The organism is Pseudomonas sp. V88_4 (assembly GCF_029967985.1).
Lineage (GTDB): Bacteria > Pseudomonadota > Gammaproteobacteria > Pseudomonadales > Pseudomonadaceae > Aquipseudomonas > Aquipseudomonas glycinae.
The window spans coordinates 1-55,104 of the sequence record NZ_JASCAF010000042.1; the positions used below are offsets into that span (position 1 = coordinate 1).

At 54.9% G+C, this 55,104-nt stretch carries 63 protein-coding genes and 4 tRNA genes; 63 read left to right on the forward strand and 4 right to left on the reverse strand.

Going from position 1 to position 55,104, the window contains the following annotated elements; all coding sequences use genetic code 11:
- Positions 1 to 129 precede the first annotated feature (129 nt).
- The 50 genes from birA (at position 130) to bfr (ending at position 36,711) form a co-directional block, all read left to right on the forward strand.
- Complete coding sequence (gene birA, locus QLG12_RS18375; protein ID WP_197871890.1) at positions 130 to 1,083, forward strand: bifunctional biotin--[acetyl-CoA-carboxylase] ligase/biotin operon repressor BirA; 954 nt, start codon at positions 130 to 132, stop codon at positions 1,081 to 1,083.
- Positions 1,073 to 1,822 (forward strand): pantothenate kinase, encoded by a 750-nt coding sequence (locus QLG12_RS18380; RefSeq protein ID WP_197871888.1) that lies wholly within the window; start codon positions 1,073 to 1,075, stop codon positions 1,820 to 1,822. Before birA ends, QLG12_RS18380 begins: the two co-directional genes overlap by 11 nt.
- 7 nt (positions 1,823 to 1,829) lie before the next feature.
- Positions 1,830 to 2,270 carry a hypothetical protein gene (locus QLG12_RS18385; protein ID WP_197871886.1) on the forward strand — a complete coding sequence of 147 codons (441 nt, stop codon included), beginning with the start codon at positions 1,830 to 1,832 and terminating at the stop codon, positions 2,268 to 2,270.
- A gap of 142 nt (positions 2,271 to 2,412) precedes the next feature.
- Positions 2,413 to 2,497, forward strand: a tRNA-Tyr gene (locus tag QLG12_RS18390).
- Between the two features lie 25 nt (positions 2,498 to 2,522).
- Positions 2,523 to 2,596 (forward strand) — tRNA-Gly (locus tag QLG12_RS18395).
- Positions 2,597 to 2,622: 26 nt separating this feature from the next.
- Positions 2,623 to 2,698: transfer RNA gene (locus QLG12_RS18400), tRNA-Thr, on the forward strand.
- 85 nt (positions 2,699 to 2,783) lie between these two features.
- Positions 2,784 to 3,977, forward strand: coding sequence for an elongation factor Tu (gene tuf, locus QLG12_RS18405; protein WP_010220303.1), 1,194 nt, complete (start codon positions 2,784 to 2,786; stop codon positions 3,975 to 3,977).
- Positions 3,978 to 4,030: 53 nt separating this feature from the next.
- Positions 4,031 to 4,106, forward strand: a tRNA-Trp gene (locus tag QLG12_RS18410).
- Between the two features lie 45 nt (positions 4,107 to 4,151).
- A complete protein-coding gene (gene secE, locus QLG12_RS18415) occupies positions 4,152 to 4,520 on the forward strand; it encodes a preprotein translocase subunit SecE (RefSeq protein WP_007957600.1) in 369 nt (122 codons plus the stop codon).
- 9 nt (positions 4,521 to 4,529) lie between these two features.
- The gene (nusG, locus tag QLG12_RS18420) at positions 4,530 to 5,063 is read left to right on the forward strand and encodes a transcription termination/antitermination protein NusG (RefSeq protein ID WP_007957598.1); all 534 of its coding nucleotides are present in this window, start codon (positions 4,530 to 4,532) and stop codon (positions 5,061 to 5,063) included.
- A gap of 117 nt (positions 5,064 to 5,180) precedes the next feature.
- Positions 5,181 to 5,612 (forward strand): 50S ribosomal protein L11, encoded by a 432-nt coding sequence (gene rplK, locus QLG12_RS18425; RefSeq protein WP_003228756.1) that lies wholly within the window; start codon positions 5,181 to 5,183, stop codon positions 5,610 to 5,612.
- Positions 5,612 to 6,307, forward strand: a complete 696-nt coding sequence (gene rplA / locus QLG12_RS18430) for a 50S ribosomal protein L1 (protein ID WP_197870118.1) — start codon at positions 5,612 to 5,614, stop codon at positions 6,305 to 6,307. The genes rplK and rplA overlap by 1 nt, the downstream gene beginning before the upstream one ends.
- A gap of 198 nt (positions 6,308 to 6,505) precedes the next feature.
- The gene (rplJ, locus tag QLG12_RS18435) at positions 6,506 to 7,006 is read left to right on the forward strand and encodes a 50S ribosomal protein L10 (protein ID WP_007957597.1); all 501 of its coding nucleotides are present in this window, start codon (positions 6,506 to 6,508) and stop codon (positions 7,004 to 7,006) included.
- Positions 7,007 to 7,085: 79 nt separating this feature from the next.
- Entirely contained in the window at positions 7,086 to 7,451 is a 366-nt protein-coding gene (gene rplL / locus QLG12_RS18440) for a 50S ribosomal protein L7/L12 (protein ID WP_007957596.1), read from the forward strand.
- A gap of 220 nt (positions 7,452 to 7,671) precedes the next feature.
- The gene (gene rpoB / locus QLG12_RS18445; RefSeq protein ID WP_197870117.1) at positions 7,672 to 11,745 is read left to right on the forward strand and encodes a DNA-directed RNA polymerase subunit beta; all 4,074 of its coding nucleotides are present in this window, start codon (positions 7,672 to 7,674) and stop codon (positions 11,743 to 11,745) included.
- A gap of 63 nt (positions 11,746 to 11,808) precedes the next feature.
- Positions 11,809 to 16,008 carry a DNA-directed RNA polymerase subunit beta' gene (rpoC, locus tag QLG12_RS18450; RefSeq protein WP_007957594.1) on the forward strand — a complete coding sequence of 1,400 codons (4,200 nt, stop codon included), beginning with the start codon at positions 11,809 to 11,811 and terminating at the stop codon, positions 16,006 to 16,008.
- A gap of 215 nt (positions 16,009 to 16,223) precedes the next feature.
- Positions 16,224 to 16,595, forward strand: a complete 372-nt coding sequence (gene rpsL / locus QLG12_RS18455) for a 30S ribosomal protein S12 (RefSeq protein WP_003186084.1) — start codon at positions 16,224 to 16,226, stop codon at positions 16,593 to 16,595.
- A gap of 108 nt (positions 16,596 to 16,703) precedes the next feature.
- The gene (gene rpsG, locus QLG12_RS18460; RefSeq protein ID WP_007957592.1) at positions 16,704 to 17,177 is read left to right on the forward strand and encodes a 30S ribosomal protein S7; all 474 of its coding nucleotides are present in this window, start codon (positions 16,704 to 16,706) and stop codon (positions 17,175 to 17,177) included.
- 30 nt (positions 17,178 to 17,207) lie between these two features.
- Entirely contained in the window at positions 17,208 to 19,313 is a 2,106-nt protein-coding gene (gene fusA, locus QLG12_RS18465; RefSeq protein WP_085712351.1) for an elongation factor G, read from the forward strand.
- Positions 19,314 to 19,344: 31 nt separating this feature from the next.
- Complete coding sequence (gene tuf / locus QLG12_RS18470; protein WP_010220303.1) at positions 19,345 to 20,538, forward strand: elongation factor Tu; 1,194 nt, start codon at positions 19,345 to 19,347, stop codon at positions 20,536 to 20,538.
- Between the two features lie 157 nt (positions 20,539 to 20,695).
- Positions 20,696 to 21,007 carry a 30S ribosomal protein S10 gene (rpsJ, locus tag QLG12_RS18475; protein WP_003186070.1) on the forward strand — a complete coding sequence of 104 codons (312 nt, stop codon included), beginning with the start codon at positions 20,696 to 20,698 and terminating at the stop codon, positions 21,005 to 21,007.
- An 80-nt stretch (positions 21,008 to 21,087) separates the two neighbouring features.
- Positions 21,088 to 21,723: a 50S ribosomal protein L3 gene (gene rplC / locus QLG12_RS18480; protein WP_007955641.1), complete on the forward strand. Its 636-nt coding sequence runs from the start codon at positions 21,088 to 21,090 to the stop codon at positions 21,721 to 21,723.
- Between the two features lie 12 nt (positions 21,724 to 21,735).
- The gene (gene rplD / locus QLG12_RS18485) at positions 21,736 to 22,338 is read left to right on the forward strand and encodes a 50S ribosomal protein L4 (RefSeq protein WP_003228735.1); all 603 of its coding nucleotides are present in this window, start codon (positions 21,736 to 21,738) and stop codon (positions 22,336 to 22,338) included.
- The gene (gene rplW, locus QLG12_RS18490) at positions 22,335 to 22,634 is read left to right on the forward strand and encodes a 50S ribosomal protein L23 (protein WP_002555488.1); all 300 of its coding nucleotides are present in this window, start codon (positions 22,335 to 22,337) and stop codon (positions 22,632 to 22,634) included. Before rplD ends, rplW begins: the two co-directional genes overlap by 4 nt.
- 14 nt (positions 22,635 to 22,648) lie before the next feature.
- On the forward strand, positions 22,649 to 23,473 hold the full coding sequence (rplB, locus tag QLG12_RS18495) for a 50S ribosomal protein L2 (RefSeq protein ID WP_003186055.1): 825 nt from the start codon (positions 22,649 to 22,651) through the stop codon (positions 23,471 to 23,473).
- 16 nt (positions 23,474 to 23,489) lie between these two features.
- Positions 23,490 to 23,765 (forward strand): 30S ribosomal protein S19, encoded by a 276-nt coding sequence (rpsS, locus tag QLG12_RS18500; protein WP_011336172.1) that lies wholly within the window; start codon positions 23,490 to 23,492, stop codon positions 23,763 to 23,765.
- 11 nt (positions 23,766 to 23,776) lie between these two features.
- The gene (gene rplV / locus QLG12_RS18505) at positions 23,777 to 24,109 is read left to right on the forward strand and encodes a 50S ribosomal protein L22 (protein WP_003103908.1); all 333 of its coding nucleotides are present in this window, start codon (positions 23,777 to 23,779) and stop codon (positions 24,107 to 24,109) included.
- 13 nt (positions 24,110 to 24,122) lie between these two features.
- Entirely contained in the window at positions 24,123 to 24,809 is a 687-nt protein-coding gene (gene rpsC, locus QLG12_RS18510) for a 30S ribosomal protein S3 (RefSeq protein ID WP_003176422.1), read from the forward strand.
- Between the two features lie 12 nt (positions 24,810 to 24,821).
- A complete protein-coding gene (gene rplP / locus QLG12_RS18515) occupies positions 24,822 to 25,235 on the forward strand; it encodes a 50S ribosomal protein L16 (RefSeq protein ID WP_003228729.1) in 414 nt (137 codons plus the stop codon).
- Positions 25,235 to 25,426, forward strand: a complete 192-nt coding sequence (gene rpmC, locus QLG12_RS18520; RefSeq protein ID WP_002555481.1) for a 50S ribosomal protein L29 — start codon at positions 25,235 to 25,237, stop codon at positions 25,424 to 25,426. The genes rplP and rpmC overlap by 1 nt, the downstream gene beginning before the upstream one ends.
- Before the next feature lie 2 nt (positions 25,427 to 25,428).
- Positions 25,429 to 25,695 carry a 30S ribosomal protein S17 gene (gene rpsQ, locus QLG12_RS18525; protein WP_003194644.1) on the forward strand — a complete coding sequence of 89 codons (267 nt, stop codon included), beginning with the start codon at positions 25,429 to 25,431 and terminating at the stop codon, positions 25,693 to 25,695.
- A 23-nt stretch (positions 25,696 to 25,718) separates the two neighbouring features.
- Positions 25,719 to 26,087: a 50S ribosomal protein L14 gene (gene rplN / locus QLG12_RS18530; protein WP_002555479.1), complete on the forward strand. Its 369-nt coding sequence runs from the start codon at positions 25,719 to 25,721 to the stop codon at positions 26,085 to 26,087.
- Between the two features lie 11 nt (positions 26,088 to 26,098).
- On the forward strand, positions 26,099 to 26,413 hold the full coding sequence (rplX, locus tag QLG12_RS18535) for a 50S ribosomal protein L24 (RefSeq protein ID WP_003186046.1): 315 nt from the start codon (positions 26,099 to 26,101) through the stop codon (positions 26,411 to 26,413).
- 20 nt (positions 26,414 to 26,433) lie between these two features.
- Complete coding sequence (gene rplE, locus QLG12_RS18540; protein ID WP_003210069.1) at positions 26,434 to 26,973, forward strand: 50S ribosomal protein L5; 540 nt, start codon at positions 26,434 to 26,436, stop codon at positions 26,971 to 26,973.
- Between the two features lie 13 nt (positions 26,974 to 26,986).
- Positions 26,987 to 27,292 (forward strand): 30S ribosomal protein S14, encoded by a 306-nt coding sequence (rpsN, locus tag QLG12_RS18545; protein WP_007955639.1) that lies wholly within the window; start codon positions 26,987 to 26,989, stop codon positions 27,290 to 27,292.
- Positions 27,293 to 27,500: 208 nt separating this feature from the next.
- Positions 27,501 to 27,893, forward strand: a complete 393-nt coding sequence (rpsH, locus tag QLG12_RS18550) for a 30S ribosomal protein S8 (RefSeq protein WP_011336171.1) — start codon at positions 27,501 to 27,503, stop codon at positions 27,891 to 27,893.
- A gap of 12 nt (positions 27,894 to 27,905) precedes the next feature.
- On the forward strand, positions 27,906 to 28,439 hold the full coding sequence (gene rplF, locus QLG12_RS18555; RefSeq protein WP_065259511.1) for a 50S ribosomal protein L6: 534 nt from the start codon (positions 27,906 to 27,908) through the stop codon (positions 28,437 to 28,439).
- 10 nt (positions 28,440 to 28,449) lie between these two features.
- Positions 28,450 to 28,800 carry a 50S ribosomal protein L18 gene (rplR, locus tag QLG12_RS18560; protein WP_003186037.1) on the forward strand — a complete coding sequence of 117 codons (351 nt, stop codon included), beginning with the start codon at positions 28,450 to 28,452 and terminating at the stop codon, positions 28,798 to 28,800.
- 3 nt (positions 28,801 to 28,803) lie between these two features.
- A complete protein-coding gene (gene rpsE, locus QLG12_RS18565) occupies positions 28,804 to 29,304 on the forward strand; it encodes a 30S ribosomal protein S5 (RefSeq protein WP_007955637.1) in 501 nt (166 codons plus the stop codon).
- Positions 29,305 to 29,306: 2 nt separating this feature from the next.
- The gene (gene rpmD / locus QLG12_RS18570) at positions 29,307 to 29,483 is read left to right on the forward strand and encodes a 50S ribosomal protein L30 (protein WP_003176408.1); all 177 of its coding nucleotides are present in this window, start codon (positions 29,307 to 29,309) and stop codon (positions 29,481 to 29,483) included.
- A gap of 3 nt (positions 29,484 to 29,486) precedes the next feature.
- Positions 29,487 to 29,924, forward strand: a complete 438-nt coding sequence (rplO, locus tag QLG12_RS18575) for a 50S ribosomal protein L15 (RefSeq protein ID WP_003228720.1) — start codon at positions 29,487 to 29,489, stop codon at positions 29,922 to 29,924.
- Positions 29,925 to 31,253 carry a preprotein translocase subunit SecY gene (gene secY / locus QLG12_RS18580; RefSeq protein WP_003228718.1) on the forward strand — a complete coding sequence of 443 codons (1,329 nt, stop codon included), beginning with the start codon at positions 29,925 to 29,927 and terminating at the stop codon, positions 31,251 to 31,253.
- Between the two features lie 27 nt (positions 31,254 to 31,280).
- Positions 31,281 to 31,397 carry a 50S ribosomal protein L36 gene (rpmJ, locus tag QLG12_RS18585; protein ID WP_002555468.1) on the forward strand — a complete coding sequence of 39 codons (117 nt, stop codon included), beginning with the start codon at positions 31,281 to 31,283 and terminating at the stop codon, positions 31,395 to 31,397.
- 130 nt (positions 31,398 to 31,527) lie between these two features.
- Positions 31,528 to 31,884: a 30S ribosomal protein S13 gene (rpsM, locus tag QLG12_RS18590; protein WP_009045849.1), complete on the forward strand. Its 357-nt coding sequence runs from the start codon at positions 31,528 to 31,530 to the stop codon at positions 31,882 to 31,884.
- 30 nt (positions 31,885 to 31,914) lie between these two features.
- The gene (rpsK, locus tag QLG12_RS18595; protein WP_002555466.1) at positions 31,915 to 32,304 is read left to right on the forward strand and encodes a 30S ribosomal protein S11; all 390 of its coding nucleotides are present in this window, start codon (positions 31,915 to 31,917) and stop codon (positions 32,302 to 32,304) included.
- Between the two features lie 18 nt (positions 32,305 to 32,322).
- Positions 32,323 to 32,943: a 30S ribosomal protein S4 gene (rpsD, locus tag QLG12_RS18600; RefSeq protein WP_011336168.1), complete on the forward strand. Its 621-nt coding sequence runs from the start codon at positions 32,323 to 32,325 to the stop codon at positions 32,941 to 32,943.
- Between the two features lie 26 nt (positions 32,944 to 32,969).
- Positions 32,970 to 33,971: a DNA-directed RNA polymerase subunit alpha gene (gene rpoA, locus QLG12_RS18605; protein WP_003186012.1), complete on the forward strand. Its 1,002-nt coding sequence runs from the start codon at positions 32,970 to 32,972 to the stop codon at positions 33,969 to 33,971.
- A 42-nt stretch (positions 33,972 to 34,013) separates the two neighbouring features.
- A complete protein-coding gene (gene rplQ / locus QLG12_RS18610) occupies positions 34,014 to 34,400 on the forward strand; it encodes a 50S ribosomal protein L17 (protein WP_007955635.1) in 387 nt (128 codons plus the stop codon).
- 238 nt (positions 34,401 to 34,638) lie between these two features.
- The gene (locus QLG12_RS18615) at positions 34,639 to 36,093 is read left to right on the forward strand and encodes a catalase (RefSeq protein WP_197870115.1); all 1,455 of its coding nucleotides are present in this window, start codon (positions 34,639 to 34,641) and stop codon (positions 36,091 to 36,093) included.
- A gap of 150 nt (positions 36,094 to 36,243) precedes the next feature.
- A complete protein-coding gene (gene bfr, locus QLG12_RS18620; RefSeq protein ID WP_064382244.1) occupies positions 36,244 to 36,711 on the forward strand; it encodes a bacterioferritin in 468 nt (155 codons plus the stop codon).
- 65 nt (positions 36,712 to 36,776) lie between these two features.
- Here the strand turns inward: bfr and uvrA are convergent, their stop codons facing one another.
- Positions 36,777 to 39,611, reverse strand: a complete 2,835-nt coding sequence (gene uvrA, locus QLG12_RS18625; protein WP_011336165.1) for an excinuclease ABC subunit UvrA — start codon at positions 39,609 to 39,611, stop codon at positions 36,777 to 36,779.
- 191 nt (positions 39,612 to 39,802) lie between these two features.
- Between uvrA and QLG12_RS18630 the strand changes: the two genes are divergently transcribed.
- From QLG12_RS18630 to QLG12_RS18670, 9 genes are all read left to right on the forward strand, one after another.
- Positions 39,803 to 41,200: an MFS transporter gene (locus QLG12_RS18630; RefSeq protein WP_007955631.1), complete on the forward strand. Its 1,398-nt coding sequence runs from the start codon at positions 39,803 to 39,805 to the stop codon at positions 41,198 to 41,200.
- Between the two features lie 9 nt (positions 41,201 to 41,209).
- Positions 41,210 to 41,728: a single-stranded DNA-binding protein gene (locus tag QLG12_RS18635; protein ID WP_007966163.1), complete on the forward strand. Its 519-nt coding sequence runs from the start codon at positions 41,210 to 41,212 to the stop codon at positions 41,726 to 41,728.
- A gap of 143 nt (positions 41,729 to 41,871) precedes the next feature.
- On the forward strand, positions 41,872 to 43,092 hold the full coding sequence (locus tag QLG12_RS18640; protein ID WP_282475032.1) for a site-specific integrase: 1,221 nt from the start codon (positions 41,872 to 41,874) through the stop codon (positions 43,090 to 43,092).
- Complete coding sequence (locus QLG12_RS18645) at positions 43,079 to 44,614, forward strand: site-specific integrase (RefSeq protein ID WP_282475033.1); 1,536 nt, start codon at positions 43,079 to 43,081, stop codon at positions 44,612 to 44,614. Before QLG12_RS18640 ends, QLG12_RS18645 begins: the two co-directional genes overlap by 14 nt.
- A complete protein-coding gene (locus QLG12_RS18650; RefSeq protein ID WP_282475034.1) occupies positions 44,607 to 46,613 on the forward strand; it encodes an integrase in 2,007 nt (668 codons plus the stop codon). The genes QLG12_RS18645 and QLG12_RS18650 overlap by 8 nt, the downstream gene beginning before the upstream one ends.
- A 3-nt stretch (positions 46,614 to 46,616) precedes the next feature.
- A complete protein-coding gene (locus QLG12_RS18655; protein WP_282475035.1) occupies positions 46,617 to 47,030 on the forward strand; it encodes a hypothetical protein in 414 nt (137 codons plus the stop codon).
- Positions 47,030 to 47,470, forward strand: a complete 441-nt coding sequence (locus QLG12_RS18660) for a VPA1267 family protein (protein WP_169880800.1) — start codon at positions 47,030 to 47,032, stop codon at positions 47,468 to 47,470. Before QLG12_RS18655 ends, QLG12_RS18660 begins: the two co-directional genes overlap by 1 nt.
- Positions 47,467 to 48,255 (forward strand): hypothetical protein, encoded by a 789-nt coding sequence (locus QLG12_RS18665; RefSeq protein ID WP_282475036.1) that lies wholly within the window; start codon positions 47,467 to 47,469, stop codon positions 48,253 to 48,255. The genes QLG12_RS18660 and QLG12_RS18665 overlap by 4 nt, the downstream gene beginning before the upstream one ends.
- Positions 48,256 to 48,383: 128 nt before the next feature.
- On the forward strand, positions 48,384 to 49,757 hold the full coding sequence (locus QLG12_RS18670; protein WP_282475089.1) for an AAA family ATPase: 1,374 nt from the start codon (positions 48,384 to 48,386) through the stop codon (positions 49,755 to 49,757).
- Positions 49,758 to 49,882: 125 nt separating this feature from the next.
- Here the strand turns inward: QLG12_RS18670 and QLG12_RS18675 are convergent, their stop codons facing one another.
- Positions 49,883 to 50,341, reverse strand: coding sequence for a helix-turn-helix transcriptional regulator (locus tag QLG12_RS18675; protein ID WP_282475037.1), 459 nt, complete (start codon positions 50,339 to 50,341; stop codon positions 49,883 to 49,885).
- 292 nt (positions 50,342 to 50,633) lie between these two features.
- On the opposite strand from QLG12_RS18675, the gene QLG12_RS18680 reads away from it, so the two are divergent.
- From QLG12_RS18680 to QLG12_RS18695, 4 genes are all read left to right on the forward strand, one after another.
- Positions 50,634 to 51,110 carry a hypothetical protein gene (locus tag QLG12_RS18680; protein WP_282475038.1) on the forward strand — a complete coding sequence of 159 codons (477 nt, stop codon included), beginning with the start codon at positions 50,634 to 50,636 and terminating at the stop codon, positions 51,108 to 51,110.
- Positions 51,111 to 51,169: 59 nt separating this feature from the next.
- A complete protein-coding gene (locus QLG12_RS18685) occupies positions 51,170 to 51,898 on the forward strand; it encodes a metallophosphoesterase (protein WP_282475039.1) in 729 nt (242 codons plus the stop codon).
- Positions 51,899 to 52,001: 103 nt separating this feature from the next.
- The gene (locus tag QLG12_RS18690) at positions 52,002 to 52,403 is read left to right on the forward strand and encodes a hypothetical protein (RefSeq protein ID WP_282475040.1); all 402 of its coding nucleotides are present in this window, start codon (positions 52,002 to 52,004) and stop codon (positions 52,401 to 52,403) included.
- Between the two features lie 49 nt (positions 52,404 to 52,452).
- Positions 52,453 to 52,809: a hypothetical protein gene (locus QLG12_RS18695; RefSeq protein WP_282475041.1), complete on the forward strand. Its 357-nt coding sequence runs from the start codon at positions 52,453 to 52,455 to the stop codon at positions 52,807 to 52,809.
- A gap of 180 nt (positions 52,810 to 52,989) precedes the next feature.
- On the opposite strand, the gene QLG12_RS18700 is transcribed toward QLG12_RS18695, so the two are convergent.
- A complete protein-coding gene (locus tag QLG12_RS18700) occupies positions 52,990 to 53,955 on the reverse strand; it encodes a restriction endonuclease (RefSeq protein WP_282475042.1) in 966 nt (321 codons plus the stop codon).
- A gap of 260 nt (positions 53,956 to 54,215) precedes the next feature.
- Positions 54,216 to 54,968 carry a DUF2059 domain-containing protein gene (locus tag QLG12_RS18705; protein ID WP_282475043.1) on the reverse strand — a complete coding sequence of 251 codons (753 nt, stop codon included), beginning with the start codon at positions 54,966 to 54,968 and terminating at the stop codon, positions 54,216 to 54,218.
- Positions 54,969 to 55,104: the final 136 nt, after the last annotated feature.

Sequence of the window (55,104 nt, forward strand, 5' to 3'; positions counted from 1 at the left end):
AATTCCGAAACCCCAATTGCGAAAGCAGTTGGGGTTTTGTTTTGCCCGCAGGAAAATGGACTCTTTGAATTCTATGCAGCGGCCCGGTGCATGGCTATTATTCGGGCCTCATTCTGAGGCGAGACCTGCATGCTGACGTTGTTGAACCTTCTGAAGGATGGTCGATTCCATTCCGGTCAGGCTCTGGGGGCTGCCCTGGGAATTAGTCGAAGTGCGGTGTGGAAGCAGCTGCAGCACTTGGAGGCTGAGCTTGGGTTATCCATACATAAAGTTCGGGGGCGAGGCTATCAATTGGCCTCGCCATTGACTTTGCTTGACTCGTTCGAGATAGAGGAAAGTCTTCCTGGCTGGTCTGTCAGTATCTTTGATTCCGTAGACTCTACTAATGCTGAATCGTTGCGCGCGGTGGATCGGGGGCGGGCGGCTCCCTTTCTTGTGCTGGCCGAGCTCCAAAGAGCAGGGCGTGGGCGTAGGGGGCGTAAATGGGTGAGTCCGTTTGCTGAAAACCTCTATTACAGCCTCGTGTTGCGCATAGATGGTGGGATGCGTCAACTTGAGGGGTTAAGTCTTGTTGTTGGTCTCGCGGTCATGCAGGCCTTGCATGCGCTTGGGGTGCCGGGTGCAGGGCTGAAATGGCCGAATGATGTATTGGTCGGGCGAAAAAAAATCGCCGGGATCCTGTTGGAGCTGGTTGGTGATCCGGCAGACGTGTGTCATGTGGTGTTGGGCATAGGCATTAATGTGAACATGCAGGCTACAGATGAAGTCGATCAGCAATGGACTTCAATGCGTCTAGAGTCGGGTAAATCTTGTGATCGCAATATTCTGGCGGTTGAGCTGAGTAAGCAGCTGCAACTCTATTTGCAGCGTCACCAATCGGGCGGCTTCTCTGCGCTTCAGTCGGAGTGGGAGGCGAGCCATTTGTGGCAGGGGCAACCGGTTTCTCTCACTGCGGGGGTCAATCAAGTAGATGGTGTGGTGCTGGGAATCGATAATCAAGGCGCACTGCGGCTAAAGGTAGATGGTGTGGAAAAAGTCTTTAGTGGTGGTGAGCTCAGCTTGAGGTTGCGTGATGATTCTTGAGCTTGATTGTGGAAACAGCTTTATCAAGTGGCGTGTGCTGCGGGCTGAGGCGGGCGCCTTGATCGCGGAAGGAGTGGTCGACTCTGATGGCGCCTTGGTCGACAGTCTACGGTCGCTTGAGAAGGTGTCTCTCGTCAAATGTCGCCTTGTCAGCGTAAGAACTGAAGATGAGACCAATTTGCTGATTGACTTGCTTAAGCAGGAGTTCGGCATTTCCGTTGTCTGTGCGGCGCCCGCTCGCGAGATGTCCGGCGTAAAGAATGGTTACGACGATTATGAGCGACTTGGCCTCGATCGTTGGCTGGCGATGCTTGGTGGTTTTCACTTGGCTAAAGGAGCTTGTCTGGTACTAGATTTCGGGACGGCGGTGACCGCCGATTTTATCTCCGCGGACGGTGAGCATCTGGGAGGCTTCATTTGTCCCGGCATGCCGCTAATGCGTAATCAGCTGCGTACCCATACTCGAAAAATTCGCTATGGAGATCTCGCGGCGGAGCGGGCATTGACGAGCCAGGCTCCGGGGCGCAATACAGCTGAGGCTGTAGAGCGTGGCTGTTCGTTGATGCTCAGAGGGTTCGTGTTGACGCAGTTGGAGATGGCGCGTTCCTACTGGGGTGATGACTACCGAGTCTTCATCACGGGGGGGGATGCCGAGCTGGTCTCGGATGTCGCGCCTGAGGCACGGGTCGTTTCTGATTTGGTGTTCGTGGGTTTGGCTATGGCGTGTCCTTTGTCCTGAGGTTTGTATGCGTTGGCTGTTCCTTCTACTTCTGGTACTCAATGTGTTTTATTACGTCTGGCATCAGCAGGAGGCCCCGCTACGCGCAAAGGATGTCACGCCGCTCAGTCTTTATCGTGGCTCGCAACAGGATATTCGCCTGTTGAGTGAGGCTGGAGGTGATGCTTCCCGTGAAAAAAAGGCTGGGGGAAAGCTTGATGGGCAGTGCCTATATGTAGGCGGTTTGGGTCGACCTGAGTCTGCCCAGGTGTTGGAGCAGCGTTTGACGGAGCTGGGAGCAAAAGCTCTTCCTTCGTCAAAAGAGTCTTCCGGCGGCTCATATTGGTTCCAGATTACGCCCGAAACCCAGCGTTTGCTGGGTGATGCTCAGCTACAAAACCTTTCCAAGGAATTCAATGAGTTAAAACATAAAATAATGCTGTGCGAGGGGGTTGCACCTGCGGAATAGTTTGCATAGAATGGCGCCCGCTCCACAGCGAAGACCTGAAAGGTTGGTGCGGCGGGGTGATGTCAATGCAGCTAACCTCAGGTTTTTAAATGAGAAAATGCTTGACAGAGGCCTGGCATGGTATAGAATGCCGGCCTGATTAGGAGGGGTTCCCGAGCGGCCAAAGGGATCAGACTGTAAATCTGACGTCTACGACTTCGAAGGTTCGAATCCTTCTCCCTCCACCAGATTTTAGCGTGAGCTGCAGGCTCCGCGGGTATAGTTTAGTGGTAGAACCTCAGCCTTCCAAGCTGATGATGCGGGTTCGATTCCCGCTACCCGCTCCAAGTTTGCAGGTTGTGCAAAGTGTTACGCTCTTGTAGCTCAGTTGGTAGAGCACACCCTTGGTAAGGGTGAGGTCAGCGGTTCAAATCCGCTCAAGAGCTCCATATAACAAGGCAGATATGAAAATATCTGCCTTTGTTTTAATGGCTCGTGTTGTTTGCTCAATTTCTTCTGTTAGGGGTGATATCGATGGCTAAGGAAAAATTTGATCGTTCCCTGCCGCACGTCAACGTTGGCACTATCGGTCACGTAGACCATGGTAAAACCACGCTGACCGCTGCTCTGACTCGCGTCTGCTCCGAAGTTTTCGGTTCGGCCGTAGTTGAATTCGACAAGATCGACAGCGCTCCAGAAGAAAAAGCTCGCGGTATCACCATCAACACCGCGCACGTTGAGTACAACTCGAACATTCGTCACTACGCTCACGTTGACTGCCCAGGTCACGCTGACTACGTGAAGAACATGATCACTGGTGCTGCGCAGATGGACGGCGCGATCCTGGTTTGCTCGGCCGCTGATGGTCCGATGCCACAAACCCGTGAGCACATCCTGCTGTCCCGTCAGGTAGGCGTTCCGTACATCGTGGTTTTCCTGAACAAGGCTGACCTGGTAGACGACGCTGAGCTGCTGGAACTGGTTGAGATGGAAGTTCGCGACCTGCTGTCCACCTACGACTTCCCAGGCGACGACACTCCGATCATTATCGGTTCGGCTCGTATGGCGCTGGAAGGCAAAGACGACAACGAAATGGGCACCACCGCTGTTAAGAAGCTGGTGGAAACTCTGGACAGCTACATCCCAGAGCCAGAGCGTGCTATCGACAAGCCATTCCTGATGCCAATCGAAGACGTGTTCTCGATCTCGGGTCGCGGTACTGTTGTAACCGGTCGTATCGAGCGCGGTATCGTTCGCGTTCAAGACGCCTTGGAAATCGTTGGTCTGCGTGACACCACCACCACCACCTGCACCGGTGTTGAGATGTTCCGCAAGCTGCTGGACGAAGGTCGTGCTGGCGAGAACTGCGGCGTTCTGCTGCGTGGCACCAAGCGTGACGACGTTGAGCGTGGTCAGGTTCTGGTTAAGCCGGGTTCGGTTAAGCCGCACACCAAGTTCACCGCAGAAGTTTACGTTCTGAGCAAGGAAGAAGGCGGCCGTCACACTCCGTTCTTCAAAGGCTACCGTCCACAGTTCTACTTCCGTACTACTGACGTGACCGGTAACTGCGAGCTGCCAGAAGGCGTTGAAATGGTAATGCCAGGTGACAACATTCAGATGACTGTTACCCTGATCAAAACCATCGCGATGGAAGACGGTCTGCGTTTCGCGATCCGTGAAGGCGGCCGTACCGTAGGCGCTGGCGTAGTAGCAAAGATCATCGAGTAAACGGTTGTAATGTCTTTTTCGGGCCGGCATAATGGTCGGCCTGATTTTGTTTTAGGTCAGTAGCTCAATTGGCAGAGCGACGGTCTCCAAAACCGTAGGTTGGGGGTTCGATTCCCTCCTGACCTGCCAGATTCACTCGGTGTGTCTGGCTTTCTTTTCACAGGATCTTCATAGATGACTCCTAAAGCTGAAGCTCAAGGCTCTCGCTTCGATTTGCTCAAGTGGCTTGTCGTAGTCGCTTTGGTAATTGTTGGCGTTGTCGGCAATCAGTATTACGCTGCTTCGCCGATCCTGTACCGTGTACTTGCATTGCTTGTTATTGCTGCTGTAGCTGCCTTTGTAGGCCTGCAGACTGCCAAGGGCAAGTCTTTCTTTGTACTGGTTAAGGAAGCTCGTACCGAGATTCGTAAAGTCGTATGGCCAACGCGCCAAGAGACCACGCAGACCACGCTGATTGTTGTGGCTGTTGTTCTGGTTATGGCGTTGCTGTTGTGGGGGCTTGATTCCCTGCTCGGCTGGCTTGTTTCCTTGATTGTCGGCTAAGGGTGTCCCGTGGCTAAGCGTTGGTACGTTGTGCATGCTTACTCGGGTTACGAGAAGCATGTCATGCGCTCGTTGATCGAGCGTGTAAAGCTGGCTGGCATGGAAGATGGCTTCGGCGAAATTCTGGTTCCCACTGAAGAAGTGGTTGAGATGCGTAATGGCCAGAAACGCAAAAGCGAGCGCAAATTCTTCCCAGGTTATGTGCTGGTTCAGATGGATATGAATGAGGGTACTTGGCACTTGGTCAAGGACACTCCTCGGGTAATGGGTTTTATCGGCGGTACTGCTGATAAGCCGGCACCAATTACCGATAAAGAAGCTGAGGCGATTCTGCGTCGCGTTGCTGATGGTAGCGATAAGCCGAAGCCGAAGACGTTGTTCGAGCCAGGCGAAACCGTTCGAGTCAATGACGGTCCGTTCGCTGACTTTAACGGTGTTGTTGAAGAAGTTAATTACGAAAAGAGCCGGATCCAAGTGGCGGTGCTCATTTTCGGACGCTCTACTCCGGTAGAGTTGGAGTTCAGTCAGGTCGAAAAGGTCTAGCTGAGCAAGCATCCCAACCCCGCAGCCCTAGGCTGTGGGGTTTTGTCGTCACTGGGATAAACGCGCAAGTAACCGGGGAGCCTTTTGAGGCGTTCGAACCCGTAATTGGAGTGCCTCATGGCCAAGAAGATTACCGCTTACATCAAGCTGCAAGTGAAGGCCGCTCAGGCTAACCCAAGCCCACCTGTTGGTCCTGCTCTGGGTCAGCACGGCGTGAACATCATGGAATTCTGCAAAGCTTTCAACGCCCGTACCCAGGGTCTGGAAGCAGGTCTGCCGACTCCAGTGATCATCACTGTCTACAGCGACCGTAGCTTCACTTTCGAAACCAAATCCACCCCTGCTTCGGTTCTGCTGAAGAAGGCGGCCGGTCTGACCAGCGGTTCCGCTCGTCCGAACACCGTTAAGGTTGGCACTGTTACCCGTGCTCAGCTGGAAGAAATCGCGAAAACCAAAAACGCGGATCTGACTGCAGCTGATATGGATGCAGCCGTGCGCACTATCGCCGGTTCTGCTCGTAGCATGGGCCTTAACGTGGAGGGTGTGTAATGGCTAAGCTGACCAAGCGCCAAAAGGCTATCGCTGAAAAAATCGAAGCGGGCAAGTCCTACAACTTCGAAGAGGCCGCAACTCTGCTGGCTTCGCTGCCAGCTGCCAAATTCGTCGAGTCGTTCGACGTAGCTGTAAACCTGGGCGTAGACCCGCGTAAATCCGACCAGGTCGTTCGTAGCGCTACTGTGCTGCCACACGGCACTGGCAAGACTGTTCGCGTTGCTGTGTTCACCCAGGGTCCAGCTGCTGAGGCCGCTCTGGCTGCCGGCGCTGACCGTGTAGGTATGGATGAGCTGGCTGCCGAAATGAAAGGCGGCGACCTGAACTATGACGTAGTGATCGCATCTCCGGATGCCATGCGCGTTGTAGGTCAACTGGGTCAGATCCTCGGTCCACGTGGTCTGATGCCTAACCCGAAAGTCGGCACTGTTACCCCAGACGTCGCTACCGCGGTTAAAAATGCCAAGGCTGGTCAGGTTCGTTATCGCACCGACAAAAACGGCATCATCCACACTTCCGTTGGCAAGATCGGCTTCGATGCCATCAAGTTGAAGGAAAACGTTGAAGCCCTGATCGCTGATCTGAAGCGTATCAAGCCAGCTTCTTCGAAAGGTATCTACGTCAAGCGCGTTACCCTGAGCACCACTATGGGCCCAGGTCTGGTCATCGATCAGAGCTCGCTGGACGCGTAAGACAAAAATTGGCGCAGTTAACTGCGCCAATTGAAAGATTGGGGTCCCTGCCTGGCGGGGGCTATCCAAGACCGTAGGCGACGCAAGTCTTAAACCTCAAGCCTACGCAGATGGTGCTCCCGGTTCCTTACCGAATCAGACACCAAAACGACATTCGGTTTCGATCGGATGAAACGGTAACAAGCAGGAGTTAAACCCGTGGCAATTAATCTCGAAGACAAGAAGGCCATCGTCGCTGAAGTCAACGAGGCTGCCAAAGTCGCTCTGTCCGCTGTCGTGGTTGATGCCCGTGGCGTAACAGTAGGCGCAATGACCGGACTCCGTAAAGAGGCTCGTGAAGCTGGCGTTTACGTACGTGTTGTACGTAACACCCTGCTCAAGCGCGCTGTTGCTGACACTCCTTACAGTGTCCTCAACGACGTGTTCACCGGCCCGACCCTGATTGCATTCTCCAACGAACACCCGGGCGCTGCTGCTCGTCTGTTCAAGGAATTTGCCAAGGGTCAGGATAAGTTCGAGATCAAGGCAGCTTCGTTCGAGGGCAAGTTCCTCGCAGCGAATGAGATCGACGTGCTGGCAAGCCTGCCAACTCGCGACGAAGCTATTGCGAAACTGATGAGCGTGATTCAAGGCGCTACCAGCAAGCTGGCTCGTACTCTGGCGGCAATTCGCGATCAGAAAGAAGCAGCTGCAGCCTGAGGCTGAGCGTTTCCAATCTCGCGTATTTTTGTTTATTTCGACGGCCGTACAGGCTGTCCACCAAATCAGGAATTGAGTCATGTCTCTGACTAACGAACAAATCATCGAAGCAATCGGCCAGAAAACCGTTCTGGAAGTTGTTGAGCTGATCAAAGCAATGGAAGAAACCTTCGGCGTGACCGCTGCTGTTGCTGCTGCTGGTCCAGCTGCTGCTGCCGCTGTTGTTGAAGAGCAAACCGAGTTCAACGTTGTTCTGGTTGAAGCCGGCGAGAAGAAAGTAAACGTGATCAAGGCAGTTCGTGAACTGACCGGTCTGGGCCTGAAAGAAGCCAAAGAGAAAGTCGACGGCGCTCCTCAGGTTGTAGCTGAAGGCGTTTCGAAAGAAGCTGCTGAAGACGCTAAGAAGAAGCTGGAAGAAGCAGGCGCTAAAGTCGAGCTGAAGTAAGCATCGACTTTGCTCCTCCAGCCCGAGCGTCAAGCGACAGGCTGATGGCTGGTGGCTCTTGCCACCGGCCTTTTTCCGTTATTGGCAGCCGACTGGGTCGGTGTCGATAACGAGCTGTAACCACCCGATGCGGTGGCGCAAACCATGGGGTTTGCACGATTTTCTGGCTGCTCCCGTCGGGAGGGGCCAAACAAGCAGGTGACCAAGCTGGGGAACGCTGATGGCTTACTCATATACTGAGAAAAAACGTATCCGCAAGGACTTTAGCAAGTTGCCGGACGTCATGGATGTGCCTTACCTCCTGGCCATCCAGCTGGATTCGTATCGTGAATTCTTGCAAGCGGGAGCGACTAAAGATCAGTTCCGCGACGTGGGCCTGCATGCGGCCTTCAAATCCGTTTTCCCGATCATCAGCTACTCCGGCAATGCTGCGCTGGAGTACGTCGGTTATCGCCTGGGCGAACCGGCATTTGATGTCAAAGAATGCGTATTGCGCGGTGTAACTTTCGCCGTACCTTTGCGGGTAAAAGTGCGCCTGATCATTTTCGACAAAGAATCGTCGAACAAAGCGATCAAGGACATCAAAGAGCAAGAAGTCTACATGGGTGAAATCCCATTGATGACTGAGAACGGTACCTTCGTAATCAACGGTACCGAGCGTGTGATCGTTTCCCAGCTGCACCGTTCCCCGGGCGTGTTCTTCGACCACGACCGTGGCAAGACGCACAGCTCCGGCAAACTGCTGTACTCCGCGCGCATCATTCCTTACCGCGGTTCGTGGCTGGACTTCGAGTTCGACCCGAAAGACTGCGTCTTCGTGCGTATCGACCGTCGTCGCAAGCTGCCGGCCTCGGTTTTGCTGCGTGCACTCGGTTATACCACCGAAGAAGTGCTGGACGCGTTCTACACCACCAACGTATTCCACCTGAGCGGCGAAACCCTCAGCCTGGAACTGGTGCCATCGCGCCTGCGTGGTGAAGTTGCGGTTCTGGACATCCAGGATGAGAAGGGCAAGGTCATCGTTGAGCAAGGCCGCCGTATTACCGCGCGCCACATCAACCAGATCGAAAAAGCCGGAATCAAGACGCTGGATGTGCCGCTGGACTACGTCCTCGGTCGTACGACCGCGAAGGCCATCGTGCACCCGGCTACCGGTGAGATCCTGGCAGAGTGCAACACCGAGCTGTCGACCGAGATCCTGGCGAAAGTCGCCAAGGCCGGCGTCGTGCGCATCGAGACTCTGTACACCAACGACATCGACTGCGGTCCGTTCGTCTCCGACACGCTGAAGATCGACTCCACCAGCAACCAATTGGAAGCGCTGGTCGAGATCTATCGCATGATGCGTCCAGGCGAGCCGCCAACCAAGGACGCTGCCGAGACCCTGTTCAACAACCTGTTCTTCAGCCCTGAGCGTTACGATCTCTCTGCGGTCGGCCGGATGAAGTTCAACCGTCGTATCGGTCGTACCGAGATCGAAGGTTCGGGCGTGCTGTGCAAGGAAGACATCGTCGCGGTACTGAAGACTCTGGTCGACATCCGTAACGGTAAAGGCATCGTCGACGACATCGACCACCTGGGTAACCGTCGTGTTCGCTGCGTAGGCGAAATGGCCGAGAACCAGTTCCGCGTTGGCCTGGTACGTGTTGAGCGTGCGGTCAAAGAGCGTCTGTCGATGGCTGAAAGCGAAGGCCTGATGCCGCAAGACCTGATCAACGCCAAGCCAGTGGCTGCGGCGGTGAAAGAGTTCTTCGGTTCCAGCCAGCTGTCGCAGTTCATGGACCAGAACAACCCGCTGTCCGAGATCACCCACAAGCGTCGTGTCTCTGCACTCGGCCCTGGCGGTCTGACTCGTGAGCGCGCGGGCTTCGAAGTCCGTGACGTACACCCGACTCACTACGGTCGTGTCTGCCCGATTGAAACGCCGGAAGGTCCGAACATCGGTCTGATCAACTCCCTGGCTGCTTACGCTCGCACCAACCAGTACGGCTTCCTCGAGAGCCCGTACCGCGTGGTGAAAGAGGGTGTGGTCACCGACGACATCGTGTTCCTGTCCGCCATTGAAGAAGCCGATCACGTGATCGCGCAGGCTTCGGCGACCATGAACGAGCAGAAAGTCCTGGTCGACGAACTGGTGGCCGTACGTCACCTGAACGAATTCACCGTCAAGGCGCCGGAAGACGTCACCTTGATGGACGTTTCGCCGAAGCAGGTAGTTTCGGTTGCAGCGTCGCTGATTCCGTTCCTCGAGCACGACGACGCCAACCGTGCGTTGATGGGTTCGAACATGCAGCGTCAGGCTGTACCAACCCTGCGTGCTGACAAGCCCCTGGTAGGTACCGGCATGGAGCGTAACGTGGCGCGCGACTCCGGCGTTTGCGTCGTGGCTCGTCGTGGCGGCGTGATCGACTCCGTTGATGCCAGCCGTATCGTGGTTCGTGTTGCTGATGACGAAGTTGAAACCGGCGAAGCGGGTGTCGACATCTACAACCTGACCAAATACACCCGCTCGAACCAGAACACCTGCATCAATCAGCGTCCGCTGGTGAGCAAGGGTGATCGCGTTCAGCGTGGCGACATCATGGCCGACGGCCCGTCCACCGACATGGGTGAACTGGCTCTGGGTCAGAACATGCGCATCGCGTTCATGGCATGGAACGGCTTCAACTTCGAAGACTCCATCTGCCTGTCCGAGCGTGTGGTTCAGGAAGACCGTTTCACCACGATCCACATTCAGGAACTGACCTGTGTGGCTCGTGACACCAAGCTTGGCCCAGAGGAAATCACTGCGGACATCCCGAACGTGGGTGAAGCCGCTCTGAACAAACTGGACGAAGCCGGTATCGTTTACGTAGGTGCTGAAGTCGGCGCAGGCGACATCCTGGTAGGTAAGGTCACTCCGAAAGGCGAGACCCAGCTGACTCCGGAAGAAAAACTGCTGCGTGCGATCTTCGGTGAAAAAGCCAGCGACGTTAAAGACACCTCCCTGCGCGTGCCAACCGGCACCAAAGGTACTGTCATCGACGTACAGGTCTTCACTCGTGACGGCGTTGAGCGTGATGCTCGTGCACTGTCGATCGAGAAGTCCCAGCTGGACGAGATCCGCAAGGATCTGAACGAAGAGTTCCGCATCGTTGAAGGCGCGACCTTCGAGCGTCTGCGTTCCGCTCTGGTAGGCCACAAGGCTGAAGGCGGCGCGGGCCTGAAGAAAGGTCAGGACATCACCGACGAAGTGCTCGACGGTCTTGAGCATGGTCAGTGGTTCAAACTGCGCATGGCTGAAGATGCTCTGAACGAGCAGCTCGAGAAGGCTCAGGCCTACATCGTTGATCGTCGCCGTCTGCTGGACGACAAGTTCGAAGACAAGAAGCGCAAACTGCAGCAGGGCGATGACCTGGCTCCAGGCGTGCTGAAGATCGTCAAGGTTTACCTGGCAATCCGTCGTCGCATCCAGCCGGGCGACAAGATGGCCGGTCGTCACGGTAACAAAGGTGTGGTCTCCGTGATCATGCCGGTTGAAGACATGCCGCACGATGCCAATGGCACCCCGGTCGACGTGGTCCTCAACCCGCTGGGCGTACCTTCGCGTATGAACGTCGGTCAGATCCTTGAAACCCACCTGGGCCTCGCGGCCAAAGGTCTGGGCGAGAAGATCAACCGGATGGTCGAAGAGCAACGCAAAGTCGCTGAGCTGCGTACTTTCCTGGACGAGATCTACAACCAGATCGGCGGTCGTAACGAAGATCTGGACAGCTTCTCCGATCAGGAAATCCTGGATCTGGCGAAGAACCTGCGTGGCGGTGTTCCAATGGCCACTCCAGTGTTCGACGGTGCCAAGGAAAGCGAAATCAAGGCCATGCTGAAACTGGCAGACCTGCCAGAAAGCGGCCAGATGCAGCTGACCGACGGCCGTACCGGCAACAAGTTCGAGCGTCCAGTTACCGTTGGCTACATGTACATGCTGAAGCTGAACCACTTGGTAGACGACAAGATGCACGCGCGTTCTACCGGTTCGTACAGCCTGGTTACCCAGCAGCCGCTGGGTGGTAAGGCGCAGTTCGGTGGTCAGCGTTTCGGGGAGATGGAGGTCTGGGCACTGGAAGCATACGGTGCTGCTTACACTCTGCAAGAAATGCTCACAGTGAAGTCGGACGATGTGAACGGCCGGACCAAGATGTACAAAAACATCGTGGACGGCGATCACCGTATGGAGCCGGGCATGCCCGAGTCCTTCAACGTGTTGATCAAGGAAATTCGTTCCCTCGGCATCGATATCGATCTGGAAACCGAATAACACGTGACGCGATCGAGAGCGGGGCAGGATTGCCCGCTCTCTGCTCCGCCAGGAGGAAAGGCCTTGAAAGACCTACTGAATTTGCTGAAAAACCAGGGTCAAGTCGAAGAGTTCGACGCCATCCGTATCGGATTGGCCTCGCCTGAGATGATCCGCTCGTGGTCGTTCGGTGAAGTTAAAAAGCCGGAAACCATCAACTACCGTACGTTCAAACCTGAGCGTGACGGTCTGTTCTGCGCCAAGATCTTTGGCCCGGTAAAGGATTACGAGTGCCTGTGCGGTAAGTACAAGCGCTTGAAGCACCGTGGTGTGATCTGCGAGAAGTGCGGCGTTGAAGTTGCACTGGCCAAGGTTCGTCGTGAGCGCATGGCGCACATCGAACTGGCTTCGCCGGTTGCCCACATCTGGTTCCTGAAATCGCTGCCGTCCCGTATCGGCCTGCTGATGGACATGACTCTGCGTGATATCGAACGCGTTCTCTACTTCGAGAGCTATGTCGTTATCGATCCAGGCATGACCACTCTTGAAAAAGGTCAGCTGCTGAACGACGAGCAGTACTTCGAAGCGCTGGAAGAGTTCGGTGACGATTTCGACGCCCGCATGGGTGCCGAAGCTGTCCGCGAACTGCTGCACGCTATCGACCTGGAACACGAGATTGGCCGTCTGCGTGAAGAGATTCCGCAAACCAACTCCGAAACCAAGATCAAGAAGCTGTCCAAGCGTCTGAAGTTGATGGAAGCCTTTCAGGGTTCCGGCAACCTGCCAGAGTGGATGGTGCTGACCGTTCTGCCGGTTCTGCCGCCAGATCTGCGTCCACTGGTCCCGCTGGATGGCGGTCGTTTCGCGACTTCCGACCTCAACGATCTGTATCGTCGAGTGATCAACCGTAACAACCGTTTGAAGCGCCTGCTGGATCTGTCCGCTCCGGACATCATCGTGCGCAACGAAAAGCGTATGTTGCAGGAAGCTGTCGATGCACTGCTCGACAACGGTCGTCGTGGCCGCGCTATCACCGGTTCGAACAAGCGTCCTCTGAAATCCCTGGCTGACATGATCAAGGGTAAGCAGGGTCGTTTCCGTCAGAACTTGCTCGGTAAGCGTGTTGACTACTCCGGTCGTTCGGTAATTACCGTAGGTCCGACCCTGCGTCTGCATCAGTGCGGTCTGCCGAAGAAGATGGCTCTCGAGCTGTTCAAACCGTTCATTTTCGGCAAGCTGGAAATGCGTGGTCTGGCGACCACCATCAAAGCGGCCAAGAAAATGGTCGAGCGCGAACTGCCGGAGGTTTGGGACGTTCTCGCTGAAGTGATTCGCGAACACCCGGTTCTTCTCAACCGTGCACCGACCCTTCACCGTCTGGGTATCCAGGCGTTTGAACCGGTACTGATCGAAGGTAAGGCTATCCAGCTGCACCCCCTGGTCTGCGCCGCGTACAACGCCGACTTCGACGGCGACCAAATGGCCGTGCACGTACCGCTGACGCTGGAAGCCCAGCTCGAAGCGCGTGCGTTGATGATGTCGACCAACAACATTCTGTCGCCAGCCAACGGTGAGCCAATCATCGTTCCGTCGCAGGACGTTGTATTGGGTCTGTACTACATGACTCGTGAAGCGATCAACGCCAAGGGCGAAGGTCGTGTGTTTGCGGATCTGCAGGAAGTCGACCGCGTATTCCGCGCCGGCGAGGCTGCGCTGCACGCCAAGATCAAGGTTCGTATCAACGAAACCGTGAACGATCGTGACGGCAACAGCGTGAACAACACTCGTATCGTCGACACCACTGTCGGCCGTGCGCTGCTGTTCCAGGTTGTGCCAAAAGGTCTGTCGTTCGACGTCGTCAACCTGCCGATGAAGAAAAAGGCGATCTCCAAGCTGATCAACCAGTGCTACCGTGTGGTTGGTCTGAAAGAGACCGTGATCTTCGCTGACCAGTTGATGTACACCGGTTTTGCCTACTCGACCATTTCCGGCGTTTCCATCGGTGTTAACGACTTCGTTATCCCGGATGAAAAAGCCCGCATCATCGGTGCTGCCACCGACGAAGTGAAAGAAATCGAGAGCCAGTACGCATCGGGCCTGGTAACCCAGGGCGAGAAGTACAACAAAGTGATCGACCTTTGGTCGAAAGCGAACGACGAAGTCTCCAAGGCGATGATGGCCAATCTCTCGAAAGAGAAAGTCATCGACCGTCACGGCGACGAAGTCGAGCAAGAATCGTTCAACTCGATGTACATGATGGCCGACTCGGGTGCGCGGGGTTCCGCAGCACAGATTCGTCAGCTGGCCGGTATGCGTGGTCTGATGGCCAAGCCGGACGGTTCCATCATTGAAACGCCGATTACTGCGAACTTCCGTGAAGGTCTGAGCGTACTCCAGTACTTCATCTCGACTCACGGTGCTCGTAAAGGTCTGGCGGATACCGCGTTGAAAACTGCGAACTCCGGTTACCTGACTCGTCGTCTGGTAGACGTGGCGCAGGATCTGGTCGTGACCGAGATCGATTGCGGCACCGAACACGGTCTGCTGATGACTCCGCACATTGAAGGCGGTGACGTTGTAGAGCCGTTGGGTGAGCGCGTATTGGGTCGTGTCATCGCCCGTGACGTATTCAAGCCGGGTACCGAGGACGTCATCGTTCCTGCTGGCACTCTGGTAGACGAGAAGTGGGTCGAGTTCATCGAGCTGAACAGCATCGACGAAGTGATCGTGCGTTCGCCGATCAGCTGCGAAACCCGCTATGGCATTTGTGCCAAGTGCTACGGCCGTGATCTGGCTCGTGGTCACCAGGTGAACATCGGTGAAGCGGTCGGCGTTATCGCTGCCCAGTCCATCGGTGAGCCGGGTACCCAGCTGACGATGCGTACGTTCCACATCGGTGGTGCGGCAAGCCGTACTTCCGCAGCCGACAGCGTTCAGGTGAAGAATGGCGGTACCGTCCGTCTGCACAACCTGAAACACGTTGAGCGTGTGGATGGCAACCTGGTTGCTGTGTCCCGTTCCGGTGAGCTGGCAATCGCTGACGACTTCGGTCGTGAGCGCGAGCGTTACAAGCTGCCGTACGGTGCTGTGATTTCGGTTAAAGAAGGTGACAAGGTCGACGCTGGCGCAATCGTGGCCAAGTGGGATCCGCACACTCACCCGATCGTTACCGAAATGAAAGGTACCGTGACCTATGTAGGCATGGAAGAAGGCATCACGATCAAGCGTCAGACTGACGAATTGACCGGTATGACCAACATTGAAGTACTCGATGCCAAAGACCGTCCGGCTGCCGGCAAGGACATTCGTCCTGCGGTGAAGATGGTTGATGACAATGGCAAGGATCTGTTGCTGCCAGGCACTGACGTTATCGCTCAGTACTTCCTGCCAGCCAACGCCCTGGTCGGTGTTGCGGACGGTGCGAAGATTGCGATCGGTGATGTTATCGCTCGTATCCCGCAAGAAACTTCGAAAACCCGTGACATCACCGGTGGTCTGCCGCGTGTTGCCGACTTGTTCGAAGCCCGTCGTCCGAAAGAAGCGTCGATTCTGGCTGAAGTCAGCGGCACCATCGCGTTCGGTAAAGAGACCAAGGGCAAGCGCCGTCTGGTCATTACCCCGAACGACGGTAGCGATCCGTATGAAGAGCTGATTCCGAAGTGGCGTCACCTGAACGTGTTCGAAGGTGAACAGGTAAACCGCGGTGAAGTTATCTCCGACGGTCCGAGCGATCCGCACGACATCCTGCGTCTACTGGGTGTGAGCGCGCTGGCCAAGTACATCGTCAACGAGATCCAGGACGTTTACCGTCTGCAAGGCGTGAAGATCAACGACAAGCACATCGAGACCATCCTGCGTCAGATGCTGCGTAAAGTTGAGATCTCCGAGTCCGGCGACTCCAGCTTCATCAAGGGCGACCAGATGGAACTGACTCACGTTCTGGTAGAGAACGAGCGTCTGAACGCGGAAGACAAGTTTGTCTCCAAGTTCACTCGCGTTCTGCTGGGTATCACCAAGGCGTCGTTGTCGACCGAATCGTTCATCTCGGCGGCTTCCTTCCAGGAAACCACCCGCGTACTGACCGAAGCGGCGGTAACCGGCAAGCGTGATTACCTGCGCGGCCTGAAAGAAAACGTGGTCGTGGGTCGTCTGATCCCGGCCGGTACCGGTCTGGCTTATCACAGCGAGCGCAAGCGTCGTCGTGATGCAGACAAGCCGTTGCGCGTAAGCGCCAGTGAAGTGGAAGCTGCACTGACCGAAGCGCTGAACTCGAGCGGTAACTGAGTTCTGCGAAAAATGAGCTGAGGCCCTGATCAAGCCGTTCATCGAATCGAGACAATTTGTCGAGGTTCGACGAGCGGGGAGGTCGGGGCCTTGCCTTGACTGGGGGCAAGATCCTCTTTAGACTCTTGATCCCCTAAATTTGGCGGGAATTCGTTCCTGCCATTTTGCTTTTCTTGCAAGACAATAGCGTCGCAAGACAACAGTGGAGCTAGTAGATGGCAACTATCAACCAGCTGGTACGTCAGCCGCGTAAGCGTATCGTCGAGAAATCCGACGTGCCTGCGCTGCAGAACTGCCCGCAACGTCGTGGCGTGTGCACCCGTGTGTACACCACTACGCCGAAAAAACCTAACTCGGCACTGCGTAAAGTATGCCGTGTGCGTCTGACCAACGGTTTCGAGGTTTCCTCGTACATCGGTGGTGAAGGCCACAACCTGCAAGAGCACAGCGTGGTACTGATCCGCGGCGGTCGTGTAAAAGACTTGCCAGGTGTTCGTTACCACACCGTTCGCGGCTCCTTGGATACTTCCGGCGTTAAAGGCCGTAACCAGGGTCGTTCGAAGTACGGTACCAAGCGTCCGAAGTAATCGGCCGTTTTGCAGATTTTCATTTTATTGAGTCGATAAGAGTAAGGTCGGGCGCGCATCCACTGGATCTGTCCCGAGCTAACCTGAAGACCGTTTGAGGGCTTATCAATGCCAAGACGTCGCGTAGCAGCAAAGCGTGAGATTCTGGACGATCCGAAATACGGAAGCCAAATCCTCGCCAAATTCATGAACCACGTTATGGAGAGCGGCAAGAAAGCCGTTGCCGAGCGTATCGTTTATGGTGCCCTGGAAACCGTTGCGGCTCGCAAGACCGGCACCGATCCCCTGGAACTCTTCGAAAAAGCACTCGACGCCATCGCTCCGCTGGTCGAAGTGAAGTCGCGCCGCGTTGGTGGTGCTACTTACCAGGTTCCGGTCGAGGTTCGTCCGTCCCGTCGTAACGCTCTGGCAATGCGCTGGTTGGTAGACTTCGCCCGCAAGCGCGGCGAGAAGTCTATGGCTCTGCGCTTGGCTGGCGAACTGCTGGATGCTGCTGAAGGTAAAGGTGCTGCTGTTAAGAAGCGTGAAGACGTGCACCGTATGGCCGAAGCTAACAAAGCTTTCTCGCACTACCGCTTCTAATTTTAGCTTCACTAATTTTGCGAGGGCTTTATGGCTCGTACTACTCCGATTAGTCGCTACCGTAACATCGGTATCGTCGCTCACGTGGATGCTGGTAAAACCACCACCACCGAGCGCGTCCTTTTTTACACTGGCAAAAGTCACAAAATGGGCGAGGTGCACGACGGCGCCGCGACCACAGACTGGATGGTTCAGGAGCAGGAGCGTGGTATTACCATTACTTCTGCTGCCATTACCGCCTTCTGGAAAGGTTCCGAGAAGCAGTACCCACACGAGCATCGCTTCAACGTAATCGATACCCCGGGCCACGTAGACTTCACCATTGAAGTAGAGCGTTCCCTGCGCGTACTCGACGGCGCGGTCGTTGTGTTCTGCGGTACTTCGGGTGTTGAGCCTCAGTCGGAAACCGTATGGCGTCAAGCCAACAAATACGGCGTTCCACGTCTTGTTTACGTAAACAAGATGGACCGTGCTGGCGCCAACTTCCTGCGCGTGATCGGTCAGATCAAGCAGCGTCTGGGTCACACTCCGGTGCCGATTCAGCTGGCTATCGGTTCGGAAGATAACTTCCAGGGCCAGATCGACCTGATCAACATGCAAGCTGTTTACTGGAACGACTCTGACAAGGGTATGGTTCCGGTCCGCAAGGAAATCCCTGCGGACATGCTCGAGCTGGCCACTGAATGGCGCAGCAACATGGTTGAAGCTGCGGCTGAAGCCAGTGAAGAGCTGATGAACAAGTACCTGGAAGGTGAAGAGCTGTCGATCGCCGAGATCAAGGCTGCTCTGCGTCAGCGTACTATCGCCGGCGAAATCGTTCTGGCTGTTTGCGGTTCTTCGTTCAAGAACAAGGGCGTTCCCCTGGTTCTCGACGCCGTTATCGACTTCCTGCCTGCTCCAACCGACATTCCTGCTATCAAGGGTTCCAACCCTGATAACGAGGAAGAAGAGATGGAGCGTCATGCAAGCGACGACGAGCCGTTCGCGGCCCTGGCGTTCAAGATCGCTACTGACCCATTCGTGGGTACCTTGACCTTCGTCCGTGTTTACTCGGGCGTGTTGAACTCCGGCGACGGCGTGATCAACTCGGTTAAAGGCAAGAAAGAGCGCGTGGGTCGTATGGTGCAAATGCACGCAAACGCCCGTGAAGAGATCAAGGAAGTGCGCGCTGGCGACATCGCGGCCCTGATCGGCATGAAGGACGTCACCACTGGTGAAACCCTCTGCAACGCTGACAAGCCAATCATCTTGGTTCGCATGGACTTTCCGGAGCCGGTTATTTCGGTTGCCGTAGAGCCTAAGACCAAGGATGACCAGGAAAAAATGGGTATCGCTCTGGGCAAACTTGCTCAGGAAGACCCGTCTTTCCGCGTTAAGACTGATGAAGAGACTGGTCAGACGATCATCTCCGGCATGGGCGAGCTGCACCTGGACATCCTTGTTGATCGGATGCGCCGTGAGTTCAACGTCGAAGCCAACATCGGCAAGCCACAGGTTTCGTACCGTGAGCGCATCACGAAGAACTGCGAAATCGAAGGCAAGTTCGTTCGTCAGTCCGGCGGTCGTGGCCAGTTCGGTCACTGCTGGATTCGCTTTGCTCCTGCTGACGAAGGTCAGGAAGGTCTGCAATTCCTGAACGAAGTAGTGGGTGGTGTGGTTCCTAAGGAATACATCCCGGCTATCCAGAAGGGTATCGAAGAGCAGATGAAGAACGGCGTTGTTGCCGGCTATCCGCTGATCGGCCTGAAGGCTACCGTGTTCGATGGTTCTTACCACGACGTCGACTCCAACGAGATGGCGTTTAAAGTGGCTGCTTCCATGGCGACCAAGCAACTGGCCCAGAAGGGCGGTGGTGAGTTGCTCGAGCCGATCATGGCGGTAGAGGTTGTTACGCCTGAAGACTATATGGGTGATGTGATGGGCGACCTTAACCGTCGTCGCGGCATGATCCAGGGTATGGAAGACACAGTGTCCGGCAAGGTTATCCGTGCCGAAGTTCCACTGGGTGAGATGTTCGGTTATGCGACCGACGTTCGTTCCATGTCCCAGGGTCGCGCAAGCTACTCTATGGAATTCAAAAAATACGATACGGCTCCGTCGCACATCGTCGAATCCGTTACCAAAAAACAAGGCTGATTCAGCCCCTTTAGGCTAGGAGTTAATTGTCGTGGCTAAAGAAAAATTTGATCGTTCCCTACCGCACGTAAACGTTGGCACCATCGGCCACGTTGACCACGGTAAAACTACTCTGACCGCTGCTCTGACTCGCGTCTGCTCCGAAGTTTTCGGTTCGGCCGTAGTTGAATTCGACAAGATCGACAGCGCTCCAGAAGAAAAAGCTCGCGGTATCACCATCAACACCGCGCACGTTGAGTACAACTCGAACATTCGTCACTACGCTCACGTTGACTGCCCAGGTCACGCTGACTACGTGAAGAACATGATCACTGGTGCTGCGCAGATGGACGGCGCGATCCTGGTTTGCTCGGCCGCTGATGGTCCGATGCCACAAACCCGTGAGCACATCCTGCTGTCCCGTCAGGTAGGCGTTCCGTACATCGTGGTTTTCCTGAACAAGGCTGACCTGGTAGACGACGCTGAGCTGCTGGAATTGGTTGAGATGGAAGTTCGCGACCTGCTGTCCACCTACGACTTCCCAGGCGACGACACTCCGATCATCATCGGTTCGGCTCGTATGGCGCTGGAAGGCAAAGACGACAACGAAATGGGCACCACCGCTGTTAAGAAGCTGGTGGAAACTCTGGACAGCTACATCCCAGAGCCAGAGCGTGCTATCGACAAGCCATTCCTGATGCCAATCGAAGACGTGTTCTCGATCTCGGGTCGCGGTACTGTTGTGACTGGTCGTATCGAGCGCGGTATTGTTCGCGTTCAAGACGCCCTGGAAATCGTTGGTCTGCGTGACACCACCACCACCACCTGCACCGGTGTTGAGATGTTCCGCAAGCTGCTGGACGAAGGTCGTGCTGGCGAGAACTGCGGCGTTCTGCTGCGTGGCACCAAGCGTGACGACGTTGAGCGTGGTCAGGTTCTGGTTAAGCCGGGTTCGGTTAAGCCGCACACCAAATTCACCGCAGAAGTTTACGTTCTGAGCAAGGAAGAAGGCGGCCGTCACACTCCGTTCTTCAAAGGCTACCGTCCACAGTTCTACTTCCGTACTACTGACGTGACCGGTAACTGCGAGCTGCCAGAAGGCGTTGAAATGGTAATGCCAGGTGACAACATTCAGATGACTGTTACCCTGATCAAAACCATCGCGATGGAAGACGGTCTGCGTTTCGCAATCCGTGAAGGCGGCCGTACCGTAGGTGCTGGCGTCGTAGCTAAAATCATCGAGTGATCTCTTTATTGAGTCAGCTTTGATGAGTTGAAAAAGCCCCCGCTTAGCGGGGGCTTTTTTATTGGGTTGACACCTATCTGGGGCGTCTATAGAATTGCGCCTCCTTTTAACGGGCGTATTGCGCCCGGTGGGAATAGCAGCCGGAGTCTGAAATCCAATGCAAAATCAGCAAATCCGTATCAGGTTGAAGGCTTTTGACCATCGCCTGATCGACCAATCAACCCAGGAAATCGTGGAAACCGCGAAACGTACTGGTGCTCAAGTGCGTGGTCCAATTCCACTGCCTACCCGTAAAGAGCGGTTCACTGTTCTGGTTTCCCCGCACGTCAACAAAGACGCGCGTGACCAGTACGAGATCCGCACTCATAAGCGCGTTCTGGATATCGTCCAGCCAACGGATAAAACCGTTGATGCACTTATGAAGCTTGATCTTGCGGCCGGTGTGGAAGTGCAGATCAGCCTCGGCTAAGACTCGGTCTTGGTCGTGTAACGCTCTGAAATGGGCGGCCATAGCGGGTGAAAGCCCCGTACACTCATGAGGTTTACAACATGACTATTGGTGTAGTCGGTCGTAAAGCGGGTATGACCCGTATTTTCACCGAAGAAGGTGTCTCCATTCCGGTCACGGTCATTGAGATCGAGCCGAATCGCGTCACCCAGTTCAAAACTGAAGAAACCGATGGCTATCGTGCAGTGCAAGTCACTGTCGGCGAGCGTCGTGCTTCCCGTGTAACAGCTGCTCAGGCTGGCCACTTCGCCAAGGCGAACGTTGCCGCTGGTCGTACCGTAATGGAATTCCGCCTTGAAGAAGGCGAGTACCAGGCCGGCGATCTGATCAACGCTGAAATCTTCGCTGCTGGTCAACTGGTTGATGTAACCGGTCAGTCCAAAGGTAAAGGCTTCCAGGGTACGATCAAGCGTTGGAATTTCCGCGGGCAAGATAACACCCACGGTAACTCCGTATCCCACCGCGTCCCAGGCTCTATCGGCCAGTGCCAGACTCCTGGTCGTGTATTCAAGGGCAAAAAAATGTCCGGTCATATGGGCGCTGAGCGCGTGACCGTGCAGTCCCTGGAAGTAGTGCGCGTGGACGCTGAACGCAATCTGTTGCTGGTCAAGGGTGCTGTTCCTGGCGCTACTGGCGGCAACCTGGTTGTACGTCCAGCAGCCAAGGCTCGCGGTTAAGGGGAAGCTGACATGCAATTAAATGTAAATGACGCTCAAGCGATCGAAGTTTCCGAACTGACATTTGGCGGCGAATTCAACGAGACGCTGGTTCACCAAGCAGTCGTGGCCTACATGGCCGGCGGCCGTCAAGGTAGCAAGCAGCAAAAGACCCGTTCCGACGTTCGTGGTGGCGGTAAGCGCCCATGGCGTCAGAAAGGTACTGGCCGTGCTCGTGCCGGTACTATCCGTAGCCCAATCTGGCGCGGCGGCGGCACCACTTTCGCAGCTCGTCCACAGGATCACTCCCAGAAGCTGAACAAGAAGATGTACCGCGCAGCAATGCGTTCCATCCTTGCTGAGCTGGTGCGTACTGATCGTCTGGTCGTGGTTCAGGATTTCGCAGTTGAAACTCCGAAAACCAAAGACCTGCTGGGCAAACTGAACAACATGAGCCTGACCGATGTTCTGATCGTGTCGGACGCTGTTGATCAGAACCTGTACCTGGCTGCTCGCAACCTGCCGCACGTAGATGTACGTGACGTGCAAGGTTCCGATCCAGTTAGTCTGATCGCATACGACAAGGTGTTGATCACCGTGTCGGCCGTGAAGAAATTCGAGGAGCTGCTGGGATGAACCAGGAACGCGTATTTAAAGTTCTGCTTGGCCCGCACGTTTCCGAGAAGGCTACGGTTCTGGCAGACAAGAAAGGCCAGTTCGTTTTCAAGGTTGCTACTGACGCAACCAAGCTGGAAATCAAGAAGGCCGTCGAAAGCCTGTTCAGCGTGAAAGTTGAGCGTGTTACTACCCTGAACGTTCTGGGTAAGAGCAAGCGCACCGCTCGCGGTCTGGGCAAGCGTAATGACTGGAAGAAGGCAGTTATCTCCCTTCAGCCAGGCCAAGATCTCGATTTCAGCAGCAGTGCTGAGTAAGGAAGGGGTGCATCATGGCAATCGTTAAATGCAAACCGACTTCCCCTGGCCGCCGTTTTGTGGTCAAGGTGGTCAACCAGGAGCTGCATAAAGGCGCTCCTCACGCACCGCTGCTCGAGAAAAAATCGAAGTCTGGTGGTCGTAACAACAATGGCCGTATTACCACTCGTCACATTGGTGGTGGTCATAAGCAGCATTATCGTCTGGTCGACTTCCGTCGCAACGACAAAGATGGCATCGCTGCCACTGTCGAGCGTATCGAATACGATCCAAACCGTACTGCTCACATCGCTCTGCTGCTGTACGCAGATGGCGAGCGTCGCTACATCATCGCCCCTAAAGGCGTGAGCGCTGGCGACCAGCTGATCGCAGGTGCTCTGGCGCCGATCAAGCCGGGCAACGCTCTGCAACTGCGCAACATTCCAGTTGGTAGCACCGTACACGGCATCGAACTGAAGCCAGGTAAGGGCGCACAAATCGCTCGTTCCGCTGGTGCTTCGGCTCAGCTGATCGCTCGTGAAGGCGTTTACGTGACCCTGCGTCTGCGTTCCGGTGAAATGCGTAAAGTACTGGCTGAGTGCCGTGCGACCCTGGGCGAAGTCTCGAACTCCGAGCACAGCCTGCGTTCGCTGGGTAAAGCTGGTGCCAAGCGCTGGCGTGGCGTTCGCCCAACCGTTCGTGGTGTTGCCATGAACCCGGTTGACCACCCACATGGTGGTGGTGAAGGTCGTACCTCTGGTGGTCGTCATCCGGTATCGCCATGGGGCTTCCCGACTAAGGGCGCGAAGACTCGTGGTAATAAGCGTACCGACAAAATGATCGTCCGTCGTCGCAAGTAAATAGAGGGATACGACAGTGCCACGTTCTCTGAAAAAAGGTCCTTTTATTGATCTTCACCTACTGAAGAAGATCGAAGTGGCGGCGGAAAAGAACGATCGCAAACCAATTAAGACTTGGTCGCGTCGTTCGATGATCCTGCCACAAATGGTCGGTCTGACCATCGCAGTACACAACGGTCGTCAGCACGTCCCAGTTCTCGTAAACGAAGACATGGTCGGCCACAAACTGGGCGAGTTCGCCGGTACCCGCAACTATCGCGGGCACGTGGCAGACAAGAAAGCCAAGCGTTAAGGGGTAAGGAAATGGAAGTAGCCGCTAAGTTGTCGGGCGCTCGAATCTCCGCCCAGAAAGCCCGCTTGGTCGCCGACCAGATCCGCGGGAAGAAGGTGGGCGAAGCGCTCAACCTGTTGGCTTTCAGCAGTAAGAAAGCCGCCGAGATCATGAAAAAAGTGCTGGAGTCGGCCGTAGCCAACGCCGAGCATAACGAAGGCGCAGACGTTGATGACCTGAAGGTCAGCACCGTTTTCGTCAACGAAGGGCGTTCGCTGAAGCGCATCATGCCACGTGCCAAAGGCCGTGCTGATCGCATCGTCAAGCGGTCTTGCCATATCACTGTCAAGGTTGCTGACAAGTAACGGAGTCGAAGAGATGGGTCAGAAAGTACATCCCATTGGCATTCGCCTGGGAATCGTCAAGGAGCACACCTCCGTCTGGTACGCAGACGGTCGGACTTATGCGGACTACTTGTTCGCTGATCTGAAGGTGCGTGAATACCTCCAAGACAAACTAAAAAGCGCGTCCGTAAGCCGTATCGATATCCATCGTCCGGCCCAAACTGCACGCATCACCATCCACACCGCTCGTCCAGGTATCGTTATCGGGAAGAAAGGTGAAGATGTTGAGAAACTGCGTCAGGACCTGACCAAGCAAATGGGTGTGCCTGTGCACATCAATATCGAAGAGATCCGCAAGCCGGAGCTCGACGGTATGCTGGTTGCGCAGAGCGTAGCTCAGCAGCTGGAGCGTCGTGTAATGTTCCGTCGCGCCATGAAGCGCGCTGTACAGAACGCCATGCGCATTGGTGCCAAAGGCATCAAAATCCAAGTGAGCGGTCGTCTCGGCGGTGCTGAAATCGCACGTACTGAATGGTATCGCGAAGGTCGTGTGCCACTGCACACCCTGCGTGCCGACATCGACTATGCCAACTACGAAGCTCACACCACTTACGGTGTGATCGGTGTAAAGGTTTGGATCTTCAAAGGCGAAGTAATTGGTGGTCGCCAAGAAGAGCTGAAGCCACAAGCACCAGCGCCTCGTAAAAAAGCTGCTAAGTAAGGGGTACGCCAAATGTTGCAACCTAAGCGTACGAAGTTCCGCAAGCAGATGACCGGCCACAACCGTGGTCTGGCACTGCGCGGTAGCAAAGTCAGCTTCGGCGAGTTCGCGCTGAAGTCTGTAGCTCGTGGTCGTCTCACCGCTCGTCAGATCGAGTCAGCGCGTCGTGCTCTGACCCGTCACGTAAAACGTGGCGGCAAGATCTGGATCCGTGTATTCCCGGACAAGCCGATCTCCAAAAAGCCTCTCGAGGTTCGTATGGGTAAAGGTAAGGGTAACGTGGAGTACTGGGTTGCCCAGATTCAGCCAGGCAAAGTCCTGTATGAAATCGAGGGTGTTTCTGAAGAGCTGGCGCGTGAGGCTTTCGCCCTGGCTGCTGCAAAGCTGCCGCTCGCCACCTCCTTTGTTAAACGGACGGTGATGTGATGAAAGCGAATGAACTTCGTGAAAAATCCGCACAGCAGCTGAACGAGCAACTGCTCGGCTTGCTGCGCGACCAGTTCAATCTGCGCATGCAGAAAGCAACTGGCCAGTTGGGGCAGTCTCATCTGCTCTCGCAAGTTAAGCGTGACATCGCTCGCGTGAAGACTGTGCTCAACCAGCAGGCAGGTAAGTGATCATGGCTGAAGCCGAAAAAACTGTCCGTACGCTGACTGGCCGTGTTGTCAGCGACAAGATGGACAAAACCATCACCGTTCTGATCGAGCGTCGCGTTAAGCACCCGATCTACGGTAAATACGTTAAGCGTTCGACTAAGCTGCACGCGCACGACGAAACCAATCAGTGCCATATCGGCGACAAAGTCACTATTCGTGAAACTCGTCCGATGGCCAAGACCAAGTCTTGGGCGCTGGTTGATGTTCTCGAACGCGCTGTGGAAGTCTAAGGGCTAGGGGTCGGAGAAATTATATGATTCAGACTCAATCCATGCTCGATGTGGCCGATAACAGCGGCGCTCGCCGTGTTATGTGCATCAAGGTGCTGGGTGGCTCCCATCGTCGTTACGCTGGTATCGGTGACATCATCAAAGTTACCGTGAAGGAAGCAATTCCTCGCGGTAAGGTGAAAAAAGGCCAAGTGATGACTGCTGTTGTAGTCCGCACTCGTCACGGCGTACGTCGTGCTGATGGCTCCATTATCCGCTTTGATGGCAACGCTGCTGTTCTTCTGAACAACAAGCAAGAGCCGATCGGCACCCGTATCTTTGGGCCAGTGACCCGTGAGCTTCGTACTGAGAAGTTCATGAAGATCGTCTCGCTCGCCCCAGAAGTGCTGTAAGGAGATCCGACATGCAAAAGATTCGTCGTGACGACGAGATCATCGTGATCGCCGGCAAAGACAAAGGTAAGCGCGGTAAGGTGCTGAAGGTTCTTGCTGACAACCGTCTGGTTGTTGGTGGTCTGAACCTGGTCAAGCGTCATACCAAGCCTAACCCGATGTCGGGCGTACAGGGCGGTATCGTCGAGAAAGAAGCGCCACTGCACGCTTCCAACGTCGCCATCTTCAATGGCGAAACCAACAAGGCTGACCGCGTTGGTTTCAAAGTAGAAGACGGTAAGAAAATTCGTGTCTTCAAGTCGACCCAAAAAGCGGTTGATGCTTGAACACTGCTAGGTAGAAGACCATGGCACGACTAAAAGAGATTTACCGGAAGGAAATCGCTCCGAAACTTAAGGAAGAACTTAAGCTTTCGAACGTGATGGAAGTTCCGCGCGTTACCAAAATCACCCTGAACATGGGTCTGGGCGAAGCGATCGGCGACAAAAAAGTCATCGAGCACGCTGTTGCTGACCTGGAAAAGATCACCGGCCAGAAAGTCGTTGTGACCTACGCTCGCAAATCCATCGCTGGCTTCAAAGTCCGTGAAGGTTGGCCGATCGGCGTCAAAGTGACCCTGCGCCGTGAGCGTATGTACGAGTTCCTGGATCGTCTGCTGTCGATCTCCCTGCCTCGGGTTCGCGACTTCCGCGGCCTGAATGCCAAGTCCTTCGATGGTCGTGGTAACTACAGCATGGGCGTGAAAGAGCAGATCATTTTCCCGGAAATCGACTACGACAAGATCGATGCTCTCCGCGGTCTGGACATTACCCTGACCACCACTGCCAAGAACGATGATGAAGGCCGCGCTCTGCTGCGTGCTTTCAAATTCCCGTTCCGCAACTGATTGGAGTAGGAAAATGGCCAAGAAGAGCATGAAAAACCGTGAGCTGAAGCGTCAGCTCACCGTTGCCAAGTACGCCGTCAAGCGTGCAGCGCTTAAAGCTATCATCGTCGATCTGAACGCAAGTCCAGAAGCGCGTTGGGAAGCTACCGTAGCTCTGCAGAAGCAGCCACGTGATGCAAGCGCTTCGCGCATGCGTAACCGCTGCCGCCTGACTGGTCGTCCGCACGGCGTTTACCGCAAGTTCGGCCTGGGCCGTAACAAGCTGCGTGAAGCGGCAATGCGTGGTGACGTTCCAGGTCTGGTTAAAGCCAGCTGGTAAAAGCTGTCAAAGTCTTGATGGTCGGGCTCGCAAGAACCTGACCATCGGTGACCTTGAACATGAATCAAGCCCCTTTTGGGGCTTGATTCATTTCTGGGGTGTGTCTAGAATGACCGGCTCGCCTGAGCCCGTGTTTTTCTGCCCGGAGTTTCTCGGCGACAAGTAGTAGCCGCAAGGCTAATTTTTCTGTATTAGGAGCGTCTAGCCCATGAGTATGCAGGACCCGTTAGCGGACATGCTAACTCGAATCCGTAATGCCCAGATGGCTGAAAAGTCCGTCGTAAGCATGCCTTCTTCCACGTTGAAGGTGGCTGTAGCCAAAGTCCTGAAGGACGAAGGTTACATCGCGGGTTATCAGATCAGCAGCGAAACCAAACCACTGCTGTCTATCGAGCTGAAATATTTCGAAGGCCGTCCGGTTATCGAAGAAGTCAAGCGCGTTAGCCGTCCAGGCCTGCGTCAGTACAAGTCCGTCGAAGAACTGCCAAAAGTACGTGGCGGTCTCGGCGTGTCTATCGTCTCCACCAACAAAGGTGTGATGACTGATCGTGCTGCGCGCGCTGCCGGTGTCGGCGGCGAAGTTCTTTGCACTGTGTTCTAAGGGGGGATAAGCATGTCTCGCGTCGCTAAGAACCCCGTTAAGCTGCCAGCCGGTGTCGAAGTAAAATTCGCAGGCCAACAGCTTTCGGTGAAGGGTGCCAAGGGTACTCTTGAACTGAACGTCCATTCGTCCGTTGAGATCGTTGAAGAAGCCGGTGAGCTGCGTTTTGCTGCTCGCAATGGCGATCAGCAGACTCGCGCAATGGCCGGTACCACTCGTGCGTTGGTAAACAACATGGTCCAAGGCGTAAGCCAAGGCTTCGAGCGCAAGCTCCAGCTGGTCGGTGTTGGTTACAAAGCGCAAGCAAAAGGTCAGGTGCTGAACCTGGCTCTTGGCTTCTCGCACCCAGTGGATTACGAACTGCCGGAAGGCATCACCGCTGAGACTCCTAGCCAGACCGATATCCTGATCAAGGGCATCGACAAGCAGCTGGTAGGTCAAGTGGCCGCCGAGATCCGCGACTTCCGTCCACCAGAGCCGTACAAAGGCAAAGGTGTGCGCTACGCGGACGAAGTCGTCCGTCGTAAAGAAGCCAAGAAGAAGTAGGGCATAGCAAATGACCGACAAAAAAGTTACTCGACTGCGTCGCGCTCGCAAAGCACGCCTGAAAATGCACGAACTCGAAGTCGTGCGTCTCTGCGTGTTCCGCTCTTCGCAGCACATCTACGCCCAGGTCATTTCGGCCGACGGCAACAAAGTCCTGGCAAGCGCCTCGACTTTGGATAAAGAACTGCGTGATGGCGCCACTGGCAACATCGACGCGGCCACTAAGGTTGGCCAGCTGGTCGCTACGCGTGCTAAGGCCGCTGGCGTCTCGCAGGTGGCTTTCGACCGCTCTGGCTTCAAGTACCACGGCCGCGTTAAAGCGCTGGCTGATGCTGCTCGTGAAGCTGGGCTGGAGTTCTAAGTTATGTCAAATAACGACCAAAAGCGCGACGAAGGCTACATCGAGAAGCTGGTTCAAGTTAACCGCGTAGCCAAAACCGTAAAAGGCGGCCGTATCTTCACTTTCACCGCGTTGACCGTGGTTGGTGATGGTAAAGGGCGTGTTGGCTTCGGCCGTGGCAAGTCGCGTGAAGTGCCTGCTGCGATCCAGAAGGCAATGGAAGCTGCTCGCCGCAACATGATCCAGGTTGATCTGAACGGCACCACTCTGCAGTACGCAATGAAGTCTGCTCATGGCGCTTCGAAGGTGTACATGCAGCCTGCTTCTGAAGGTACCGGTATCATCGCTGGCGGCGCTATGCGTGCTGTCCTCGAAGTTGCTGGCGTTCAGAACGTTCTGGCCAAGTGCTACGGCTCGACTAACCCTGTAAACGTGGTTCACGCCACTTTCAAGGGTCTGAAGGCTATGCAGTCTCCTGAATCCATTGCAGCCAAACGTGGTCTGCGTGTTGAGGAGATCAAGTAATCATGGCTACCGTTAAAGTTACGCTGATCAAAAGCATGACCGGCCGCATCCCTAACCACAAACTGTGCGTTAAGGGTCTGGGTCTGCGTCGCATCGGTCACACTGTAGAAGTCCAGGATACTCCCGAGAATCGCGGGATGATCAACAAGGCTTACTACATGCTGCGTGTCGAGGGTTAATCGATGAAACTCAATGATCTGAGTCCAGCGCCGGGTTCCCGTCGCGAAAAGCATCGTCCGGGCCGTGGTATCGGTAGTGGTTTGGGTAAGACTGGTGGCCGTGGTCACAAAGGTCAGACTTCCCGCTCCGGTGGCACCATTGCTCCAGGCTTTGAAGGCGGTCAACAGCCGCTGCATCGTCGCCTGCCGAAGTTCGGTTTCGTTTCCCTGAAGGCTATGGATCGCGCAGAAGTGCGTCTGTCCGAGCTGGCTAAAGTGGAAGGCGACATCGTCACCGTGCAGTCCCTGAAAGATGCCAACGTGATCAACGTCAACGTACAGCGTGTGAAAATCATGCTGTCCGGTGAAGTGACTCGCGCTGTCACTATCGGCAAGGGAATCGGCGCCACCAAAGGTGCGCGTGCGGCTATCGAAGCAGCTGGCGGCAAGTTCGAGGAATAAATGGCTAAGCAAGGTGCTCTCTCTGCGCTCGGCAAAGGCGGTATGTCTGAACTTTGGGCTCGTCTGCGTTTTCTGTTCCTGGCGATTATCGTCTACCGAATAGGCGCACACATCCCGGTTCCAGGTATCAACCCGGACCGACTCGCAGACCTGTTTCGACAGAATGAGGGGACCATTCTTAGCTTGTTCAACATGTTTTCCGGCGGCGCGCTGGAGCGGATGAGCATCTTTGCGTTGGGGATCATGCCGTACATTTCGGCATCGATCATCATGCAGTTGATGACCGCCGTCAGCCCGCAGCTGGAGCAGTTGAAGAAGGAAGGTGAAGCTGGCCGTCGCAAGATCAGCCAGTACACCCGCTACGGCACCGTCGTCCTCGCTCTCGTTCAGGCCATTGGCATGTCCATTGGTCTGGCGGGGCAGGGCGTTGCGTTCACTGGTGACTTTGGCTTCCATTTCGTCGCGGTTTCCACGTTTGTGGCTGGCGCGATGTTCATGATGTGGCTGGGTGAGCAGATTACTGAGCGTGGTGTAGGCAACGGTATCTCGATGTTGATTTTTTCGGGTATCGTCGCCGGTCTTCCGAGAGCAATCGGGCAGTCTTTCGAGTCTGCGCGTCAGGGCGATATCAACATCTTCGCCTTGGTTGCCATCGGTTTGCTGGCAGTAGCGATTATCGGTTTCGTGGTCTTCATTGAGCGTGGTCAGCGTCGTATCGCTGTTCACTACGCCAAGCGTCAGCAGGGCCGCAAGGTTTTTGCTGCACAGACAAGCCACTTGCCGCTGAAGGTGAACATGGCCGGCGTTATTCCGGCTATTTTCGCGAGCAGCATTTTGCTGTTCCCGGCTTCGTTGGGTGCCTGGTTTGGTCAGTCTGAAGGTATGGGCTGGTTGCAGGACATCTCGCAGTCGATCGCTCCTGGTCAGCCGTTGAATATTCTGCTGTTTAGTGCAGGGATTATTTTCTTCTGCTTCTTCTATACGGCGTTGATGTTCAATCCGAAAGACGTAGCGGAAAACCTGAAGAAGTCCGGTGCCTTTATTCCGGGCATCCGTCCAGGTGAGCAGTCCGCACGCTATATTGATGGCGTTCTGACTCGCTTGACCATGTTCGGTGCTCTTTACATGACGGCCGTGTGCTTGTTGCCCCAGTTCCTGGTGGTTGCAGCAAACGTTCCGTTCTACCTTGGCGGGACCTCGTTGCTGATCGTGGTCGTGGTTGTGATGGACTTCATGTCCCAAGTACAATCGCACCTCGTTTCGCACCAGTACGAATCCCTGATGAAGAAAGCCAACCTGAAGGGTTACGGCAGCGGCATGTTGCGCTGAGTACCCATAAGGTTCGAGGAGTTGGTGATGAAAGTTCGTGCATCGGTGAAAAAGCTGTGCCGTAACTGCAAGATTATTCGCCGCGAAGGTGTTGTTCGAGTAATTTGCAGCGCGGAACCGCGTCACAAACAGCGCCAAGGCTGAGTGTGATTGTGCTTCAAGCCCGGTAGCTAGTGCGCTACCGGGTTGATTATTTGTTATTACAGCGATATTATCTCGCGCCCTATTTCTTGGCTTCCGGGGCGTAGGTAGCTGTCAATTGGAGTCCCACTGAATGGCCCGTATTGCAGGCGTTAACATTCCAGATAACAAGCATACTGTTATCTCGCTGACCTACATCTATGGTGTTGGTCGCACTACTGCACAGAAGATCTGTGCAGAGACTGGGGTAAACCCAGCCGCAAAGATCAAGGATCTGAGCGACGAGCAGATTGAACAGCTGCGTGGCGAAGTGGCGAAGTTCACCACTGAAGGTGACCTGCGTCGCGAAATCAACATGAAAATCAAGCGCTTGATGGACCTCGGTTGCTATCGCGGTCTGCGTCATCGTCGTGGTCTGCCAGTACGCGGTCAGCGTACCAAGACCAACGCGCGTACCCGTAAAGGTCCGCGTAAGCCGATCCGCAAGTAATCGCCCCAGCGAATCGACAGGAATTTAATCATGGCAAAACCTGCTGCTCGTCCTCGTAAAAAAGTTAAAAAGACAGTGGTTGATGGCATCGCCCACATCCATGCCTCTTTTAACAACACCATCGTGACCATCACCGACCGTCAAGGTAACGCTCTTTCCTGGGCTACCTCCGGTGGTTCGGGTTTCCGCGGTTCCCGCAAGTCCACCCCGTTCGCTGCTCAGGTAGCCGCTGAACGTGCTGGTCAAGCTGCGCTGGAATACGGCCTGAAAAACCTCGACGTGAACGTCAAGGGCCCAGGTCCAGGTCGTGAATCCGCAGTCCGCGCTTTGAACGGCTGTGGCTACAAGATCGCCAGCATCACCGACGTGACGCCAATCCCGCACAACGGGTGCCGTCCGCCGAAGAAGCGCCGCGTGTAATCCAGGAGATTGTAAAGAATGGCTCGTTACATTGGTCCAAAATGCAAACTCGCTCGTCGCGAAGGCACCGATCTCTTCCTGAAGAGCGGCGTGCGCGCGATCGAATCGAAGTGCAACATTGAAGCAGCACCTGGTATCCACGGCCAACGCCGCGGTCGCCAGTCCGATTACGGCACCCAACTGCGCGAAAAGCAGAAGGTCCGTCGTATCTACGGCGTTCTCGAGCGTCAGTTCAGCGGCTACTACAAGGCTGCTGCCAGCAAGAAAGGTGCAACCGGTGAAAACCTGCTGCAACTGCTCGAATGCCGTCTGGACAACGTTGTATACCGTATGGGCTTCGGTTCGACTCGTGCCGAATCCCGTCAGCTGGTATCGCACAAGTCGATCAGCGTTAACGGTCAGACCGTAAACGTTCCGTCCTACCAGGTTCGTGCTGGTGACGTGGTTGCTGTTCGCGAGAAGGCAAAGAACCAACTTCGCATTGTCCAAGCTCTCGAGCTGTGCGCCCAACGTGGTCGCGTAGAATGGGTAGAGGTAGATGCTGAGAAGAAGTCGGGCGTTTTCAAGAACGTTCCTGCTCGCAGTGATCTGTCCGCCGACATCAACGAAAGCCTGATTGTCGAGCTCTACTCCAAGTAAGTAAGGGCTAGAAAATAGGTGCATCCATGCAGATTTCGGTAAATGAGTTCCTGACACCCCGCCACATTGATGTGCAGGTTGTCAGTCCAACCCGCGCCAAGATCACTCTCGAGCCTCTCGAGCGTGGTTTTGGCCACACCCTGGGCAACGCGCTGCGCCGCATCCTGTTGTCCTCAATGCCCGGCTGCGCAGTAGTCGAGGCCGAGATTGACGGTGTGCTCCACGAGTACAGCGCCATCGAAGGTGTACAGGAAGACGTAATTGAAATCCTGTTGAACCTTAAAGGTCTGGCCATCAAGCTGCACGGTCGTGACGAAGTTACGCTGACCTTGTCGAAGAAGGGTTCGGGGGTGGTTACCGCTGCCGATATTCAGCTGGATCATGATGTCGAGATCGTTAATCCCGATCACGTAATCGCTAACCTGGCGTCTAACGGCGCCCTGAACATGAAGCTCACCGTAGCTCGTGGTCGTGGTTATGAACCAGCCGACTCGCGTCAGAGCGATGAAGACGAAAGCCGCAGCATCGGTCGCTTGCAGCTCGACTCTTCGTTCAGCCCGGTTCGCCGTATCGCATACGTGGTGGAAAACGCCCGTGTCGAGCAGCGTACCAACCTGGACAAGCTGGTTATTGATCTGGAAACCAACGGTACTCTGGATCCTGAAGAGGCTATCCGTCGTGCTGCAACCATCCTGCAACAGCAGTTGGCTGCGTTCGTCGACCTCAAGGGTGACAGTGAGCCAGTGGTTGTCGAGCAGGAAGACGAGATCGATCCGATCCTGCTTCGCCCGGTTGACGATCTGGAACTGACTGTACGTTCGGCTAACTGCCTTAAGGCGGAAAACATCTACTACATCGGCGACCTGATTCAGCGTACCGAAGTAGAGCTGTTGAAGACTCCGAACCTGGGCAAGAAATCCTTGACCGAAATCAAGGACGTTCTGGCCTCCCGCGGTCTGTCCCTCGGCATGCGCCTCGACAACTGGCCGCCTGCAAGTCTTAAGAAGGACGACAAGGCGACTGCCTGATCGTCGTAATCACCGAACGTAGTGTTTGGTAAGGAATGAACCATGCGTCATCGTAAAAGTGGGCGTCACCTGAGCCGCACCAGCTCGCACCGCAAGGCCATGTTCCAGAACATGGCGGTGTCGCTGTTCGAGCACGAGCTGATCAAAACTACTCTGCCAAAAGCCAAAGAACTGCGCCGCGTTGCCGAGCCGCTGATCACTCTGGCCAAGACAGACAGCGTTGCTAACCGTCGTCTGGCTTTCGACCGTACTCGTTCGAAAGCTATCGTTGGTAAGCTCTTCAACGACCTGGGCAAGCGTTACGCTACCCGTGAGGGTGGCTACCTGCGCATCCTCAAGTGCGGTTTCCGCGCTGGCGACAACGCGCCTATGGCGTACGTCGAGCTGGTTGATCGTGCTGTCGGCGGTGAAGCTGTATCCGCTGAGTAAGACATCAGTCTGAAACAAGGAACCGGGCCTAGTGCCCGGTTTTTTGTGGCTGTAAGAAATGCGCTGTTCGTACAAGCTTCTACCCTGTTTGGGTCTGCACTATGTGCGGGGATTTATCGTTAGTTTTTATCTATTGCTGACCATAAGTTAATGAATTTGTGGCTGTCATATTGATGATCGATACTCCCCAACAAGCCGATTAGCCGGCAGTTCAAGACCGATAGAGGAAGAAGATCGCATGAGCCAGAACAAGACGCTTACGACCGCCAGTGGCGCACCTGTCGCCGATAACCAGAACTCTCGCTCCGCCGGTCCTCGTGGTCCGTTGCTGCTCGATGATTTCCACTTGATCGAGAAGCTTGCTCACTTCAACCGGGAAAACATTCCTGAGCGTCGTGTACACGCCAAGGGTTCGGGCGCATACGGCACTTTCACGGTCACTCGCGACATTACGCAGTACACCAGCGCTAAACTGTTCTCTGCTGTCGGCAAGCAGACGCCGACCTTCCTGCGTTTCTCCACGGTCGGTGGTGAGCGTGGTTCGGCCGACACCGAGCGCGATCCGCGAGGCTTCGCCCTCAAGTTCTATACCGAAGAAGGCAACTGGGACATCGTTGGCAACAACACGCCGGTGTTCTTCATTCGCGATCCGCTAAAGTTTCCTGACTTTATCCACACCCAGAAGCGCCTGCCGCAAAGCAATCTGAAAAGCGCGCAGATGATGTGGGACTTCTGGTCGCATTCGCCTGAGGCACTGCACCAGGTCACGATCCTGTTCTCCGATCGCGGCATTCCGGACGGCTATCGCCACATGCACGGCTTCGGCAGTCACACCTACAGCCTGATCAACGCTAAAGGCGAGCGTCACTGGGTGAAATGGCACTACAAGACCAAGCAAGGGATAAAGAACCTTGCGCCGGCAGATGCGGCGCGTCTGGCGGGCACTGATCCCGATTACGCACAGCGTGATCTGTTCGAAGCCATCGAGCGTGGTGACTTCCCGAAATGGCGCGTATGCATTCAGATCATGACCGAGGCCCAGGCCGCTGCTCACTACGAGAATCCGTTCGACGTGACCAAGACCTGGTCGCAGAAGGAGTTTCCACTGATCGAGGTGGGTGAGTTGGAGCTGAACCGTAATCCGCTCAACTACTTTGCCGAAGTTGAGCAAGCTGCGTTCGGTCCGAGCAACATGGTGCCCGGCGTAGGCCTGTCGCCGGATCGCATGCTGCAAGGTCGCGTGTTTGCCTACGCGGATGCGCATCGCTATCGCGTCGGTACCAATCACCAGCAATTACCGGTGAACGCCCCGCGCAGTCCGGTGAATACTTATCAGCGCGACGGTTCGATGGCATTCGGCAGCAATGGTGGAGCGGCGCCTAATTACGAGCCCAACAGCTACGTGGAGTCGCCGAAACAGGCGCCGCATTACGCTGAACCTGCGCTGGCCTTGAGTGGTGCGGCTGATCGCTACGATCACCGCGAAGACACCGACTACTACAGCCACGCCGGTGCGCTGTTCCGCTTGATGAGCGATGAGCAGAAGGCGTTGCTGGTCAGCAACATCGCCGGTGCTATGGCGGGTGTTTCAAGTGATGTGATCGACCGTCAGTTGCAGCATTTCTACAAGGCCGACCCGGCGTACGGAGAAGCAATCGCAAAGCTGCTCAACGTACAGCTTAACGAAGTCTAAACGAGAAGCAGAACCGCCCTCATTAGGGCGGTTTTTTGCGTCATTTAGGCTGGTTTTCTCAGAATATCTTCGCTTTTATTGCGCGAAGTGAGTGACCTTCCAGTCAGGTTGGTTCAAACTACAGACTTTCAAGCAGGGAGATGTAGGGCGATGCAAGGCCACCCAGACGTTATCGATTACCTCAACACGTTGCTGACCGGCGAACTGGCCGCGCGTGACCAATATTTTGTTCACTCGCGGATGTATGAGGACTGGGGATTCACCAAGCTCTACGAACGAATCAACCACGAGATGGAAGAGGAGGCCGGCCACGCCGATGCGCTGATGCGCCGGATTCTGATGCTCGAAGGCACTCCGCGCATGCGCCCGGATGATCTGGATGTCGGCACTACGGTGCAAACCATGCTCGAAGCGGATCTGCGCCTTGAATACAAGGTGCGCGCCGCGCTGTGCAAGGGCATCGAACTGTGTGAACAGCACGGCGACTATGTCAGTCGCGAGATCCTGCGGGTTCAGCTCAATGACACCGAAGAAGATCACACCTACTGGCTTGAAAAGCAGTTGGGCCTGATCAAGCTGATCGGTATCCAGAACTATCTGCAGTCCCACGCGTCCTGATTGCAATTGATACAAAAAAGCCCCTGTCACTGAGGAAGTGACAGGGGCTTTTTCATGCCCGGCAATCAGGCCCGATCGCGAATCAACAGCGGCTTGAGATAGTGACCGGTGTGAGATTGCTTCATCTCGGCCACTTCCTCAGGCGTACCGGTGGCAATGATCTGTCCACCCTTCGAACCACCCTCGGGGCCAAGATCCACCAGCCAGTCGGCGGTCTTGATCACGTCGAGGTTGTGCTCGATCACCACCACGGTGTTGCCGTGGTCGCGCAGGCGATGCAGTACGTCGAGCAGTTGCTGGATATCCGCGAAATGCAGGCCGGTGGTCGGCTCATCGAGGATGTACAGGGTTTTGCCGGTATCGCGTTTGGACAGCTCGCGGGACAACTTGACCCGCTGGGCTTCCCCCCCGGACAGCGTGGTAGCCGACTGCCCGAGCTTGATGTACGACAGCCCCACATCCATCAGCGTTTGCAGTTTGCGCGCCAGCGCCGGCACCGCGTCGAAGAACTCGCGCGCTTCCTCGATGGTCATCTCGAGGGTTTCGTGGATGTTCTTGCCCTTGTATTTGATCTCCAGGGTTTCGCGGTTGTAGCGCTTGCTCTTGCACACGTCGCACGGGACGTAGATGTCCGGCAGGAAGTGCATTTCCACCTTGATCAGACCGTCGCCCTGGCAAGCCTCGCAACGTCCGCCCTTGACGTTAAACGAGAAACGTCCAGGGCCATAACCACGGGAGCGGGACTCGGGTACGCCGGCGAACAGCTCGCGGATTGGCGTGAACAGCCCGGTATAGGTCGCCGGGTTGGAGCGTGGCGTACGACCGATCGGGCTCTGGTCGATGTCGACGACCTTGTCCAGATGCTCCAGGCCCTTGATGCTGTCATGAGCTGCCGCTTCCAGGGTGGTCGCGCCATTGAGTGCCGTGGCGCTCAAAGGGAACAGCGTATTGTTGATCAACGTCGATTTGCCCGAGCCGGAGACACCGGTCACACAGGTCAGCAGGCCGATCGGGATTTCCAGGTCGACGTTGCGCAGGTTGTTGCCCCGCGCGCCCTTGAGCGACAGCACCTGCTTCTTGTTACGCGGCGTGCGCTTGGCCGGTACTTCGATCTTGACCCGGCCCGACAGGTATTTGCCGGTCAGCGAATCCGGGTGCGCCATGACTTCGTCCGGCGTGCCTTCGGCGACGATCTGCCCGCCATGAACGCCGGCACCCGGGCCGATATCCACTACGTAGTCAGCGAGACGGATCGCGTCTTCATCGTGCTCGACCACAATCACCGTGTTGCCGATGTCACGCAGGTGCTTGAGGGTGCCGAGCAGCCGATCGTTGTCGCGCTGGTGCAGGCCAATGGACGGCTCGTCGAGGATGTACAGAACACCCACCAGGCCCGCGCCGATCTGACTGGCCAGACGAATCCGCTGCGCCTCACCGCCGGACAGGGTATCGGCACTGCGATCCAGCGACAGATAGTCCAGGCCGACGTTGACCAGAAACTGCAGGCGCTCGCGAATTTCCTTGAGAATCTTGTCGGCGATTTCGCCACGGCGGCCGGTCATTTTCAACGCGCCGAAGTAATCGCAGGCGTCGCCGATCGGCAGGTTGGTCACCGCCGGCAGGGTTTTCTCGCCGACCCACACGTGTCGCGCTTCGCGACGCAGGCGGGTGCCACGGCAATCCGGGCAGGACTGGGTGCTGAGGAACTTCGCCAGTTCTTCGCGCACGCTCGCCGATTCGGTTTCGCGGTAGCGGCGCTCCAGATTCGGCACGATGCCTTCGAACGGGTGCGAGCGTTTGACGATGTCGCCCCGGTCGTTGAGGTATTTGAAATCGACGTTCTGCGAGCCACTGCCGTGCAGGATGTATTTCTGTTGATCGGCCGGCAGCTCGTTGAACGGCTGCTCCAGGCTGAAACCATAATGCGCGGCCAATGAGCCGAGCATCTGGAAGTAATAGACGTTGCGCCTGTCCCAGCCACGGATCGCGCCTTCGGCCAGGGTCAAATCACCGTTGACCAGTCGCTTGATGTCGAAAAACTGCTTCACTCCCAGACCGTCGCAGGTCGGGCAGGCGCCGGCCGGGTTGTTGAAGGAAAACAGCTTGGGTTCCAGCTCGCTGATTGCGTGGCCGCAGATCGGGCAGGCGAAGCGCGCAGAAAAGATCATCTCTTCGCCCGGCTCGTCGTCCATCGGCGCAACCAGGGCGATGCCGTCGGCCAGCTTCAGTGCGGTTTCGAAGGATTCCGCCAGACGCTGCTGCAGGTCGGCGCGAACCTTGAAGCGGTCGACCACCACTTCGATCGTATGTTTCTTCTGTTTATCCAGTTTCGGCAGTTCGTCCAGCTCGCAGAGCCGACCGTTGACCCGGGCCCGGACGAAGCCCTGGGCGCGCAGCTCTTCGAACACCGACAGGTGCTCGCCCTTGCGCTCGCGGATCACCGGCGCCAGCAGCATCAGCTTGCTGCCTTCCGGCTGTGCCAGCACCAGGTCGACCATCTGGCTGACGGTCTGGGCTTCCAGCGGGATGTCGTGATCCGGGCAGCGTGGCGTACCGACGCGCGCATAAAGCAGACGCAGGTAGTCGTAGATTTCGGTGATAGTGCCGACCGTGGAGCGCGGGTTGTGCGAGGTCGACTTCTGTTCGATGGAGATCGCCGGCGACAGGCCTTCGATGGTGTCGACGTCGGGTTTTTCCATCATCGACAGGAACTGCCGGGCATAGGCCGACAGGGATTCGACATAGCGGCGCTGACCTTCGGCGTACAGCGTGTCGAAAGCCAGGGACGACTTGCCGGATCCGGACAGGCCGGTGATGACGATCAGTTTGTCCCGTGGCAGGGTCAGGTCGATGTTCTTCAGGTTGTGGGTGCGGGCCCCACGAATCAGGATCTTGTCCAAAATGGCCTCGCTCGGCGGGCGTCGAAAACACAGGAGTATACGGCCAAATACTGGATGGATGCACACTATCAAGTGAAGGGTTTTTTGCCTTACATGAAGAGAGTTTCATCTATACGCGTCAAAGCGTCGCGATATACCCCGTCTCTCGATGGGACTGGTAGAATCGCCGCCGGTTCACACGAGGTTTTTCCATGCACGATCCCCACAGCGAACGCATGAGTGGCAGCGAGACCCGCGCGGCGAGCGGTCTGGCCCTTGTGTTCGCCTTCCGTATGCTTGGCATGTTCATGGTGTTGCCGGTACTGGCGACCTACGGCATGGATCTGGCGGGAGCGACCCCGGCCCTGATCGGGCTGGCGATCGGCGCTTACGGCCTGACTCAGGCGATCTTCCAGATTCCGTTCGGGATCATTTCCGACCGTATCGGCCGACGTCCGGTGATTTACCTGGGGCTGATCGTCTTCGCCCTCGGCAGTGTGCTGGCGGCCCAGGCCGATTCGATCTGGGGCGTGATTGCCGGCAGGATCCTGCAGGGCGCCGGCGCTATTTCCGCAGCGGTCATGGCTCTTCTTTCCGACCTGACCCGCGAACAGCACCGCACTAAAGCCATGGCCATGATCGGCATGACCATCGGCCTGTCGTTCGCCGTGGCGATGGTGGTCGGGCCGCTGCTGACCCGTGCGTTCGGCCTGTCCGGTCTGTTCCTCGCCACGGGTGGGATGGCGCTGGTGGGGATCGTGATCGTGATGTTCATGGTGCCGAAATCCACCGGGCCGCTGAGCCATCGTGAGTCCGGCGTTGCACGCCAGGCGTTGATGCCGACGCTCAAGCACCCGGACCTGCTGCGGCTGGACCTGGGCATTTTTGTGTTACATGCGATGTTGATGTCGAGCTTCGTCGCACTGCCCCTGGCGCTGGTCGAAAAGGCCGGTCTGCCCAAGGAACAGCACTGGTGGGTCTACCTCACCGCGCTGCTGATTTCTTTCTTCGCCATGATTCCGTTCATTATCTACGGCGAGAAGAAACGCAAAATGAAACGAGTTTTGCTCGGTGCCGTGATGACGCTGATGCTGACTGAGCTATTCTTCTGGCAGTTCGGTGACAGCCTGCGGGCTCTGGTGATCGGAACGGTGGTGTTCTTCACCGCGTTCAATCTGCTGGAAGCATCGCTGCCGTCACTGATCAGCAAGGTTTCACCGGCAGGTGGCAAGGGCACGGCCATGGGCGTGTACTCCACCAGTCAGTTCCTCGGTTCGGCACTCGGCGGGATTCTCGGCGGCTGGATGTTCCAGCATGGCGGTCTGTCGGTTGTGTTCCTCGGATGTGCCGGGCTGGCTGCACTTTGGCTGGCCTTTGCTGTTACCATGCGCGAACCTCCCTACGTGACGAGCCTGCGCCTGCCGCTGTCGCCCGAAGCGATCCGCGAAGCGGGTCTGGTCGAGCGTCTCAAGGCCCTCGTAGGGGTAACTGATGCAGTCATAGTCGCTGATGAAGCGGCGATCTACATCAAACTGGACACCGAATTAATGGATCGCACCACTCTCGAACGCCTGGTGAACAACCCGGCGCAGACTGCGTGCGAAGCCTAGGAGAACGTTATGGCCCGTGGGGTTAACAAAGTCATTCTGGTCGGTACTTGCGGCCAGGATCCCGAAGTACGCTACCTGCCCAACGGTAACGCCGTGACCAACCTGAGTCTGGCCACCAGCGAGCAGTGGACCGACAAGCAGACCGGTCAGAAGGTCGAGAAGACCGAGTGGCACCGCGTATCGATGTTCGGCAAGGTTGCCGAAATCGCCGGCGAATACCTGCGCAAAGGTTCGCAGGTTTACATCGAAGGCAAGCTGCAGACCCGTGAGTGGGAAAAAGACGGTATCAAGCGTTACACCACCGAGATCGTGGTCGACATGCAAGGCACCATGCAACTGCTCGGCGGCCGTCCACAACAGGGCGACCAACAAGGCGGTGGCAACAACTATCAGCAGCAGGCGCCACGCCAACAGGCTCCGCGTCCGCAGCAGTCGGCACCTCAGCAGCGTCCGGCCCCGGCTCCACAGCAGGCCGCACCGCAACCGGCTCCGGATTTCGACAGCTTCGATGACGATATTCCGTTCTAGACAACACCTTAGATATTTTTGTAAAGTTTTCCCAGAAAACCCCCGCCATGCGGGGGTTTTCTCGTTTTATGGGTGTAAAAAAATTGTTGACGCTTTTTCGCTAAGCTCATACCTTGAATTTATGTCAAGAATTCGAGGTTTTCATGCAGCTATCGGTGAGAAGGTTTCAGGCAGAGTCAGGTGAGAGGTTTTCGATCCTCGTTGATGACACTGGCATGCCTCTTTACTACCCAACGCTCTACGTTACTGCTGAGCTGCGCGGAGGCGGCCGGGCGGTGAACACAATCAATCAGGCTCTATCTGCCATCAAAGTGCTTTGTGCATGGGCGGACTACTACAGCATTGATTTTGAATCGCGCTTTAAGCGAAGCGAGCTGCTTTTTTCTCAAAATATCCACTCTCTTCGTGATTTCGCTCAGAAACGGCTGGCAGATACGAAGCCAAATTTAGGTAAGGTCGCGTCTATCAAGCGTCGCCAATATCCAGTATCCAAGGAAAACCAGTTTAATCGGATGTCTGTGATTGCCGAGTACCTGGGGTTCGTAGCTGGGCGACTTCATCCCATGACAGCGACTAGCGCCAAAGACATCGAGGCTATGGTGGAGATGATCAAAGCCAACCGACCTCGGATAAGTAGCAGCACCGAGAAAGATAGGTCGGAAGTCCACTTGGACGACGCTCTCTTAGATGCTCTTGAAGAAGTCATCAAACCAGGCAGCGAAGCCAACCCAGTGACTGATTTCGGCATCCAGTTTCGGAATGCACTGATGTTCACCATTCTTCGCCTGACGGGTTTGCGCCGAGGAGAATTGCTCAATCTCAAGATTGATGATTTTGATTTCGCTAAGGGCATCTTATGCGTGGTTCGTCGACCAGACTCAGCTGGAGATCCCAGAACCTATCAGCCATTGGCGAAGACGAGGGAACGTAGCTTCCCGTTGTCGCCGGAGTTGATGAATCGAATACACGATTACATCTCCAAGTACCGGGGCAAAATTCCAGGTGCTAGAAAACATGGTTTTCTCTTCATTACCCACCGTCCTGGGCCGAGTCAGGGCTGGCCAATTTCTAATTCTGGTTTTGGAAAGTTTATTTTTGGTCTCAAGAAAATAGCCGCTGAATTTGAGGGCTTTCATACTCATGCGCTTCGTCATCACTGGAACTACATTTTTTCACAGCAGTCTAGCGAGCGAGGTTTAAAGCCTGAACGGGAAGAAAAACTTCGATCTTATTTGATGGGTTGGAGTGAGACTTCTGGAACGGCGGCGACTTATAACAAGCGTCACATCAGGGAAGAGGCCGGAAAGGCCGTGATTCAATTGCAAAACAAACGCTTGGGAAGATCGTCTGATGAAAGCTGCTAATACACCTGATAATGATTTTTCTGCTTCTGTCCCGTACAAGCGCGAAGAGTTCTTTTCCAAAGATGGTTATGAGATCTCCATTGCATCGGAAATCTGGAGGCTGAACAAAGACGTCTCATTTGACCTTGATTGGCTTTCTGAGTGGTTAAGGAGTGATCTAATAGAGTCTTTTAAACAAGTTTTGGCTGTTTACGCACAAACCTGTTCTGCAAGGCATACCGAAAATGTGCATCAACGGTTTAAGAGATATTTTAAATCTACAGCGGGGTTAGAGGTTTTTAGCCCGGAATCGATGATCTCTTTTCGTTCACAGCTGATTGGTGATGAGTGGCAACTTAGCCCAGTGCGCGCCTTCATTCGTACATGGATATCTATTGGTTACGAAGGTATCCCATCAGAAACCTTGTCCATGATGGAAAAATGGAGAATCAAAGGAAACGAAAAAGGTTTTGCTGTTCAATCTATGTGCCCAGAAAGTGGGCCTCTGACTGACATCGAAATGGAGGGCATAGTTTCTGGTGTGCTTGAGTGTTATACGGATGGCCGCCTCGACCTACGCAGTACTTGCTATGCAATGATTCTCGCAATGACCGGCAGAAGGCCTATCCAGATTTCGGCCCTAAAGATTAAAGACCTTGTAGCTTTTGAAGGTAAGCATTTCATTAATTTCCCGCGTGGAAAGCAAAGGTATGCGGGCTGGCGAAGTTCATTCAAGAAATTTCCTATAGTGGAAGATTTGTGGCTTTTACTCCAGTCGCAAGCTGAGCAGGTTATGGCTTCTTTTAAAGCCAGCGCTGTTGGAGGGATACCAGTTAATCTACTTGTTGAGTTGCCACTTTTTCCAGATATGAACAAGTACGACGCCTCGGAAAATCTCAAGGATCAATTGTCTGGCGATTTTTTGCATGCTCGTTCGGCAGAGGTTGGTGAAGCAATGGTAGTTGTGAAGGCCGAGATAGCTGTCATTAGCGAGCGGACTGGTTCAATCACTCATATGAATCCCAATCGCTTTCGCTACACCTTGGGAACCAACCTCGCAAGGGAAGGCAGGGGCGAATACGTCATCGCCGAGGCTCTCGACCACTCAGATATCCAAAACGCTGGTGTGTACGTGAGGAACATTCCGGAGATTGTCGAGCGTATCGACAAGGCTGTAGCTCTGCAGCTCGCTCCTCTCGCGCAAGCTTTTCAGGGCGTTCTAGTTCTGAACGAAACCAAGGCGCGTCGTGGCAATGATCGTTCCAGCAGGATCTGTAGTGCCGGTGGCAACGTGGGTAGCTGCGGTAGTTTTGGATTCTGTGGCGCGCTTGCCCCTGTCGCTTGTTATACCTGCTCTCACTTTCAGCCATGGTTGGATGGGCCACATGAGCTTGTACTTGATGGACTCATTAGTGAGCGCGACAGCGTTTATGAAGGCACGGGCGACCTGAAAATCGCATCCGTCAACGACAGACTCATTCTTGCAGTCAGTGATGTAGTAACCCGTTGCAACGCAATGAAGAGCGATCTCGCCAATGTCTAATGTTTTCCTGTTTGTCCCCAAAGCCCAGCTCTCCAGTCGGCAGCACCTAGACGAGTTCATCCTCATGTGCCGGGACAGGCTGACAGTTTTTGGCGCCGATCTCGACTGGTTCAGTAATGCGTGGCCAGGTGTGGGTAACTTCACAAAGAAGGGGGCACCATCCCGAGGGTATACCGAGGAGCAGCTCCTCAACGCTGACATCATTCCTTTCGCCAAAGCCTACGTTCGTTACCAGCAGGGGCATAACCCGAACAAGCTCAAAAACGAGTTCAAGGCGATCCGTTGCATTGAAGCTGCTTTGCTTGAAATCAAAGGCTCCGCTGACATAACGCTAACCGACATTAGTGTCTTGGATGAGGCCGCGAAAGTAGCGCGCACTTATGATGCCTCGTCGTATCAGGCTGGTATCAGCCTAGTGAAGCTAGTCGAATTTTTGAATGAAAGCCGAATCATTCCAGCGCCAATCGCTTGGAAAAATCCCATCAAGAAGCCAAAAGAGATTCATCGTACGGATGATGTTACCAAGCTACGGCGCGAGGAAAAAATGCCTCACGACTACATGCTTGAAGCCATGGCTGAAATGTTCAACAACGACCTGCTAGGCGCACGTGATCGCTTCACTACGTCGATCTTTGCGCTGTGCATGTGCGCACCGTCCAGGATCACAGAAGTTCAGGATCTTCCAGTGAACTGCTTGTATCGGGAGACCGACGCAAAGGGCATCGAGCGCACGGGGCTGAGGTTCTACGCCGGCAAGGGATATGAATCCGACATCAAGTGGATACCCACCCCGATGGTACAAATCGCCGAGGAAGCAGTTCGTCGTCTCACTGAAATGTCTGAGCCAGGCCGCAAGCTAGCGAAGTGGCTTGAAAGCCATCCAGAGAAGTTTTACCGCCACGAAGATTGCCCGAACGTAGGGGAGAATCAGCAGTTAACGAATGAGCAAGCCTGCCAAGCTTTAGGTGTCTCGGCGAGTGGAAATGCTAGAGCCGCCCTCAACTCCGCGTTGCGGGGGTACGAGCCATACGGCGAAATCTATGCCCGTAAAGGGTTTGTGACGCTGTCATTTCTCAATGACTTCATGCACAGCAAGCTGCCAAAGGGTTGGCCATGGCTTAATAAAGAACGGCACATCAAATATTCCGAAGCCCTTTGCTGTTTTCGTCAGAATGAACTGCGTTTGGATATGCCGCCTCGACCTATTATTGTCTGGGCTCCAGGGAAGAGTACGTTCACCACTGACATCAATTACATCGATGGCCAAGAGCGCAGCATTTGGGAGCGGAATGGCTACAAGAATCCTGACGGTACTCCCATCTCCATGACATCTCACCAAGTTCGCCACTACCTGAATACGCTGGCTCAACGCGGCAGCCTGGGCCAGTTGGACATCGCCAAATGGTCAGGGCGAGCCAACATCCACCAGAACGCTACCTATAACCACATGACAACTGATGAGCATGTCGAGATGGCCAGGGAGGCGGGAGTTGGCGTCGCTCTGACGAAGATCAGAGAGAACACACCAGTAACATTGGCTGACCTAGATGCCTTGGGTGAGGGGATTGCTCACATCACAATCTTCGGCTTCTGCGTGCATGACTATTCGATGCTGCCGTGCCAGAAGCACCGTGACTGTCTGAATTGCACTGAGCAGGTCTGCGTGAAAGGGGATGACGGCAAACTTGAACGACTCAAGAGCCACCGTGACGGAATTCGTGTTCAGCTTGCAAAGGCGCAGGCTGCCAACGAGGACGGTATCTACGGTGCAGATCGCTGGAGTCGGCATCAGATCAAAACCCTCGAACGAGCTGATCAACTGATCGAAATTCTGGAGTCGAAGGATACACCCGACGGCACGATCATTCGTTTAAGCAATGACCAGGAGTTCAGTCCGCTGAAGCGTGCTATTGCTGCCCGATCAACTGCCCCGAGCCTACCTGCACCCGAAAACGACGAGCCGGACATGGACGAGCTCCGTGCACTGATGGGGATGTAAGGCATGGCAAAGCACTTGAGTCCAAAAGACCTGGATATGATTGTCGGCTTGATTGACGGTTGGGAAGGAAAGCTCGCCTGGGAGGCGCTTTGCGATGCCATTGAGCCGTTGGTAGGGTCACGGCCTACTCGGCAAACCTTGAATTCTCACGAGAAGATTAAGAGCGCGTTCACCCACCAAAAAGCCAGGCTGAAGTCCGGTTTTGTTTCAACCAAGCGACCTGCCAGCCTCAGCATCGCTGAGCAGAGAATTCGTCGGCTGGAGGCTGAAAATCACCGACTAGAGCGTGAGAACGAACGGTTGTTGGAGCGGTTCATGCGTTGGCAGTACAACGCCCATAAATTCAACGTGTCGGCGGACAAGCTTGATGCTCCGCTGCCGTTTGTTGACCGTGACTCCTCAGAGGCGAAATCCTGATGGCTAACGGGCAGCAGATTGCTGAACAAAACCACGCTGCTTTTCTTGCCTGGGCAACCTCGAAGTCCGACGGTGACTTCAGAGAGTACGTTCACCGGGGCAAGCTGAAGCGTTCCGAAATCGCAACTGAGTGCGGGTTCGGGAAGAGTGCTCTCGTGCAGAATCCGGCCATCCGTTCGGCGCTGGAGAGCCTTGAGGCTGAACTCAGGGTGGCAGGGGTATTGCCTCCCTTGGTGGCTTCTCTGCCATCGGGACAGAAAGTGGAGCCTGCGCTGAGAGACACTGATGCGAAACAGCGGAGGCAGGACGGTCAGCGACTGAATTCGCTGGAGCAAGAGAACGCCGCGTTGCGCGCTGAGCTCCAAGCCGCCAAGCAGATGCTTGATCGCCACACGCTCATGAGCGAGTTTCTCGAAGAAACCGGAAGGATGCCCAGATGAATGCCGTTGCCCCTATGCTGATCAACATCAGTGTACGCATCACCAGCATCCGTTCTGCTAACCGCAAGGGGTGTATCGCATTCGGTCATCGCATGGATGTTGTTCGGGGCATCAATGACCGGTCGAGACCTGTGGTCATCAAGGTGGCGGACGCTATCGCCAAGCTCTCCGACATCGCTGTAGGCGCCATCTTTGAGGTTTATGGCGAAGTCACCACTATCCTGAGGACTCATGGCACGTTTGCGATCAATGAAATGACCGTTGATGCCCAGGATATTCGCCTTGTTCGCCCGAGCGGCTCTCAAGTAATCCAGTGGTTAGGTGACAACGTCAGAGGGGTTGGTGAGGTTAAGGCTACTCGGCTTTGGGATACTCTGGGAGAGCGGCTTTATGAAGTGCTCGATCATGCTTATCACGAAGCCATAATGCTGATCATCCCGACTGAAGATGTTCGAGAAGGCATGTTCAAGCGTTGGGCTGAAGACGGAGATGCTAAAACACTCCGCTTCGTCCAGGACAAGCAAATTCCACTAGGCCTAGCCAGGAAAGCAATTCGGTTCCACAAGAAGAACACGATCTCCGCGCTGACCAGTGATCCGTACGGCTTCTCAGTTTCGCAGGGGTATGGGTGCTGGTGGATGGCATCGCCAGAGATGGCTTTGGCGTGTGCATTGATGATCCTCGAAGGATTGCTGCGGCATTGGAGGAGGCTCTGTATCGAGTTTCTGAGAATGGCCATACATGCAGCTCACTTAGAGATCTTCAAGCCACCGTCGGGCAACTGATCAAACCCCATTCAGCTCCAAGCGCGGCGCTGGCAAAGGCCTTGTTGGCAGGCTCTTCAGCCGGTCAGTTTGTATGCAAGGAACTCGATCACTTGGGTGTGATGCTATTTGCACCTGGTTCATGGCTGATGGAGCGACGTTGTGCTCAGTTCATCCGAGACCTGATCGTTACCCCATCGTTGCAGCCACAGTTGTTCGCCGTGGATGTAAGCGAGGTCATCACGCAGTTTGAGGCGGGGGAGAGGGTGCATCTGGGGCTTCCTGCATTCGGTTTGAACCAAGCTCAGAAGCTCGCAGTAGCTACCTCGTTTGCCAAACGCTTCAGCATCATCACTGGCGGTGCCGGAGTAGGAAAAACCACTGTACTCAAGGCTCTGTACAAAGCCCTCGATACGACAGGTCGACCTCGATTCCAAATGGCGCTATCTGGCCGAGCCACCGCTCGAATGATTGAAGCCACGGGCGAGGAAGCGCGGACTATTGCAGGCTTTCTGAACAAGGTGACAGACAAAGAAATGGGGCCGGCGCCAATCATCGTCATCGATGAAGCGTCGATGCTTGATCTTGTCACGTTCTACCGACTGGTTCAGAAGCTACCACCTCAAAGTCAGGTGATCCTGGTTGGCGACCCGTACCAACTTCCACCCATTGGAGCCGGACTTATCCTGCACGTGCTGTGCAGCATGCCCGGAGTGCCGACCACTGAGCTCACCGAGGTTAAGCGCCAGTCGAAAGAGTCCGCCATACCATTGGCATCCCGCCAGATTCGCGTTGGATTACAGCCAACATTCGGCGCCAACGAAGCAGATGACGTCGTGTTTTTGCCTTGCTCCGATGATCAAATCATTTCGACTGTAATTCGGCTTTATGAGCAAGATACGGAAAATACACAAATCCTTTCAGCCACCAGATCATGTGCCTTCGCTGGGGTCGAGATGATTAATCGAACCTGCCACCTCAGATATGCTGACCACAGCCGTCCCTTACTTGCGGAAAACCCTGAAACAGGTGAGATCGAAGCAACAGGCTTGTGCGTCGGGGATCTGGTTATGTACACCACAAACGACTGGATGCGGAACCTGCAAAACGGATCGCTTGGCCAGATTGATGAGGTGTTTGATAAACCGCAATCAGTAGACCTGGGGGATGAGGACAAGCCTCGTATCGTCATAGCGCTGGGAATGGCGACCTTTGATGGTGTTCAACACTACATTCTGGACACCGATGTCGATTCAATAGAGCTCGCTTACTCCATCACGGTGCACAAGGCGCAGGGGTCACAGTTCAAAAGGGTTATCATCCCTGTCCGCAAATCACGCATCTTGGACAGAACATTCGTCTACACCGCAGTCACCAGAGCTCAGGTGCAGGTCATACTGGTTGGCGACATCGACGCGGTGCGAGACGCTACTAGGTTGCCACCCAAGGCCTTTTCAAGACAAGTTGGTTTGAAGGCGCTTCTGGATGCCGAACTTCAATCGGGTGATAGCGAGACCTCGTAAATCCAAAGAAGCCGAGGATGTCCTAGATCATCGCTACGTAGGTGCCTTTGCAGGCTAGTGGAAGCTTCGCGCGACCTGACTAGGAGCAGTAGAACCGCATCTGCCCCCACTGAACCAAACAGTCTTTATTGGTTTTTCCTGTGCCAAAGCCGTGCGACTGTTGATTTCGGCAGTCCCAAAATCTGTATCACCTCAGATTGGCTGCGCCCTTCATTTTTAAGCTCCTGGACTGCCTCCCATTTTTTCTCCGCTGCCACGGTCTGTGGATGAGGGAGCTTCTCGGGCTGAGTAGGGAGTGAGGTATCCAGCAGCTCCATAGCATCCAATTCCTCTATGGCTAATAGAAGAATGTCTCTGGCCGTTTTCTGGTCTTTGGCGGCGTGGACGAGCGCTAGCAGCGAAACAGGGTGCAGATGTAACGCTTGAGCAAGCTCTTGGCTGGCCTCAAGGGTCGGAGACGTTTTGACCGCTTCAAGTTGGCTTACGTGTGATGCCGTTACAGTCATAGCAATGTCGTTTTGTGTCAGACCCAGCCGAATCCTTACCAACTGTAATACTGCCGCATACGCGTTGCGAAGCAACATCCTGACTCCCCTCAAAGCAGGACGGTATGCCGCGATTGCGAAGATCCATACAAGTCTATATATTTACTTGAATGGGACTTCGCCTTAACGGATTCATATTTCAGTAGCGCCATCCCGCTGCAGGACGTAGGCCTGTCTCAATGATTCGGGGCAAGCGGATCTGGATACGACTCGTAGCCTCTCAGCGGGAGCACCTCACATAAACAATAGCTATGTATTGCCAAATTGTTTGAGCTAGCTCTCTGCCAACGTTGGTCGACTCACCGCATCGCAAAACCAGGAAACCTGCACCATGTTTATTTCAGATGAATTTTGTATGGTCGGCTTACCGGGCTTCCCTGGGCCTGGCCGCACAGCTTGGCGGATGATCGAGCGAGACCGCGAGGATTTCTGGTATCACGTTCGCTTTCGCATTTGTGAAGGAGCAAGGGCTCGGTTTAAAAAATTGATGCCATCAGACCCTTCTATGCTGGCCCACCTACTCTCTCAGCGAAGCTCAGAACTCATGATTGAGGCGGTTCAGGTCGTAACTCCGCCTTGCATGAACGGAAGTTCTTTAGAACGCATGGAAAAGTTGATCAGTGCGATCGTCGGCTACGACAAATATGGGGAGTGTGTACTGCTTCATAAAGTCGATAGCGGAGCAATCTACAGTAGCTCTCCCGGTGTGACCGACGCAGGATTGCTCAGCGATATCCGAATGATTTACGACGCCACGACTGCCGCCGGGAAGCATTTCCATCGCACCAACTATCAGACCCCACAGTGACGCTGTGATAGAGACAAGTGAATCGCTCTGACACGACAACGGCACCAGATGGTCAATCCATGAAGATCCAAATCTATTCAGATCTGCACCTCGAGTTCGCTCGGTTCGAGCCCGACCCGCGCGATGCGGACGTTGTCATCCTCGCGGGTGACATCGATCTAAAATCGCGCGGCGTGCGATGGGCGAACGACACATTCCACTGCCCGGTAATTTACGTCTGCGGAAATCATGAGTACTACGGTGGCCACATTGTTCACACGCTTCGAAAAATGAAGGACGCTGCAGCGCCTCATGTCCACGTCCTAGAAAACGAGGCCTTGATCCTGAATCAAACTAGGTTTTTGGTCACGACAGCGTGGACAGATTACTCTTCGACTGGAGACGTTGCAGCCGCGAAGCGCGTCGCTTGGGGATGGATGAACGACTTTACCGTCATCAGAGCAGACGAGAGTTACCGGCGCCTTCGTCCCGATGACTTGATCGCTAGATCAAAAGCAGCCTATGCCTGGCTCTCACAGGAACTGGATAAGCCATTCGATGGCAAAACCGTTGTAGTTACACACCATGCACCGGCGTTGGATTACGTGGGTGATGATCTTCCCACACACCTGATCGCTGCTTATGGCAATGACTGGCCAGAGCTCGTGGCCAAGGCTGATCTTTGGGTTTACGGGCATACCCATACTGCAGCGGATTTCTTAAAGCGTGGATGCCGAGTCGTTTCAAATCCTCGCGGCTACCCAAGTCAACTAACTGGTTTCGATCCGGATTTTTTGATCGAGCTTTGATATGCAGTCGTTCAGCGATGACCCTCAGCTGACAGAATTTCGCTGCGTGTAGGCGTCGAGCTACGCTATCGGTGCCAGCTCCACCTAAATCGAGAGAAATTACATGGTTACGTTAGAAGAGATTTCCCGGCTCCTTTACGGCGCAGGGAAGGAGGTGGATGGCTGGCAAGGCACTCAGGACGAGCTAATTGCCTTGGCAGCAAAGACGTTCCCAAGCAAAGCATTCTGTGTTGTGAAGCAGTGGATCCTGATCGACCTCACCGTGACACCTCCCGAGAAGGAAAAACTCACCGGGCTTGGTCTACTCCCCGCGACGCTTTTCGCCCACGAAGTTGTCCTCGACAGCCAAAGTCGCTTCCGGCCTTCCATGTGGGTGCGCAGTAATTTCGGCGTCTCTTCCAGCCCTTACATGTTTGAAACCAATAAAACTGTCTATCTCCTGCTTGGGCCGGGGCTGAGCAAAGAGGCCAGCATTGGTGCTGCTTTTTCGATGAAGGCAGGGTGAGCGATGCTCGCCGACATTTTATACAGGGTCGTTTTGGAGCTTGAATTGGATGCCTGAAGTAATTGAGCTGGAGTTCCATAGTAAGGATGTGAGCGACTTTCAAATGAGTCGCTTGGTGCGGGCTAGTCTTCGAAAATACAGCGTACCCATCACCGCCTTTATCAGTGATGCGACGATCATTGACGACACGTGCTTGGGGGTGTCATTCGATCACTCTGAGCGGGACGATGCGTATCACAGAGCAGATGGTTCTATTCCTCGCACAGGTAAAATTCAGTTCGCGAGGAAAGAAGGGCGGTTTTGGCTGCTTGAAACTCAGGACGGTAATTACGTCATCGGGAGCTTTAGACGTGGTGGTGGACGCATGAGTTTCCTTAAGTTTCTCTGCTCCGGCGAACTCCTCTGATAGCCCCTGGGTGGTAGGGCCGCCCTCCGTTAGCTATGTCCCCAACTTTGACCGCGTATTCATGTTGAGTTGGTTCGTGTCCGGCTTGCCGCCACCGCCAGCCAACGGCCCGAGGCAGAATTTAGTGAGGGCCTAAGGTTGATGCTTTCGAGATTAAGCTGAGCGTTATAAAGTCGGAAGCTACTCTTCTCTACTCATTTTAATGGCGGCTGCATACATTTTTAACGGCGATGTTGTGGCGTGGTCACGAAGGCGAAGGTTGGGTTTGAAATCGCCATTTTTTATCATTTCTATTTCCGCCACTAAAATCTTCTCATCAATAAAATTAAGATTCAAGTTGAGCCAGTTTACAAGCTGTTGAAAATTTGTTGCAGTTAAATCGCCTTGCTTCTCGGCTAGAAACGTTTCTAGGTTGATCGGGTATTCATTAGCCTCCGCTGCAAATATTGCATCTTGGGCTGTTTGCAAGAGCGTCATGCCTGAAAAGTTTACGGGGAAATCCCAAATCTCGCCCCTTAAACCATATTTTTTTCGGATAGATTTGCTATGAGACCAATAGCGCGTTTCAATCAGTTCCAGACGCTTTTTATAGGTTTTAATTATTTCACTTTCGACAAGATGGCGAGTATCTGTTTTTAATTCTTCATAAGTCTTTAATTTTACATTCGTATTTTCTGCGGCTTCGTATGCTCCGCTTTGAAAGCCTGCTTCTGAGATAATGAACGCCCTATCAACTCCGATATCTTCAGCTATGGTTCTAAGCGCTAAAACTTGAAGTTTATTTACTCGGCTTTTCCATTGCTTGGCCTCAACAATCCAAACTAAGTCTTCGCCAAGATATTTCGTTTTTATCAAAACATCTACATCGTGAGAGGTTCTGATCCCTTGAACGGTAGCGTTCGTTTCAGCACTTGCCCCAATCGATCTAAAGTAAGAGCAAATGTCTTCTTGGAATTGATACCAGCTAGGTTTTACAGGCACTTCTTTAGTCCCATCTATAGGTTGTTTGGCATTCCAGTTATTTGTGGGAGCGGAGTATTCAGATAGCGCGCCCCTACCACCCAATTTCTGCGCATTTTTCGATGGTAACAGCTTCCATTCGTGCGTGATGGGGATGGATTGCTGTCTTGGCCCACTGGAGACCAAAACCGATCCTTAGATGCTGCGCGTGCAACACACATTCCGATTTCCAGCATAAAGGGCGATGGTGGCTAAGTTTCGCGGGATTTCGATTTTTCAACGGCTTGGCCGGTACCTGATAGTGAGCGGCGTCCCATTCGCGGAAGGCGTCAAGGGCGCATCTCTGGCTAATGGGAAAGCGTGTTGCTCGCAGAACATTCGCCCTCCCAGGTCGCTAACGCGTTTCTGCAAAACGGGCTGCGTGCGAAACAGCACTCCTAAAAATCTTAGGGTGCTAGGCCCGGTGCACTTTGTCCTACAGCTAATGCAGCCCGAATCGCCGCCAACGCCGCTTGATAGTAAGCCTTCCCCTCTGCCGATTCGGCAAACGTGGCAAATTCCTCCAGCTCTTCATCCGACAGGTCGCGGTAGACATATAACAGCGTGTTGTTGAGGTCGCTGCCGATCTGATCCATCAAACGCTGTCGCTGTCCGTTTAACATGCCTTGGGCCTGACCCGCGCCGAGGAGGCCGGGGATCATCGAGCTCAGGCTGTCAGCGGCGACGCCGGCAATCGCCAAGCTGATTTCGGCGCCAGCCTCGCGCGCCGGCAATGCTTGGGCCAGATGGCCAATGATCAGCAGACGGTTGTCGTTGGCCTGCACCTTCGGCAAACCCTTGGCGTTTTTCGCCAGTTGATCGTGACGGGTCGCGAGCAATTCGGCAGCGACGATTTTCTTGCCCAGCGGAGATTGGAAAAACGCCAGCGCTGGCTTCGGATCGGAGAGGTTCTTGCGTAATTGTGCTTCAGCGCGCTGGTCGACAGCCTTGGAATCAAAACGTTGATTGCTGTTACTGACCAATGCTTGGAATACCGCCGGTGGCAGGCTGCTTTGGTAGCGTTGCTGCGCGGCGGAGAGGGCATCGTTGAAATGTGCACGTTGTTCCGGCCAGCCGGCGACCTTGTACAGCTGGTCGTGGCCGTCTGCCCAGGCGGGCAAAGCGCAGAACATCAGCATTGAGAAAAACAAACGACGCATAGGGACTCCTGTCAGCAGGTCGCTATTCTCCGTGCACTGATGCTGATTTGTCGAGATATGCCTGCAATTCCTACACCGTCGATCCGCGCGCTATCGGGCTATGAAGCGCGGAAATGCTTTGTAGCATCCGCAAAGC

Coding starts and splice junctions, on each gene's coding strand:
- rplP (WP_003228729.1), top strand. CDS start 24,822: ATGTTGCAACCTAAGCGTACGAAGTTCCGCAAGCAGATGACCGGCCAC.
- QLG12_RS18635 (WP_007966163.1), top strand. CDS start 41,210: ATGGCCCGTGGGGTTAACAAAGTCATTCTGGTCGGTACTTGCGGCCAG.
- rplD (WP_003228735.1), top strand. CDS start 21,736: ATGCAATTAAATGTAAATGACGCTCAAGCGATCGAAGTTTCCGAACTG.
- rplO (WP_003228720.1), top strand. CDS start 29,487: ATGAAACTCAATGATCTGAGTCCAGCGCCGGGTTCCCGTCGCGAAAAG.
- rplB (WP_003186055.1), top strand. CDS start 22,649: ATGGCAATCGTTAAATGCAAACCGACTTCCCCTGGCCGCCGTTTTGTG.
- QLG12_RS18695 (WP_282475041.1), top strand. CDS start 52,453: ATGCCTGAAGTAATTGAGCTGGAGTTCCATAGTAAGGATGTGAGCGAC.
- QLG12_RS18675 (WP_282475037.1), bottom strand. CDS start 50,341: ATGTTGCTTCGCAACGCGTATGCGGCAGTATTACAGTTGGTAAGGATT.
- rpsN (WP_007955639.1), top strand. CDS start 26,987: ATGGCCAAGAAGAGCATGAAAAACCGTGAGCTGAAGCGTCAGCTCACC.
- QLG12_RS18660 (WP_169880800.1), top strand. CDS start 47,030: ATGGCTAACGGGCAGCAGATTGCTGAACAAAACCACGCTGCTTTTCTT.
- rpmD (WP_003176408.1), top strand. CDS start 29,307: ATGGCTACCGTTAAAGTTACGCTGATCAAAAGCATGACCGGCCGCATC.
- rplF (WP_065259511.1), top strand. CDS start 27,906: ATGTCTCGCGTCGCTAAGAACCCCGTTAAGCTGCCAGCCGGTGTCGAA.
- rpsK (WP_002555466.1), top strand. CDS start 31,915: ATGGCAAAACCTGCTGCTCGTCCTCGTAAAAAAGTTAAAAAGACAGTG.
- rplQ (WP_007955635.1), top strand. CDS start 34,014: ATGCGTCATCGTAAAAGTGGGCGTCACCTGAGCCGCACCAGCTCGCAC.
- birA (WP_197871890.1), top strand. CDS start 130: ATGCTGACGTTGTTGAACCTTCTGAAGGATGGTCGATTCCATTCCGGT.
- rpmC (WP_002555481.1), top strand. CDS start 25,235: ATGAAAGCGAATGAACTTCGTGAAAAATCCGCACAGCAGCTGAACGAG.
- QLG12_RS18705 (WP_282475043.1), bottom strand. CDS start 54,968: ATGCGTCGTTTGTTTTTCTCAATGCTGATGTTCTGCGCTTTGCCCGCC.
- QLG12_RS18670 (WP_282475089.1), top strand. CDS start 48,384: ATGGAGCGACGTTGTGCTCAGTTCATCCGAGACCTGATCGTTACCCCA.
- rplW (WP_002555488.1), top strand. CDS start 22,335: ATGAACCAGGAACGCGTATTTAAAGTTCTGCTTGGCCCGCACGTTTCC.
- rplX (WP_003186046.1), top strand. CDS start 26,099: ATGCAAAAGATTCGTCGTGACGACGAGATCATCGTGATCGCCGGCAAA.
- QLG12_RS18380 (WP_197871888.1), top strand. CDS start 1,073: ATGATTCTTGAGCTTGATTGTGGAAACAGCTTTATCAAGTGGCGTGTG.
- rplK (WP_003228756.1), top strand. CDS start 5,181: ATGGCCAAGAAGATTACCGCTTACATCAAGCTGCAAGTGAAGGCCGCT.
- rplL (WP_007957596.1), top strand. CDS start 7,086: ATGTCTCTGACTAACGAACAAATCATCGAAGCAATCGGCCAGAAAACC.
- rpsL (WP_003186084.1), top strand. CDS start 16,224: ATGGCAACTATCAACCAGCTGGTACGTCAGCCGCGTAAGCGTATCGTC.
- rpsC (WP_003176422.1), top strand. CDS start 24,123: ATGGGTCAGAAAGTACATCCCATTGGCATTCGCCTGGGAATCGTCAAG.
- QLG12_RS18615 (WP_197870115.1), top strand. CDS start 34,639: ATGAGCCAGAACAAGACGCTTACGACCGCCAGTGGCGCACCTGTCGCC.
- fusA (WP_085712351.1), top strand. CDS start 17,208: ATGGCTCGTACTACTCCGATTAGTCGCTACCGTAACATCGGTATCGTC.
- rplA (WP_197870118.1), top strand. CDS start 5,612: ATGGCTAAGCTGACCAAGCGCCAAAAGGCTATCGCTGAAAAAATCGAA.
- rpsE (WP_007955637.1), top strand. CDS start 28,804: ATGTCAAATAACGACCAAAAGCGCGACGAAGGCTACATCGAGAAGCTG.
- rpoB (WP_197870117.1), top strand. CDS start 7,672: ATGGCTTACTCATATACTGAGAAAAAACGTATCCGCAAGGACTTTAGC.
- rplC (WP_007955641.1), top strand. CDS start 21,088: ATGACTATTGGTGTAGTCGGTCGTAAAGCGGGTATGACCCGTATTTTC.
- rpsD (WP_011336168.1), top strand. CDS start 32,323: ATGGCTCGTTACATTGGTCCAAAATGCAAACTCGCTCGTCGCGAAGGC.
- rpsQ (WP_003194644.1), top strand. CDS start 25,429: ATGGCTGAAGCCGAAAAAACTGTCCGTACGCTGACTGGCCGTGTTGTC.
- rplN (WP_002555479.1), top strand. CDS start 25,719: ATGATTCAGACTCAATCCATGCTCGATGTGGCCGATAACAGCGGCGCT.
- QLG12_RS18665 (WP_282475036.1), top strand. CDS start 47,467: ATGAATGCCGTTGCCCCTATGCTGATCAACATCAGTGTACGCATCACC.
- QLG12_RS18650 (WP_282475034.1), top strand. CDS start 44,607: ATGTCTAATGTTTTCCTGTTTGTCCCCAAAGCCCAGCTCTCCAGTCGG.
- QLG12_RS18640 (WP_282475032.1), top strand. CDS start 41,872: ATGCAGCTATCGGTGAGAAGGTTTCAGGCAGAGTCAGGTGAGAGGTTT.
- rpsG (WP_007957592.1), top strand. CDS start 16,704: ATGCCAAGACGTCGCGTAGCAGCAAAGCGTGAGATTCTGGACGATCCG.
- QLG12_RS18655 (WP_282475035.1), top strand. CDS start 46,617: ATGGCAAAGCACTTGAGTCCAAAAGACCTGGATATGATTGTCGGCTTG.
- rpsM (WP_009045849.1), top strand. CDS start 31,528: ATGGCCCGTATTGCAGGCGTTAACATTCCAGATAACAAGCATACTGTT.
- rplV (WP_003103908.1), top strand. CDS start 23,777: ATGGAAGTAGCCGCTAAGTTGTCGGGCGCTCGAATCTCCGCCCAGAAA.
- rplE (WP_003210069.1), top strand. CDS start 26,434: ATGGCACGACTAAAAGAGATTTACCGGAAGGAAATCGCTCCGAAACTT.
- rpoA (WP_003186012.1), top strand. CDS start 32,970: ATGCAGATTTCGGTAAATGAGTTCCTGACACCCCGCCACATTGATGTG.
- rpsJ (WP_003186070.1), top strand. CDS start 20,696: ATGCAAAATCAGCAAATCCGTATCAGGTTGAAGGCTTTTGACCATCGC.
- bfr (WP_064382244.1), top strand. CDS start 36,244: ATGCAAGGCCACCCAGACGTTATCGATTACCTCAACACGTTGCTGACC.
- secE (WP_007957600.1), top strand. CDS start 4,152: ATGACTCCTAAAGCTGAAGCTCAAGGCTCTCGCTTCGATTTGCTCAAG.
- QLG12_RS18630 (WP_007955631.1), top strand. CDS start 39,803: ATGCACGATCCCCACAGCGAACGCATGAGTGGCAGCGAGACCCGCGCG.
- rpmJ (WP_002555468.1), top strand. CDS start 31,281: ATGAAAGTTCGTGCATCGGTGAAAAAGCTGTGCCGTAACTGCAAGATT.
- rplR (WP_003186037.1), top strand. CDS start 28,450: ATGACCGACAAAAAAGTTACTCGACTGCGTCGCGCTCGCAAAGCACGC.
- tuf (WP_010220303.1), top strand. CDS start 2,784: ATGGCTAAGGAAAAATTTGATCGTTCCCTGCCGCACGTCAACGTTGGC.
- rpsH (WP_011336171.1), top strand. CDS start 27,501: ATGAGTATGCAGGACCCGTTAGCGGACATGCTAACTCGAATCCGTAAT.
- QLG12_RS18645 (WP_282475033.1), top strand. CDS start 43,079: ATGAAAGCTGCTAATACACCTGATAATGATTTTTCTGCTTCTGTCCCG.
- QLG12_RS18690 (WP_282475040.1), top strand. CDS start 52,002: ATGGTTACGTTAGAAGAGATTTCCCGGCTCCTTTACGGCGCAGGGAAG.
- secY (WP_003228718.1), top strand. CDS start 29,925: ATGGCTAAGCAAGGTGCTCTCTCTGCGCTCGGCAAAGGCGGTATGTCT.
- QLG12_RS18685 (WP_282475039.1), top strand. CDS start 51,170: ATGAAGATCCAAATCTATTCAGATCTGCACCTCGAGTTCGCTCGGTTC.
- QLG12_RS18680 (WP_282475038.1), top strand. CDS start 50,634: ATGTTTATTTCAGATGAATTTTGTATGGTCGGCTTACCGGGCTTCCCT.
- QLG12_RS18385 (WP_197871886.1), top strand. CDS start 1,830: ATGCGTTGGCTGTTCCTTCTACTTCTGGTACTCAATGTGTTTTATTAC.